The sequence below is a fragment of the Saccharopolyspora halophila genome (genome assembly GCF_039531955.1).
Classification (GTDB): domain Bacteria; phylum Actinomycetota; class Actinomycetes; order Mycobacteriales; family Pseudonocardiaceae; genus Saccharopolyspora; species Saccharopolyspora halophila.
In genome coordinates this window covers 115,343-173,013 of the sequence record NZ_BAAARA010000003.1, presented here as the reverse complement: position 1 = coordinate 173,013, position 57,671 = coordinate 115,343, and the positions used below count along the sequence as shown (strand labels likewise).

Below are 57,671 nucleotides of genomic sequence, written 5' to 3'. Positions count from 1 at the left end.
ACCTCGACGTCCTCGAACGGCACGCCGAGCCGGTCGGCCACGATCTGGCTCCACGCCGTCACGTGCCCCTGCCCGTGCGGCGAGACGCCGGTGACCACCTCGACCTTTCCGGTCGGCAGCATCCGGATCGAGGCGCTCTCCCAGCCACCGGCCCCGTAGGACAGCGAGCCCAGCACCCGGGAGGGCGCCAGCCCGCACATCTCGGTGAACGTGGAGATGCCGATGCCCAGCTGGACCGCGTCACCGTCGCGGCGGCGGCGTTCCTGCTCCTCGCGCAGCGAGGTGTAGCCGAACAGGTCCACGGCCTTGTCGGTGGCGGCCTCGTAGTTGCCCGAGTCGTAGGTCAGACCCGCGACCGTGTCGTAGGGGAACTCCTCGTGCTTGATCCAGTTCTTGCGGCGGACCTCCATCGGGTCCATGCCCAGCTCGTTGGCCAGCTCGTCCATCATCCGCTCGATGCCGAACGTGGCCTCCGGGCGCCCGGCACCGCGGTAGGCGTCGGTGGGCGTCTTGTTGGTGAACACGTTGGTGCAGCTGAAGTGGTAGGCCGGGATCTTGTAGATCGAGTTGAACATCAGCGCGCCCAGGATCGGCACGCCCGGCGTGACCAGCCGCAGGTAGGCGCCCATGTCGGCGAGCAGCTCGACCTTCAGGCCGGTGATGGTGCCGTCGCTCTTGGCCGACATGGACAGCTTCTGGATCTGATCCCGGCCGTGATGGCCGGAGACCATGGTCTCGGAGCGCGTCTCGGTCCACTTCACCGGACGGTTCAGCCTGCGCGCCATCACGAAGGCGATGAACTCCTCCGGCGTGACCTGCAGCTTGCCGCCGAAGCCACCGCCGACGTCGGGAGCGATCACCCGGATCTTGCTCTCCGACACGCCCAGCGACATCGCCAGCATCACGCGCAGGATGTGCGGGACCTGGGTGGCCGACCACATGGTGATCTGCTCACCGGTCGGATCCACCACCACCGAGCGGGGCTCCATGAACGCCGGGATCAGCCGCTGCTGCCGGAACTCCCGTTCGACGCGCACCTCCGCGGCGGCCAGCGCCTGCTCCACGTCCCCGCCGGTGCCGGCCTCGGCGGAGTCGAACGTCCACGTCGCGTTCTTGTTGGTGCCGAGGTCCTCGTGCACCAGCGGCGAGTCCGACCGGATCGCCGAGGGCATGTCCAGCACCACCGGCAGGTCCTCGTAGTCGACGTCGATCGCGTCGGCCGCGTCGCGCGCTTCCGCCGCCGAGCGCGCCGCGACCACCGCGACCGCTTCCCCGGCGAAGCACACCTCGTCGACGGCCATCGGTGGCGCGGTGGGCGCCTTCATGTCATCGGTGATCGGCCAGGCGCACGGCAGCGAGCCCTGCTCGTCGGCGATGTCCCTGCCGGTGATCACCGCGGCCACGCCCGGCATCTCGCGAGCGGCCTCGGTGTCGATCGCGGTGATCCGGGCGTGCGCCATCGGCGAGCGCAGGATCGCCAGGTGCAGCGTGCCCATCGGGGTGTGGTTGTCGGTCCAGCGGGTCTGACCGGTGATCAGCCGCGCGTCTTCCTTGCGCTTGCGGGAGCGCCCGAGTTCCGGTTCCGCCACTGAGGTCATTGCCGTCCTCCCGTGACTCGCGATCCGGTCTGCTCGTCGGCGGGCGTGCGCGGCACCGGGGTGTCCTCGGTGTGCTCCATCGCGGGCCCGGCTCCCGGCTCCATCCGCGAGGCCGCGTCGCGCACGGCCCGGACGATGTTCTGATAGCCGGTGCAGCGGCAGAGGTTGCCCTCCAGCCCCTCGCGGACGGCCTGGTCGTCCGGATCCGGGTTCTCCGCCAGCAGGTCCAGGGCCTGCATGATCATGCCTGGAGTGCAGTAGCCGCACTGCAGCGCGTGGTTGTCGTGGAAGGCTTCCTGCAACGGGTGCAGTTTGCCGTCTTGGGCGAGGGCTTCGATGGTGGTGACGTCGTGCCCGTCGGCCTGCATGGCCAGCACGGAGCACGACTTCACGCTGCGCCCGTCCATGTGGACGGTGCACGCGCCGCAGTTGCTGGTGTCGCAACCGACGACGGTTCCGACCTTGCCGAGGCGGTCGCGCAGGTACTGCACGAGCAGCGTTCTCGGCTCCACCTCGTCTTCGTACTTGGTGCCGTCTACGTTGACGGTGATGCGGGGCATGGAGCGGCCTCCTTGCCGAACGGTGTCCAGCGGACGTTCGGGAACACGACTGATCCGCCTCAGTGACGGATGTCACTCACGCGAGCGTGCTACGCCGCCCCGCTCACAGCAAGCGCGCGCCGCAGGGAAGCCGCGAAGTACCGTCTGTTCCGGTGAATCGACCGGTCACGTTCAGGGGGCCACCGTCCGCGAGACCCGCTCCGGGCCGAGCGGCACCGGAGATCCCTCCGGGACGATCGACCCGGAGGGCATCAGGAGTGGTGGTGGATCGGCCCGTCCAGTTCGGCGAGCCGAACTCCCCGACCGCCCCACCGGAGCGCGGTGAGCTCGGCGGCGATGGACACCGCGGTCTCCTCCGGGGTCCGGGCCCCCAGGTCCAGACCGATCGGCGAGCACAGCTCGGCGAGCTGCTCCTCGGTGACGCCCTCCTCGCGCAGCCGCTGCAGCCGGTCCTCGTGGGTGCGGCGGGAGCCCATCGCGCCGACGTAGCCGACGTCGAGCGCCAGCGCCTGCTTGAGCACCGGGACGTCGAACTTCGGATCATGGGTGAGCACCATGATCGCGGTGCGCTCGTCGATGCGCCCCGCCTCGGACTCGTTGGCCAGGTATCGGTGTGGCCAGTCCACGACCACCTCGTCCACGCCCGGGAACCGGCTGGTGGTGGCGAACACCGGCCGGGCGTCGCAGACGGTGACCCGGTAGCCGAGGAAACCGCCCATCCGGGCCATCGCGGCGGCGAAGTCGATCGCGCCGAAGACCAGCATCCGCGGCGGCGGCTCGAAGGAGTTGACGAACACCCGCATGCCCTCGCCGCGGCGCTGCCCCTCGGGGCCGTACTCGATGACGCCGCTGCGACCGCTGGCCAGCATCCCGCGCGCGTCGTCGACCACGGCGTCGTCCACCCGCTCGGCGCCCAGGCTGCCGCGCACGCGCTCCCGCCAGATCAGCAACCGGGTGCCGATCTTGGACTCCTCGGGGTGCTCCAGGACGGTGGCCACCGCGACGGGTTCCTCGGCGCGCACCGAGGCGGCGACCTCGTCGAGTTCCGGGAAGGTCTCGCGGTCCACCTTCTCCACGAAGATGTCCAGGATTCCGCCGCAGGTCAGGCCGACGGCGAAGGCGTCGTCATCGCTGACGCCGTAGCGGCGCAGCACCGGCTCCCCGCTGTCGAGGACACCCGTGCCCTCCTCGTAGACCGCGCCCTCGACGCATCCGCCGGAGACGCTGCCCACGGCCTCGCCGTCCTGCGTGACCAGCATGGCCGCCCCCGGCTGACGAGGCGCGGAGCGGAAGGTCGCCACCACCGTGCCGAGGCCGACGGATTCGCCCGCCTCCCAGCGCTTGGTCAACTCGTCCAAAACGTCGCGCACTGCGCCCACCTCCACGTGCCGACCGGCACCGTTGCTTCGATCTCAGGTGAAATCGGCCGGGAGCCGCTCCCCGGACCGGGAAAGCCTGCGCACCCACGACCAGATGTCCTCGAGCGACCGCAGGCTGTGCCCGGCCACCAATTGGTCAACGTGCGGCAAGGCCGCGACAATTCCGGACTGCACCGGTTGATATCCGTCGTGGCCCGCGTGCGGGTTCGCCCACACCACGCCCCTGGACAGTCGGCGCAGCCTGCGCATCTGCTCGGTCAGCTCCCCCGAGTCGCCGCGTTCCCAGCCATCTGAGAACAGCACGACGACCGCGCCGCGCGCCAGACCCCGCTGGCCCCACCGGTCCAGGAACACCCGCAACGTCTCGCCCAGCCGCGTGCCGCCGGAGAAGTCCGGGACCGCGCGCGAGGCGGCCAGCAGCGCCGCCTCCGGGTCGCGCTGGCGCAGCTGACGGCTGACCCGGGTCATCCTCGTGCCCAGGGTGAACACCTCGGTGCTCGTCGGCGCGCGGCGCACCACGACGTGCGCGAAGCGCAGCAGCGCGTCGGCGTAGGGGCTCATCGATCCGGAGACGTCGATGAGCAGCACGACCCGGCGGGCGCGTCGAGCGCGGTGCTGCTTGGGCAGCCGCACCGGCTCGCCGCCGGAGCGCAGCATGGACCGCAACGTGGCGCGGGGGCTCAGCGTGCCGCGCTTGCCCGGTTCGCGGCGCAGCGCCGGGCGCGTCGGCGGTTCCGGGCGCAGGGTGTCCAGCAGCCGGCGCAGGTGGTCGCGTTCGGCGGTGGTGAGCTCGGAGAGGTCCCGATCCCGCAGGATCTCGGCATCGCTGGCCGCCGCCGAGAGCGGGTCCTCGCCCTCCTCGCCTTCGCCCTCGCCCTCGTCCGGGCCGCTCAGCGCCGCGATCTGCGCCGGGCGCGACATCGGCTGCCCCGGCTGTTCGACCTGCATCGGCTGCGAGCTGAACCAAGCGGAGAACGCCACGTCGTAGCGCGGGATGTCGTCCGGCTCGGAGCACAGTGTCAGGCGACCCGCCCAGTAGAGACCCTCGCGATCCTCCACGCCGACCTGCTCGACGGCGTCCAGGAAGTGCTGCACCCGGTTCGGGCCGCAGGCCATGCCGGAGTGCCGCAGGGCCCGCGCGAAACCGACCAGCCCGGTGACCGCATCGGTCATGGCGCCACGATGCCCGCGGACCGCACGCGTTCGGCGTCCTCCCGGTACTTGAGGACCGCGCCGAGGGTCGTCGAGGCGATCTCGGTGTCCAGGGACCCGGCGCCGAGCGCCTGCAGCGCCTGGGCCCAGTCCAGGGCCTCGGCCACGCCCGGCGGTTTGAGCAGCTCCATCTGGCGCATTCGCTGCAGCGCGGCCGCGACCTGCTCGGCGAGCCTGGCCTCGAGACCGGGCAGCCTGCGGCGCAGGATGGCCACCTCGCGCTCCAGGCCCGGGTGCTCCAGCCAGTGGTAGAGGCAGCGGCGCTTGAGGGCGTCGTGGACCTCGCGGGTGCGGTTGGAGGTCAGCAGGACCACTGGTGGTTCGGCGGCGCGGACCTCGCCGTACTCCGGGATGCTCACCGCGTACTCGGACAGCACCTCCAGCAGGAAGGCCTCGAACTCGTCGTCGGCGCGGTCGATCTCGTCGACCAGCAGCACGCACGGCGCCTCCTGCAGGGCGCGCAGCAGCGGCCGGGCCAGCAGGAAGCGCGGCGTGTAGAGGGAGGACTCGGCGTCGTCGGCGTCGAGCTGACCACCGGAGGCCGCCTCCAGGGTGCGCAGGTGCAGCAGCTGGCGGGGGAAGTCCCAGTCGTAGAGCGCCTGCGCGGCGTCGATGCCCTCGTGGCACTGCAGCCGGATCAGGTTCACGTCCAGCGCGGCCGCCAGCGACTGCGCCAGAGCCGTCTTGCCGGTGCCGGGCTCCCCCTCGCACAGCAGCGGGCGCCGCATCTGCATCGCCAGGAACGCCGCCGTGGCGATCCCGTCATCCGGCAGGTATCCCGTCTCGTCCAGCCTGGTGGAGACCTCGGACGGGGATTTCATCTGGAACGCATCAGCCACCGCCATGCTTCGAGCCTATTCGACGGAACCACCCGAGGCGATGGCCTCACGACTCGGCGGCGTGGTGCCCCCGCTTGAACACCGGGTGTGCCGAGTACGCGATCCGGACATGGCGTGCGGTTCAGGCGTGCCACCTGGGCGAGCGACAGTTTTGCCTAAAACTGTCCGGACATTTCGGGCGCGCTCCCCTCCCGGCGCCGCCACGCAAACCCGAACTGAAGTGTCCCCTCAGGTGGCTCCGCGGCGTGATGTCGTCGCTCTGGGCGGGAGCGGGTCGGTGGAGCCGTAGGATTTCGGGCATGAGTCGGTTCTCCGGGTTTCCCGCGCACGTGGAGCGGCACATCGGCCGGATTCGAGGCGCTGAGAGCAGCATTACCGAGGACGGGCGAGACCGCGGGTACAGCCTGGTGCTGTGCGACCACTCCGACGGCGCGCACGTCACCGTGCTGACCAGCGGGTTGCGGGATCGCACCGCGGGCGCGCCGCTGCCGCAGGAGCTGCTGTGCACCCTGCGTGCCGAGAACGAGCTCTACGCCAAGCACCTGGTGGGCGTGATCGCCGAGCTGCTGACCGAGTCCAACAGCCGCGTCGGCTACGGGGCGCTGATCATGAACGATCGGGTGCTCCTGCCGGACAGCGAGATCGCGGGCGCCCTGGCCGCACCGCACCCCTACCTGGACGACGAGTTCGACGTCCTGCTCGACGGCGGCGAACCGGTGCTGCAGCTGATCACCCTGATCCCGATCGCGCGCGGCGAAGCCCAGCTGATCTCGCGCTACGGCCGGGACGCGCTCTACGACAAGTGGGAAGCCCTCGACGTCGACCTGGTCGACCTGAACCGCCCCACCGCCACGGCGTAGCGCCCCACCGACGAAGACCGCCCCGGCGAAGCATCCGTTTCGCCGGGGCGGGTTCGGGGCAGCGCCCGATGCTCAGGTGAGCTCGTTCGGAGCTCGCCGCACGAAGGTGTCCAGCACCCCGTCGGCCACCAGGATCGGGCCTTGCGGGCGCACTTCCGCCGGATCGGTCCGCAACGAGCGGGCCTGCGCGGCGGCCTGCTCGGCCGCGTCGAAACCGGCCCGGGCCGCGGCCTCGTCGCCGCCGGCCCTGGCCCGCAGCGCGTCCACGGTGGACAGCAGCGCATCGCCCCAGTGGTCGGTGGCGGCCAGCCAGGGCTCGGAGTCGGCCACGAAATCCGGGGCAGCACCCGCCCGGATCGCCTCCGGAGCGTCCGCGATCGACTGCGCGTAGGCGCGCAGCTCCCCGAGCGCCCGGTCCCGGTCGCCGCTCGCCCACCGCTGCTCGAACGAGTCCAGCCTGCGATCGAGCTCCGGAGCAGGTGCCTGCCAGGGCTTTCCGCTGGCCAGCGGGGACATGTGGTTGAGGTCGAAGAAGACCATCAGCGCGTCGACCGTCTTCGGGTCGGCGGTGAGGCTCGGCTCGCCGCCCGCGAAGCGGTCCCCGGCGAGGTACTCGGCGGCCGCGCGCCAAGCGCGCTGCGGGTCGAACTTCTCGTCGTTCCAGGCGAAGTCGGCCGCACCGGTCTCGGCGACCTTGCTCGCGGCGGCCTGGTTCATCGGGTTGACCACGTCGCCCTCGAGCTGCTCGGAGAGGCCGTTCTGGCGCTTGCCGTACGGACCGAGCAGCAGGCGACCGGCCGAGTCGTCGAAATCGTTGACCGGGTAGTTGTCCCACAGGAAGACCTTGCGGCCCCACACCTGCTCGGCCTCGCGGGCGTCCTCGACCGTGATCTGCGACGGGATCACCCCGTCCCCGGTCCACATCACCAGCACGCGCGGGTCCAGGACCTGGCGGATCGCGGTCTTGTAGGCCGAGTCCTCGACGTCGGAGTACTCGGTCGGCACGAACTGCAGCGGCGAGACGTCCGGATGCGCGTCGACGAACTCCTTCTGCACCCGGTTGAGCAGATCGGCCTGCGCCCGACCGGCCGCGCCCTTCGAGGGCGATCCGTAGGCCTGCTCGTCAGCGGCGCAGTTCCAGCTGGTGTAGGAGATGTCGTCGAGCGGCAGCGAGAAGTCCCGCACGCCCACGTCGTACATCGCCTGCATCTTGCCGATCAGCGCCTGGAAGTCCGCCTCGTCGCTGTAGCAGATCGACTTCCCCGGGGACAGGGCGTAGACGAACTTCACGTGGTGCGCGTGCGCCTGCCCGATCAGCTCCTGCACCTCGCCCAGCTTCTCCGGCGGGTACGGTTCGCGCCACTGCTCCCGGTGGTACGGGTCGTCCTTGGGCGCGTAGATGTAGGTGTTGAGCTTCATGTCGCCGTAGAAGGCGAGCTGGTCCATCCGCTCCTGATGCGTCCACGGTGGACCGTAGAACCCCTCGATCGCGCCTCGGTAGGGCATCGTGGGCTCGTCGACCACGCCGACACCGGCGATCCGCCCCGGGGACGTGATCTGGCGCAGGGTCTGCGCGGCGTAGTAGGAACCTGCCGGGTCGGAGGAGCCCATGACCAGCGCCGGGTCCTCCCCTCCGCTGGCCGCGAGCACGTAGCTCTCCGGCTCCATGTTCCACGGAGCGTCGTAGTGCATCTGCTGCAGGCCCTTGACGATCATCGGCGAGGTCCGGCCGCCGAGGCGCACGCGCAGCGTGGCGTCCTCGTCGCGCCGACCGGGCTCGCGCACGACCACTTCCGAGGCCCCGGCCATCCGCAGCACCTGCACGGTCAGGTCCAGGGCCGGCCGGTCCACCGACGGTTCGACGATGACCTCGACCTTGCCGCGCACGGCGATGTCGTCGCCGAGCCGGTTCATCTGCGCGGGCTGCGGCGTCACGGACGGCAACCCGCTGCCGGGCAGCGACACCGGTGCGTCCTCCGCGGGCTGCTGTCCGGGCTCGGGCGGCGGGCTGTTGGTGCACCCGGCAACCAGCACCCCCGCCATCGCGAGGACGACCGCGACAGACCTGGTCTTCTGACGATGCATCAACCCACCTCACCCGGACCTTCGGACGAAACCAGGAGAACACACGCTTGGCCCGCCATTTCGCGGGGACCCGCGAACATGCGAAGGGCCGCCCCCGCGAACGGGGACGGCCCTTCGAGCGTGCGGAGCCTCAGGCTCCGAGCACGGCGGTCATCACATCATGCCGCCCATGCCACCCATCGGGTCACCGCCGCCGGCGGCAGCGGCAGCGCCGCCGTTCTCCTCCGGCTTGTCGGCGACCACGGCCTCGGTGGTCAGGAACAGCGCGGCGATGGACGCGGCGTTCTGCAGCGCGGAGCGGGTGACCTTGGCCGGGTCGATGACGCCGGCCTCGATCAGGTTCTCGTACTCGCCGGTGGCGGCGTTGAGACCCTCGCCCGGGGTGAGGTTCTTGACCTTCTCCGCGACGACGCCGCCCTCGAGGCCGGCGTTGACCGCGATCTGCTTCAGCGGAGCCTGCACGGCCAGCTTGACGCTGTTCGCACCGGTCGCCTCGTCGCCCTCGAGCTTGAGGCCGTCGAAGGCGGTCTGGGCGGCCTGCAGCAGGGCAACGCCGCCACCGGCGACGACGCCCTCCTCGACGGCGGCCTTGGCGTTGCGGACCGCGTCCTCGATGCGGTGCTTGCGCTCCTTGAGCTCGACCTCGGTCGCCGCGCCGGCCTTGATGACGGCCACGCCGCCGGCCAGCTTGGCCAGCCGCTCCTGCAGCTTCTCGCGGTCGTAGTCGGAGTCCGAGCGCTCGATCTCGGCGCGGATCTCGTTGACCCGGCCGGCGATCTGCTCGTCGTCGCCCGCACCCTCGACGATGGTGGTCTCGTCCTTGGTGACGACGACCTTGCGGGCCTGGCCCAGCAGCGGCAGGTCGGCGTTCTCGAGCTTGAGACCGACCTCCTCGCTGATGACCTGACCACCGGTCAGGACGGCCATGTCCTGCAGCATCGCCTTCCGGCGGTCACCGAAGCCGGGTGCCTTGACGGCGACCGACTTGAAGGTGCCGCGGATCTTGTTGACCACCAGCGTGGACAGGGCCTCGCCCTCGACGTCCTCGGAGATGATCAGCAGCGGCTTGTTGGCCTGCATGACCTTCTCCAGCAGCGGGAGGAGGTCCTTGATGTTGGAGATCTTGGAGCTGAGCAGCAGGATGTACGGGTCGTCGAGCGACGCCTCCATCCGCTCCGTGTCGGTGACGAAGTAGGGCGAGATGTAGCCCTTGTCGAAGCGCATGCCCTCGGTGAGCTCGAGTTCGAGCCCGAAGGTGTTGCTCTCCTCGACGGTGATGACGCCTTCCTTGCCGACCTTGTCCATCGACTCGGCGATCAGCTCACCGATCTGGCGGTCACCGGCCGAGATCGCGGCCGTGGCGGCGATCTGGTCCTTGGTCTCGATCTCCTTGGCGTTCTTGAGCAGCTGCTCGGAGATCGCCTCGGTGGCCTTCTCGATGCCCCGCTTCAGAGCGATCGGGGAAGCGCCGGCCGCGACGTTGCGCAGGCCCTCGCGCACCAGCGCCTGGGCCAGCACGGTCGCCGTGGTCGTACCGTCACCGGCGACGTCGTCGGTCTTCTTGGCGACCTCCTTGACCAGCTCGGCCCCGATCTTCTCCCACGGGTCCTCGAGCTCGATCTCCTTGGCGATCGAGACGCCGTCGTTGGTGATGGTCGGCGCGCCCCACTTCTTCTCGAGCACGACGTTGCGGCCCTTGGGGCCGAGCGTCACCTTGACGGCGTCGGCGAGGTTGTTCATGCCGCGCTCTAGACCGCGGCGGGCGTCCTCGTCGAACGCGATCATCTTGGCCATTGCGGTGTGGTCCTCCACCTATCAGGACGCCGCGGAGTGGAATCACACGCCACGGCAGGACTCGTGCTCGGCCAGGCTCGGTGCCCGCGACGGACGACCGCACGGCGACTACCGTCTTGTGGTGTCGCCGGAGGCGGCCTCACCCTCCCGACCTGGCACTCAACATCGCTGAGTGCCAGTCCGTGTTTAGCACTCACAGAGGCCGAGTGCAAGCAGGCCCCCGGTCCCCGAACAGGGGAGTCCACTTTCAGCCGCCCGCAGTCGGCACCGAGGTGGGCAGATCGTTCGTGTTGTTCGTCCCGTACGACGGGCCTCGCGAGGATTCGGGAGTACCACCGGAACCGCCGACCGAAGTGGCCATCAGCACGAAGACGACCACGATCACGACGAAGGCGAGCGCGGCAAGCACAGGAACGATCCACTTCGCCGAGCCGCCCGAGGAAGGTCGCGCCAGCGATGCCGAACCGGCGGGCATCGGGGGCCGCAACCGGACCGGCTGCTGGTGCTGCGGCTGCTGGTGCGGCGGAGGCCCCTGCTGCGGTGGCTGGGCGGGCGCGTACTGCGCCGGCTGCGGTCCGGACGGCGGCCCGACCGGCTGCGGTCCGGACGGCGGCCCGACCGGCTGCGGTCCGGACGGCGGCCCGACCGGCTGCATCGCGCGCGAGGGCGCGGGAACCTCGCCCGGCGCCGGGCCGAACGCTGCACGCGCGGCCGCGATCATCTCCTGGCAAGTCGCGTAGCGCTGCTCCGGCCGCTTGGCCAAAGCCCTGCGCAGCACGTCGTCGACGGCGGGCGGCAGCACCACCAGCGCCCCCGGGACCGGCGGCGCGGCGCCCAGGTGGCCCTGGATGATCTCCTGCACCGGCCCCTGGAACGGCGACCGCCCGGTCAAGCAGGCGAAGAGCATGCAGGCCAGCGCGTACTGATCGGTCCGGCCGTCGACGGGTTCACCGCGCAGGTGCTCCGGGGCGGCGTAGGTCGGCGAGCCGAGGAAGTCGCCGCCCGCCGTGCGATGCCCGGTCGCGCCGCGCCGCGTCAGCCCGAAGTCGGCGAGGTAGACGTGCTCATGCACGGACTCCCGCGTGGTCACCAGCACGTTGGCCGGCTTCAGATCGAGGTGCACCAGCCCCTGCTCGTGCAGGCTGTCCAGGGCCTCGGCGATTTGGACGAGCAGCTCCAGCGCGCGCCTGGGCGCGATCGGCCCCGCGGAGATCAGGCTGGCCAGGTCGGAGCCCTCGACCAGTCGCATCGCGATGTAGAGCATGCCGTCGACTTCGCCGAAGTCGTAGAGCGGAACGATGTTGGCGTGGTCGATGGCGGAGGTGTTGCGGGCCTCGTCGACGAACCGCTCGCGGAACTCGGCGTCGCCGGTGATGTGCTCGCCCATCACCTTGAGCGCGACCTTGCGGCCCAGCCGGATGTCGGTGGCGCGGTACATCACGCTCATCCCGCCGCGACCCAGCACTCCTTCGATCTTGTAGTGGCCGAGTCGCCGCCCGGTGAGATCTTCCGACACATCGGGCACCCTAACTCCCGTCCCGCGCGCGTGGGGGCAGGTTGGCGCAGCTGTGCCGCCACCGGATCCTGCGGCACGCGAATCGCCCTCCCACCGAGAAGTGGTCCGGTTCCCGCGGGGGAACCGGACCACCACCGGGAAGCAGCTCGGAGCGAGAAAGGTCTCGGGGTTGCTTCAGGATGCGGCGGTAGCCGCATCCGGTGCGGGACGCGACCGGCGCGGCTTCTGAGGTTCCGCTACCGCCACGAACACCGCGAACAGAAACATCTCCTCAGACCTTGGTGACACCGTCTGCCTGCGTGCGGCCGTCGCGGCCTGCCGTGACTTCGAATTCCACCCGATCGCCCTCGGAAAGGGTGCGGAACCCGGACATGTTGATCGCGGAGTAATGGACGAACACATCGGACCCGCCATCAGTGGCGATGAATCCGTAGCCCTTCTCCGAGTTGAACCACTTGACCGTGCCGACCGCCACGGTGTCCTCCTAAAAAAATGTGGTGCACGGCGCGAACGCCGCTGGAGCATCGGCCAGACTACTCCCGAAATGCGGGCTCGTCGCGGGGTCCGCAATGCAACTTTTCCGTTAAACGCTGGGCCGAACGGGTGGCGTTCTCAGCCACGCAACGTCATCGAAAGCGAGCAATTCCCCCGCTTGCAGCAATCTGGTTTCCGCCTCCGGTGAAACCAAAACCGAACACCATTGTTCGGACGGCGGAACACAACCGGACTTCCGCCGGGCGAAATTCCGCATCACCGTTGCGCGCCGAGCCCGTTGGCCTTGAGCCAGGACACCAATGCCCGCGGATTGCGGGTTTGCGTCAACACCTGTCCCGGCCCGGCGAAATCGAATACCAGACCCTCGCCGCTCTTGAGCGATTGAGCGGCCCCCTGGTGCAACTGGCGCAGCCTGCTCTGCACGGTGTCCGCGTAGGCGACCACGTGACCGGTGTCGATCGTGACGTATTCGCCGGGCTGCAGGGTCACCACGTCCAGCGCCCCGTAGCAGGACACGATCGCCGAGCCCTGGCCGCTGAGATGCGTGAGAAACCCGCCTTCGCCGCCGAAGAGGCTCCGGAAACCGCCCCACTGGGTGTCCGGCCGCACCGTGCTCGCGGCGGCCAGCCAGTTGCCCTTGGTCGCGCACCAGCCGACGCGGCCGTCGAGCTCCAGGACGTTGAGATCACCGGGCAGCTGCGGCGCGACGTCGACCCAGCCGCCCTGCTGCGGTGCGGTGAAGGTGGACACGTGGAAGGACTCGCCGCCCAGCGCCGCGCGAGCCAGCGATTTGAGCACACCGCCCTGCGCTCTGGCCTCGACCGTCACGCCGTAGCTGGTGGCCAGCATCGAGCCGGACTCGACCAGCACCGGCTCGGCGGGCGCCAGCACCAGCCGAGCGACGCCGTAGGACGGCGTGTGCCGCGTACGAACCTGCACCACGTTCCCCCTTGCCCCGACCGGCACCGCGCCGGTACGTCGAGATTCTAGGAATCGGCCGGGCCGGACGTGGCAGCCGCGCATTCTCGCATCCAGCCGGAGGAGATCGTTCCACCGCCGCTAACGACAAGAGGGGTGCCGATGCTCGATGATGCGTACGTGTCGTCTCTCAACACCCCCTCCGAGCTGACGCCGGTCGACGAGCACCGGGCCAAGGTGGCCGCGCTGCTGCGCCGGACGCCGGTCGAGACCAGGCCGCTGGCCGACTGCCTCGGGCTCGCGCTCGCCACCGACCTCGTCGCCCCCATCTCGCTGCCCTCGTTCGACAACTCCGCGATGGACGGCTACGCGGTGCGCTCGGTCGATCTGACCGAGGCGAGCGCCGAGCAGCCGGTCGAGCTGCCGGTCGCCGAGGACATCCCGGCGGGCCGGGTCGACGTGCCACCGCTGCAACCGGGCACCGCGCACCGGATCATGACCGGCGCGCAGCTGCCGCCGGGCGCGGACGCGGTGCTGCCGGTGGAGCGCACCGACGGCGGGACCGACAAGGTCAGGATGTTCGCGGGCGTCCAGCCCGGCAAGCACCTGCGGCGAGCCGGCGAGGACGTCGCGCACGGCACCACCGTGCTCACCGCGGGAACTCGGCTCGGTGCGGCGCAGCTGGGCGTGGCGGCCGCCGTCGGCGCCGCCGAACTGCCGGTGCACCGGGCGCCGCGGGTGCTGGTGCTGTCCACCGGCTCCGAACTGGTGGCACCGGGCGAGCCGCTGCAGCCCGGCCAGATCTACGAGTCCAACGGCCTGATGCTGTCAGCGGCCGTCCGCGAGGCTGGCGGGGAACCGACGCTGCTGCGGTTCGTGCCCGACGACGTGGAGGCCTTCCACGCGGTGCTGGCCGAGCACGTCGCCTCCGCGGACCTGCTGCTGACCTCGGGCGGGGTCAGCGCGGGCGCCTACGAGGTGGTCAAGGACGCGCTGCAGGGCAACGGCGTGGAGTTCAGCAAGGTCGCGATGCAGCCCGGCATGCCGCAGGGCTGCGGCCGCTACCGGGACGCCTTCGCGGTCGTCACGCTGCCGGGCAACCCGGTCAGCTCGATGGTCTCCTTCGAGGTCTTCGTGCGTCCGGCGATGCTGGCCGCCGCCGGCCACGCGGACACCACGCGCACGGTCAAGCAGGCCGCCCTGGCCGAGCCGCTGACCGCGCCCGCCGGGAAGCAGCAGTTCCGGCGGGGCATCTACGACCCGGACAGCGGTTCGGTGAGCTTGCAGGGCGCGCCCGGTTCGCACCTGCTCGGCAGCCTGGCCAAGGCCAACTGCCTGCTGACCATCCGGGAGGACATCACCGAGCTGGCCACTGGGTCCATTGTGGACGTGATGTTGCTGGACTAGCTCCGTTCGATATCGCTTGCCACATTCCCGTTGACGGTGCAACAGCGGTCGCGAAGACTGCGGAAACCCGTCCCCCCGACTTCCCCATCGGAGTTTGAGCACGTGCGTGGCCCCTGGCGCGCCGCCGTAGCGCTTGTACTGCACATCGGTTTCTTCCTCGCGTCGATGCTGCTGGTCATCGGCCTCGTAATGATGGCGGGAATGACCTTGCGGCACTCCACGACCGCCGGACTCAAGGTGCTGTTCGCGGCGCTGGTAGTCAGCGCCGTCGTGGGCATCGGCCTGCGGGCGGTGTTGCGCACCAAGGTGCGCAAGCGCGGCGCCCCGCTGGACGGCGTCCTGCAGCGCAATCTGTGGAGACTGACCGAGTCGATCGCCGAGACCACCGACTCGCCGATGCCCGACGAAATCCGCATCACCTCCGAACCGGGCATCCGCGTCCGCGAGGACACCGCCCTGCTCGGCCTGCACACCCGCACCAGATACCTGGAGATCGGGCTGCCGATGCTGGCCGCGCTCAACGCGGCCGAGCTGGAGGCCGGGATGGCGCGTGCGATCGGGCGGCTGACCGGGCGCAGCAAGCTCACGGTGCTCGCGCACCGGGCCTCGGCCAGCGTGCGGCGCACCGTCGACGGGCTGACCGCCGGGCCGGTGAAGTGGCTCTTCGCCGGGTACGCGCGGCTGTTCACGGCGATCGCGGCGACCACCACCAAGGACCTCGTGCAGGCCGGCGACGCCGCCGCGGTGCGCGCGGCCGGGCGCAAGGTCGCGGTGATGCAGCTGCGCAAGTCGGTGGCCATCGATCTCGGCTGGCCCGACTTCGCCGAGGGATACCTGAGCATGGCCGCGAACATCGGACACGCTCCGGACGTGCTGCTGGGATTCCGCAACTTCATGGAGCACCCGACCCGCAAGCCCGATCTGGCCGAGCGGACCAAGGAAGCCATCGCCGAGGACGAGGGCGAGCCCCCGATGCGGCTCCGGATCGAGGCGATGAAGCGCGCGCCGGGCGAGGGCGACAAGGAGATCGACGAGCGGCCCGCGTTCGCGCTGCTGCGCAAGCCCCGCAAGACCGTGCCGGAGCTGGAGGACCAGCTGCTGGTCAACGACCTGGGCGAGCGGCTGCCCTGGCCGGAGGTGGCCCGGCAGGCCGGCGCAGCGCAGGTGGCCGAGAAGGCCGCTCGGCTGAGCGCTGCATGCGCCCAGTCCGGCCTGCCGGTGGAACCCTCCATCGCCGGGGTGCTGGCCGCGATCCACCGCGGGCAGGGCCGCGACCTGGTCAACCCGGTGCTCAACCCCGGCCTGCACCCGTCGCTGATCGACCAGGCCGCCGAGGACACCCTCACCGAACTGCTGGGCGCCGCGGCGGTCGACGCCCTGATCTGCGCCAATCGCGCCCACCACGAGCTGGACTGGGGCGGCCCGCCGGTCGTGCGGCTGGCCAACGGGCACCCGCTGGACCCCGACCGCCTGGTGCGTCCCGCGGTGGCCGACCCGCGGCTGATTCCCGGTCTGCACCGGGTGCTGGTCGACCTGGGCGTGCCGTTGACGCACAGCCGCGAGCCCGCGCCCGAGCCGGAGCCCACCCTGGCCGGCATAGTCAGCCCGATCCAGGCCTCGGGCAGCGGTTACGACCTGCTGGTCACCGATCGCGGCCTGCTGCTGCTCCCGAGCTCGGCCACCGCCACGAAGCGGCTGATGGCAGGCGCTCTCGCCCGGCTGCGCGAGGCCGAGCAGGAGCAGCTGGGCGAGCTGGGCGCCACGCCGATCGCGGAGCTGCGCGAGCAGACCGGGGCGCAGTGGGTGGACAGCCGGGACGTGGCCAGCGCGCGGCTGGACCAGGACCGCAACGGCTGGAGCCTGGAGCTGGATCTCTACCTCGACGAGTACGCGATGTCGACGCTCGACGAGCTGTCCGTGACCGAGACCGACGACGGGGTCTCCACGCTGACGCTGCGCAGCAGCACCGACGGCGTGGAGTGCGGGACTCCGTACCGCGGGCTGGGCGAGCTGATGGGGGCTCGGATGGAACTCGGGGAGGCCACGGCCGCAGCCGAATGACAACCCCACGGGCGAGCGATGGTCACCCTCAACCGATAACTCGCAGTAATGAAATACGTAGGCAATGTCCTCCGATAGCGGCTACGGACATACTGTGAACTCAATTACACTAGAAGTCACGTCACGAACGGTTGATCAGCACATCTCAAGAAGGTCCGCCCGTACACCTTCGCTTGCCAGGTGCGGCGGACTTGCCGAAGGTCCGTGTGCCGTCGGGGGGCGCACGGACACCCAGAGGGCCCGCCGAGCGTCTACGGGGAGACGTCGGCGGGTCTTCTGCTGCGCACCACCGCCCTCCCTCGGGCGCACGACCGCGCACGGCACGGCGCGATAGCATCCCGTCCGGATATCCGTGCAGGACAGCAGGGCGGCCCTTGATCGACTACGCCCCTGGCGTCGGTTTGAGCCGAGGCGTCCGCGATGCTGTACGACAACGGCGACGGCCCCGGACTCGTCTCGCGCACGCACGTGGGAGACCTCCGCGCCGCGCTGACATGACCGCCGACGCAGGGGCGCGACACCTCCAGATGAGCACCGAACCGAACAAGAACCCGCTGGCGCACATCGTGGCGCTGGCCCGCGACACCGTTCCGCCGATGCACCCGGCCGGTCGGCCGTTCGTCATCGGCGCCGCCGTCGCCACGTTGCTGCTGCGCCGCCGCTGGCGCCCCGCCGGAGTCCTCGGCGCGGTGCTGACCGCCTGGTGCGCGTGGTTCTTCCGCGAGCCCGCCCGCGCCACGCCGACCCGCGAGGGCCTGGCCGTGGCACCGGCCGACGGGACCGTCTCGCACGTCGAGTCGGCCGTCCCGCCGCCGGAGCTCGAGCTCGGCAACGAGCCGATGACCCGGATCAGCGCCTTCCTGACGATCTTCGACGTGCACGTTCAGCGGGTCCCGCTGAACGGCAAGATCGACACCGTCGTCTACCGGCCGGGCAAGTTCCTCTCCGCCGACCTGGACAAGGCCAGCGAGGACAACGAGCGCAACTCGATGGTCATCCGCGGCGAGGACGGCACCCAGGTGGCGGTCGTGCAGATCGCCGGGATGGTGGCTCGCCGCATCGTCTGCGAGGTCGGCGAGGGCGACCTCGTGCGCGCGGGCAACACCTACGGGCTGATCCGGTTCGGCTCCCGCGTGGACCTCTACGTGCCCGCCGAGAGCAAGATCCTGGTCGACCCGGGACAGCGCACCATCGGCGGCGAGACCGCCCTGGCGGAACTGCCCCGGCGATGAGCGTGCGCACCACACCCGGCGTCCGGCTGCTGCCCAACGTCGTCACGGTCCTGGCCATGTGCGCCGGGCTCTCGGCGGTGCAGTTCGCGCTCGAAGCGAACCTGCCGGGAGCGATCGCCTCCGTCGCGGTGGCCGCGCTGCTCGACGGCCTGGACGGCCGGATAGCGCGGCTGCTGGACGCCACCTCCAAGATGGGCGCCGAGCTGGACTCGCTCGCCGACGCGATGTCCTTCGGCGTGGCCCCGGCGCTGACCCTCTACGCCTGGCACCTGCAGGACAACCGGCTCGGCTGGGTGATCGCGCTGCTGTTCGCGGTCAGCATGGTGCTGCGGCTCGCCCGGTTCAACACCCTGCTCGACGACGAGGACCAGCCGCCGTTCGCCAAGGAGTTCTTCGTCGGCGTGCCCGCTCCGGCGGCCGGCCTGCTGGCGCTGCTGCCGCTGACCGTGACCGCGCACTTCGAGCGCGAGGGCTGGTGGTCGCACCAGGCCGTGATCATGGTGTGGATGGTGCTCGTGGCCGCGCTGGCGGTCAGCCGGGTGCCGACCCTGTCGGTCAAGACCGTGAAGGTCCCGGCGCGCGCCGTCGCCCCGATGCTGGTGCTGGTGGCCCTGCTCGCCGCGGCGATCATCGTGTTCCCGCTGATCTCGCTGGCGATCGCGATGGTGCTGTACCTGCTGCACGTGCCCTACGCGGTGTACCGCTACAACTGGCTGGCCAAGCACCCGGAGGCGTGGAGCGCTCCGCCGCGCGAGCGGCGCGCCATCCGGCGGCGCTCGCGCAGGCGACTCGGACTGCGGCCACCGCGCAACATCGCGGGCGCGGCCCGGCGCGTCCGGCTGCCGGGCAGGACCACTGCTCCGCGCGGGCCGCGCCGGTCCTGGCGACGGCTGGAGCTGCGGCGCAACCGCCACGACGACTGATCACCGATTCGCGGGGCGTTCCTGTCCAGGAGCGCCCCGCTTTTTCGTGTCCCGAGCCGGAATTGCGCCTAGGGTTCGGGGCGTGACTTCAATCGAGTTGACCGCCCGGGTGTCCGGTTCCGCGCGCGATTCCCGCCGCGGCGTGGTTCGCCTGCACCCCGAGGTGCTGGACGCGCTGGAGCTGAGCGCGTGGAGCGCCGTCCGGCTCACCGGAGCGCGCGAAACGGTCGCGCTGGCCGCCGCCGCGGACGCCGCCGGCCCGACCGGGGTGGTCTACGTCGACGACATCGCGCTGATGAACCTGGGCATGACCGAGGGCGCCGAGATCGTGGTCGCCCCGGTGGCGGTCGAGGTGGCCCGCCAGGTCACCGTCAGCGGGTCCCGGATGGCCGAGGCCACGGTCTCGCCGGAGACCGTCCGCATGGCCCTCACCGGCAAGGTCTTCACCGCGGGTGACACGGTCTCGCTGCTCCCCCAGGACGTCTCGCCGCGCACCGCCACCAACGCCGCCGAGGTGCGCAGGAAGATGTCCACCTCGATCGGCACGACCTGGACCAACGAACTCGTCACCATCACCTCGACGTCACCCGACACCCCGACCACGGTCCACCCCACCACAACGATCACCTGGAGAACCCCCGCAGGCTCCCCCGGCTCCACCGGATCCACCCCCGGCCCCGCGGTCCCCCCGGAACCTTCCGGCTCCGCACCTGCGGGACACCGAATTCCAGGGAATTCGGGGACTCCCTCAGGGGCGGGTGACACTCGGGTGGAGGAATCGAATGTCGTGGGGGTTGAGGATCTGATCGGGGCCGAGACGACCGCGCGGCGACTCGGGGAGTGGTTGCGGCTGGCCTTCGAGCAGCCCGAGCTGCTTCGCAGGCTCGGGGCGGACTCGCGGCTGGGAGTGCTGGTGAGCGGACCGCCCGGGGTCGGCAAGGCGACCTTGGTGCGGGCGGTGGGCGCCGACGTCGGGGCCGAGGTCGTGGAGGTCTCCGCCTCCGGGATCGCCGCGCTGGAGGCGCGCTCGGCGGCCGACCGGCTGCGGGCGGCCATCGAGCGCGCCACCTCGGCTTCCGGTGACCGGATCCTGCTGCTCACCGACGTCGAAGCACTGCTGCCGGAGAGCGAGCCGCCGCCGCTGGCGACGGTGGCGCTGGACGCGATCCGCGGTGCGCTGGAGCACGACCGGCTCGCCGTGGTGGTGACGAGCTCCCGGCCGCAATCGGTGGATCCGCGGCTGCGCGAACCCGGCATGGTCGACCGGGAGATCACCATCGGACTGCCCGACGACAGCACGCGCGCCGAGCTGCTCACCATGCTGCTGCGGCACGCACCCCTGGAAGACGACGTGCGTCCGTCCGAGGTCGCCAAGCGCACACCGGGTTTCGTGGTCGCCGACCTGCTCGCGCTGTGCCGGGAGGCCGCCGTGGGCGCCGCGCTGCGGCACCGCGAGGACCCCGCCGAGGCGCGCATCCGCGAGCAGGACCTGCTGGACGCGCTCACCTCGGTGCGCCCGATCTCGATGTCCACTTCGGACAACTTGCAGACCGGCGGCCTGACCCTCGACGAGGTCGGGGACATGACCGAGGTCAAGCAGGCGCTGACCGAGACGGTGCTGTGGCCGCTGCAGTACCCGGACTCGTTCACCCGCCTCGGCATCGAACCGCCGCGCGGCGTCCTGCTCTACGGCCCGCCCGGCTGCGGCAAGACGTTCCTGGTCCGCGCCCTCGCGGGCAGCGGCAGGCTCAACGTGCTCACCGTCAAGGGCGCGGAGCTGATGGACAAGTGGGTCGGCGAGTCCGAACGCGCGGTCCGCGAGCTGTTCCTGCGCGCCCGCGGCGCCACGCCCGCGCTGATCTTCCTGGACGAGGTCGACGCGCTCGCGCCGCGGCGCGGCCAGTCCGGCGATTCCGGCGTGTCCGACCGGGTCGTGGCCGCCTTGCTGACCGAACTGGACGGTGCCGAGCCGATGCGCGATGTGGTCGTTCTCGCCGCCACCAACCGCCCGGAGCTCATCGACCCGGCTCTGCTGCGCCCCGGCCGGTTCGATCGCCTCGTCTACGTCCCGCCGCCCGACGCCGAAGCGCGCCGGGAGATCCTCGCCGCAGCGGCCAAGAACACGCCGCTGTCCGAGGAGGTGGACCTGTTCGCGGTCGCCGAGGAGCTGGACGGATATTCGGCGGCCGACTGCTCGGCGCTCATCCGCGAGGCCGCGCTGGCCGCCATGCGCGAGTCGCTCACCGCCGCCGAGGTCACGGCGGCACACCTGGCGGCGGCCCGCCAAGCGGTGCGCCCCTCGCTGGACCGCGCGCAGCTGGAGGCGCTTGCCGCGTACGCGGAGAACCAGCAGCGCTGACCCGAAACTTTCAGGCGCACGACACCCGTTTCCGCGCGATCATCACCTTGACGACCGGGTGCCGGAATCGCATGCTTGCTCGAGGGGCTGGCAGATGCGAAGAGGCATGTGGCACAAATCCTTGAAAGTTTCGGTAGCCCTGGTGGCGCCCGTGGCGCTGGCAGTGGGCCTGCTGGGACCTGCCGCCGCGGCCGAACCCCCGGAGCCCGGCGGACGTTCCGCCTTCGACGACTCCTACGACGGCTCGCAGATGTGGCTGAACTACGTCCGCGTCGGCGACGACGGACTGCGCGGGCAGTACGCGCGCCGGGCACGAGCGGTCGTGGTGCAGAACGCCGACGCCGACGAGTCCTACCGGCACACCCCCGACCTGCGGATGGAGCCGGGTTCCGAGGAGCGCCTGGCCACCTCCACCCTCGGGGCCGCGCGTGCCGAGCTCACCCGCGGGTTCACCGGTCTGCTCGGCGAAGAGGTCGCGGCGCAACCGGTTCGGGGTTCGCAGGCCCCGGACGGCGCGGTGGTGGTCGGCACCCCGGAAAGCTCGGAGATCGTGCGCGCGCACGCCGGCGATCTCTCCGGTCTGGCCGACGACGGCTACCGGATCCGCACGGTGCGCGACGGCGGAACCGCCTTCACCGTGGTGGCCGCCAAGACCGACATCGGCGCCCTCTACGGCAGCTACGCGCTGCTGCGGCGGATGCAGACGCACGAGTCCATCAACCACCTCGACATCGACCAGTCGCCGAAGATCGACCGCAGGCACCTCAACTACTGGGAGACCACCCGCCTGTACGCGGGCAACGACGCCGACGGCACCGGCGGGCTGAACGGCGAGAGCGGCACCATCTTCAACTTCGAGGCCACCGGAGCCAGCGCCGACCGCAATCTGCCGGTCATCCTGGACCGCTACATCGTGATGGCCCGCGCGCTGGCCTCGGTCGGCATCACCGGGATCACCATCAACAACGTCAACGCCGAGGCGAAGTACCTGACGCCGGAGTACATCGAGCAGGAGGCCGCGCTCGCCGACGCGCTGCGCCCCTACGGCATCGAGCTCGCGCTGTCGATCCGCTACGACGCCCCGACCGACGAGCGCTTCGCCCCGGACACGCTCACCGAGGACCAGCTCGACCCGACCCGGCAGCCCTTCCGCGACTGGTGGCACCGGCACGCCCGCCAGGTCAAGCAGGCCATTCCCGACCTGCAGGGATTCACGGTCAAGGCGAACTCCGAGGGCGAACCCGGACCGCAGGACTTCGGGCACGACCACGGCGACGGCGCCAACGGCATCGCAGCGGCCGTGGAACCCCTCGGCATGACGGTGGACTGGCGCACGTTCCTCTACGACCCGGACGTGGACAACGACCGGCTCAAGCGGGCGTACCTGGAGTTCAACCCGATCGACGACGAACCCCAGCCGGACGGCACCGAGGGCCGGTTCGCCGACAACGTGTTCCTGCAGACCAAGAACGGCCCGCTGGACTTCCAGGCCCGCGAACCGCTCAACCCGATGTTCGGGCGGATGGACAACACCAAGCAGGCCATGGAACTGCAGATCACCCAGGAGTACACCGGCCAGAGCACGATGCTGGACTACCTCGCACCGATGTGGCAGGAAGTCCTGCGCACCGACACCCACGCCACCGACGTTCCTCCGGACAAGCGCCTGGCGGGCAACATCGTGGACGGAAGTGCTTACGGCGGCAGGGAATCCTCGATCGTCGGCGTGGCCAACCTGGGCAACGCGGACAATCTGACCGGGCACCACTTCTCCCAGTCCAACCTGTTCGCCTTCGGCAGGCTGGCTTGGGACTGGGAACAGGACTCGCGCCAGATCGCCGCCGACTGGACCCGGATGACCTGGAGCAACGATCAGCACGTCGTGGACACCGTCGTGCGGATGATGATGGGCTCCAACGAAGCCCTGGTGGACTACCAGACCCCGCTGGGCGTGGCGCACCAGTTCACCGAGGACCAGCACTACGACCCGAACCCGTCGCAGTTCGTGCAGAAGGACGACTGGAGTCCGCGCTACTACAACAAGGCCGACACCGCGGGACTGGGCTACGACCGCTCGCCCTCCGGCAGCGACTTCACCTCGCAGTACTTCCCCGCCCTGGCGCAGCGCTACGGGAACCTGGAGAGCACGCCGGAGAAGCTGCTGATGTGGTTCCACCACGTGCCGTGGGATCACGTGATGGACAACGGAAAACCGTTCTGGCGCGAGCTCGTCCACCGGTACCAGCGCGGCGTGCAGTACGTGACGTGGATGCGCGAGGCCTGGGACGGGCTCGAACCGCACCTGGACGCCCGGCGGTTCCAGGAGGTCTCGGCCAAGCTCGCCGAGCACGAGGCCGACGCGGCCAACTGGCGCGACACCTGCGTGGCCTACTGGCAGGAGTTCAGCGAACAGCCGATCCCGACCGACGACGGGCTCACCTCGGCGTCCATCACGGTCGGCGGCACCACCTTCGACGGCTTCGACCTGTCCCGGGAGTCCTACCGGATCCCGGTTCCCGCAGGCGGTTCGCCGGAGATCACCGAGGTGCGCACCGCCGATCCGCGAGCGCGAGCCGAGATCGTCTCGCAGGCGGGCGGAACCCCGGGCACCGCGGTGGTCAAGGTCCGCTCCGAGGCGCCCTACGGCCCGGTGGTGAAGAACTACCGGTTCGAGATGGTGACGGACACGACGCTGCGGAGCCTGTCCGTCAACGGCGAGCCCCTGGAGTCCTTCGATCCGCGGCGGCTGGACTACAACGCCGTGCTGCCCGCGGGCAGCGGACCGGCCACTGTGGACGCCACGGCCACCGACCCGGCCGCGACCGTCCACGTCGAACAGGCCGACAACGCGACCGGACGGGCGAAGGTCGTGGTGTCCAATCAGGACACCACCGCCACCTACGCGGTCCGGCTTTCCACCGCGATCAACGGCAGCGACGAGTTCACCGGTGAGGTGCTCGGCGAGCAGTGGAACTGGGTGCGCGAGGACGCCGCGAACTGGCGCGTCGGCGACGGAGCTCTCTCGATCACCTCGCAGCGCGGCGACCTGCAGGCGGACGACAACACGGCGAAGAACCTGGCGCTGCAGGAGGTCAACGGCGACTGGTCCGCCGAGACCAGGGTGAGCTTCTCCCGCCCGATCGAGCGGGAGAACGAGCAGGCCGGGCTGCTCGCCTACGCCGACGACGACAACTACGTCAAGCTCGCCTGGGAAATGGCCGACGTCGGCGCGGAGATCAACGAGCGCAGGCTGGTGCTGCTCAGCGAGCGCGATGGCGAGGTCAGCACGCAGGAGATCACCGGGGCCAACGCGCAGCGCCTGCTCGACGGCGGGGCGTTGTGGCTGCGCCTGACCAAGACCGGGGACGCCTACCGGGCGTACTACTCCACCGACGGCGAGACCTACCGGTTCTTCGGCCCGGCGACGATGGACCGGAATCCCACCGGGGCGGGCCTGATGGCCTTCAACCGGGCGGGAGAGTCGACCGACCTCGCGGCCTCGTTCGGCCACTTCCGCATCCGCAGCGAGGGCGAGGAGGTCCCGGCCGCCTGAGGGACCGGCAGCCCCTGCCAGAACGGCCCGCAGCGATCGGCGGAGCGCTGCGGGCCGTTCTCCGCGAGACCGCCCATCGGCTCACTTGACCTCGGACGGTCCCTTGTAGTCATTGGTGACGATCGCGACGATGCCGTCTTCGAAGTGCTCGATCTGCGGGATGCGCGGTTCGGCGCGCGCGCCGAAGTAGGCGGCGACCTCCTTGGCCAGCTTCTCCTCGCCGGTGCCCGCGCGGTAGTAGAACGTGGTGGTGGGAATCCTGCTCAGCGCGTAGTTGCCCTCCTCGGGCACCCGGTAGCCGGAGCGCTTGAAGTCCTGGGCCGCGCGGTGCGCCAGGCCGCTGATGGTGCTGTTGTTGAACACCCGCACCACGATCTGCCGGTCCGAGGTCCCCCTGCCGGGAACCTGCTGCTCCGTCGTCGGCGGCTGCGTCGGCTTCTCGGTGCTGGACCGCGGCGGGGGCGTCACCTCCGGCGGTGGCGGCGGCGCGGGAACCGAGGTCTGCGGCGGCTGCTGCGTCGGACTCTGCGGCGCCGGAGTCCCCACCTGCGACGTCTCCGGGGACGGAGCCGCGGCCGTCGACCCCGGGCCGTCGGACCACAGCGTGACCGCGCCGATCCCGGCCGCCACGACGCCAACCCCGATCAGCCCGAAGCCGAGCAGCTTTACCCGGCCGGGCCCGCCGGACGGTTCCCCAACACTCATCAGTGCAACTCGATTCCCAGTCGTTGAGCGGCCCGCGCGCGCTGCCGTGCCGCCCTGGCCTTGCGCAATCTCTTGATCAGCATAGGGTCCGCCCGCAGCGCGGCCGGAGAGTCCAGCAGGGTGTTGAGCAACTGGTAGTAGCGCGAAGCCGACATGTCGAACAATTCGCGAATGGCCGCGTCCTTCTTGCCCGAGCGCTTCCACCACTGCGCTTCGAAGGCGAGGATCCCGCGCTCCCGGTCGGTGAGCTCCCGGCGGGAACCGGGCTCGGGCGCGGGACGCGGCTCGGGCGGTGGCTCCGTGATCCGCTCGATCGGCTGAGTGATCGGCTCGGCCAGGCGCAACCGCCGGCGGTCCGGAGCCTGCACGGGTTGCGAGCGCGCCAGCTGCTCGCACTGACGAGCGATCTCCTGCGCGGTCAGCATCTGAGCGGCGTCCATAAGCTCCTCGCGCGGTCGCCGGAATCACACGACTGTCATTCCGCCCCAATTACACCATGCCCGCCCCCGTCGGGTGAGCTGATCACGCCACGGAGCCACAGGCAAGCACCCGACGCGCCCGATCGGCCAACCGATAAAGTCCAACGCATGGCAGTTCACCCGATCCGCGTGTACGGGGACCCCGTGCTGCACCAGCCGACCCGCCCGGTGGAGAAGTTCGACGACGAGCTCAAGACCCTCGTCGACGACATGTTCGAGACCATGGCCGCGGCCAACGGGGTCGGGCTCGCGGCCAACCAGATCGGCGTCGATCTGCGGTTGTTCGTCTACGACTGCCCCGACGACGAGGGCGTCCAGCATCGCGGTCTGGTGATCAATCCCGAGCTGACCACCTCCGAGGTCCCGGAGACCATGCCGGACCCGGACGACGATCAGGAGGGCTGCCTGTCGGTGCCCGGCGAGTCCTACCCGACCGGCCGCGCGAGCTGGGCGAAGGTCACCGGGTCCGATGTGGACGGCAACCCGACCGAGGTGGAGGGGACCGGATTCTTTGCCCGGTGCCTGCAGCACGAGACCGATCACCTGAACGGGTTCGTCTACCTGGACCGGCTGATCGGCCGGAACACCCGGGCCGCCAAGAAGATGATCAAGCGCAACGGCTGGGGCGTTCCCGGCCTGAGCTGGGACCCGGCCGTCGAGGACGACCCGTTCGGCGAGGAATGACCTCCTGAGGAGTTTCAGCTCGCGGCTCGCGTGGCGATGCGGGCGACGGAACCTCGGGACCGCTCGCCACACCTGCGGCGGGCCGTTCGCCGCGTACTGCCATCCGGGGGAGCGGGGTTTGCAACACCCCCGAACCGGCCTTAGGGTCGCCGACGCAAACACAAATCCGCGGGAGCCCGCACCGACAACGGGCTGAGAGGGCGGCTGGAGAACTCCGGGGCCGCCGACCGCAGAACCTGACCGGGTAATGCCGGCGTAGGGAGTGAACGGCGTGGCCGACGTGTATCCGAACCCGTCCGGAATCACCACCGGAGCGATCAACGGATCTCGAAAAGTCTTCAGCAGCACCGAATCCGGGCTGCACGTGCCGTTCCGCCGCATCGAGCTGACCAACGGTGAGCACCTCGACGTCTACGACACGTCGGGGCCTTACACCGATGAGACCGCCACTGTCGACGTGCACAGCGGTCTGGCTCCGAAGCGAGCGGGATGGAGCGACGGGCGAGAGCACCGCACACAGCTGGAGTGGGCCAGGGCGGGCGCGATCACCCGCGAGATGGAATACATCGCCGAACGCGAGGGCATGTCGGCAGAGATGGTGCGCGAGGAGGTCGCCTCCGGGCGCGCGGTGATCCCGGCCAACCGCTGCCACCCGGAGAGCGAGCCGATGATCATCGGCAAGAACTTCCTGGTCAAGGTCAACGCCAACATCGGCAACTCCGCGGTGACCTCCTCGGTCGAGGAGGAGGTGGAGAAGATGGTGTGGGCGACCCGCTGGGGCGCCGACACCGTGATGGACCTGTCCACCGGCAAGCGCATCCACGAGACCCGCGAGCGCATCCTGCGCAACTCGCCGGTGCCGATCGGTACCGTGCCGATCTACCAGGCGCTGGAGAAGGTCGACGGCGATCCGGCCTCGCTGACCTGGGAGATCTACCGGGACACCGTCATCGAGCAGTGCGAGCAGGGCGTGGACTACATGACCGTGCACGCCGGCGTGCTGCTGCGCTACGTGCCGCTGACCGCCCAGCGGGTCACCGGCATCGTCTCCCGCGGCGGGTCGATCATGGCCGCCTGGTGCCTGGCGCACCACCAGGAGAGCTTCCTGTACACCCACTACAGCGAGCTCTGCGAGATCCTGCGCTCCTACGACGTGACGTTCTCGCTGGGTGACGGGCTCCGGCCGGGCTCGATCGCCGACGCCAACGACCGCGCCCAGTTCGCCGAGCTGGAGACGCTCGGCGAGCTCACGCACATCGCCCGCGAACAGGGCGTGCAGGTGATGATCGAGGGCCCCGGTCACGTGCCGATGCACAAGATCGCGGAGAACGTGCGGCTCGAGGAGGAGCTGTGCGGTGAGGCGCCGTTCTACACGCTCGGGCCGCTGACCACCGACGTCGCACCGGCCTACGACCACATCACCTCGGGCATCGGTGCGGCGATGATCGCGCAGGCCGGCACCGCGATGCTCTGCTACGTCACGCCCAAGGAACACCTGGGACTGCCGAACCGGGACGACGTGAAGACCGGCGTGATCACCTACAAGATCGCCGCGCACGCGGGCGACCTCGCCAAGGGGCACCCGCGCGCCCAGGAGCGCGACGACGCGCTGTCCAAGGCGCGCTTCGAGTTCCGCTGGACCGACCAGTTCAACCTGTCGCTGGACCCGGACACCGCCAAGGCCTTCCACGACGAGACGCTGCCCGCCGAACCCGCCAAGACGGCGCACTTCTGCTCCATGTGCGGGCCGAAGTTCTGCTCGATGAAGATCACCCAGGACGTCCGAAAGTTCGCCGAGGAACGTGGCCTGACCAGCGTGGAAGCCATCGAGGAGGGAATGCGGGAGAAGTCCGAGGAGTTCACCCGCAACGGTGGCGAGGTCTACCTCCCGATGGCGGCCGACTAGGCGCGGGAGCCTCGAACCCGGGTCCGCTCGACGGGAGCGGACCCGGGTAGCCGCGACAGTTCTGCCTAGAACCGTGAAGCACCGGCGCCCGAAATGTCGGCACAGTTTTAGGAGTCCTTGCAGAATGCGGCGGAGCCGCATGCGGTGCGGGACTCAGCTCGCGCCGCGGCGGGTTCTCAGACGCCGTCGGGCGAGGACAGCCGCGACGCCGCGTAGGCCGCTACTCAAGGAGCGGATCCCGCAGCCCGGCGGCGTCTGAGTTTCCGCTCCCGGCACCGCCACGCAAACCCCAAACTGAAATGTCCTCTTAGGCAAAGCTGTCAACCGATCGGCGGGACGTAGCATTCGGGGGATGCGAGAAAGCACCGCTCCGCCCACCGCGCTGACCATCGCCGGGTCGGACTCCGGCGGTAGCGCCGGGATGCACGCCGACCTGCGGACCTTCTTCGCCTGCGGAGTGCACGGCATGACCGCGGTGACGGCCGTGACCGTGCAGAACACCACGGGCGTCACCGGCGTGGTGGAGGTACCGCCGGAGACCGTTGCCGCGCAGATCGACGCGGTGGCCTCCGACATCGGCGTGGGCGCGGCCAAGACCGGCATGCTCGCCTCCGCGGCAACGATCGACGCGATGCTCGAGGCCTGCGACCGGCACGGCATCGGGCGCGGTGGCAGCACGCCGTTCGTGGTCGACCCGGTCGCCGCCGCGCGCAGCGGCGAGCCGCTGCTGCATCCCGACGCGCTGGACGCGCTGCGCCGCCGGGCGTTCCCGCGCGCCACGCTGGCCACCCCGAACCTCGACGAGGTGCGGCTGCTGACCGGCATCGACGCGCGCTCCCGCGACGACCTGCTGGACGCCGCCAAGGCGATCCACGACTTCGGCCCGGAGTGGGTGCTGATCAAGAGCGGCCACCTGCCGGACGACCCGGAGTGCGTGGACTTGCTCTTCGACGGCGAGTCCGCGCTCGAACTGCCCGGCCCGCGCTACTCCACCGAGCACACCCACGGCGCGGGTGACGTGTTCGCCTCGGCGATCACCTCGGCGCTGGCCAAGGGCGCCTCGATGCCGGACGCGGTGCGCTCCGGCAAGCGGTTCGTCACCCGCAGCGTCTCCGATGCCTACTCGCTGGGCTCCGGCGTCGGCCCGGTGTCCACCTTCTGGCGGATCAGTCCACGCTCGTACTGACCGAAGTCGCCGCCCAATAGTGTGATCGTAATCAGGTTTCCGTAACCCTATCGGTGCGGTTCATCGACAAAGAGTCGTAGAGGCGCGTAAGTCCCGGCACGTGGGTGCGCGCGAGCGATGACAGGGGTTTGAAACGGCGTGGTCAATTCGGTGATGACTTGGGCCAGGGGATGGCTGACCAACGAGGCCGGGGTCCCGGATCCTCGACAACGGCAGTACGCCGTCCTGGTGTTGATCACCGTTGTCGCGGGCACCGTTCTCGGCTGGTTCTTCGAGCTGCACGCCCCGGCTCTGATCGCCGGGTTGACCGCGGTGCTCGCGCTGACCGCGACCAGCGGCCAGTCGCTGCAGTCGGACCTGCACCGGTTCATGTGGTTCGGGCCCGCAGTGGTGCTGATGATGGCGGTCGGGCCGATGCTGACCCGGGTTCCACTGCTGGCGGGCGCCGCGGTGGCGCTGGTCGTGTTCGGCACCGGGATGCTGCCCGCGCTCGGCGAGCACTACCGCGTCGGCGGACAGGTCCTCGCCGCGGCCACGCTGGTGTCCACCACGACCGGGATCGGCATCCACGAGCCCTTCCCGCTGCTGCTCGCGGCTGCCGTGATCGGCGGCCTGTTCGCGCTGCTGCTGCGGATGCTGATGGGACTGTCCGACCCGGGCCGCGCCACCCGCCAAGCCGTCGCGGGCACGCTGCTGCAGCCCGGTCCGGGCGTGCTGGAGTCCGCGGCTTCCGCGTGGCGCGCCGACGGCTCGGCGAAGTGGCTCGGTGAGGTGCTGGCAGGCGCGGCCCGGTTCCGCGCCGCCCGGGAGACGCTGCTGGCGCAGGCGCAGCAGAGCGACCGCACCGAGGCCGAACGGCTCCGCGCGATCGTCGCCGAGGCAGACGCGGTGGCCGCCGAACTGGCCCGCGCGGTGCGCGCCCGCGCGTGCACCGGGCTGCCGATGGTCGCTCGCCGCGATCCGGCCGAGGCGGTCGTCGCCCGCGGCGGGCGGCAGGACCTCCCGGACGCCGCGCGCGGGCTCAACCAGGGCCTCGATCGCATCCGGGGCGCGGTGGTGCACCGGGACGAGGACGCGGTGCCGCCGCCGGACGGCGGGCAGCGCAAGGAGCGGTTGATCGCGGCCGTTCGCGCCCACCTGTCCTTCCGCTCATCGCTGTTCCGGCACGCGCTGCGCTGCACCCTCGCGGTGGCGGTCGGCATGGTGATCGTGCTGCTGCTGCGCGACCCGTCCGCGTCGAGCCTGCTGCTCGCGCTGTACGTGGTGCTGGCGCCCGCGGCCCGGGACAGCATGACCGGCGCGCTGGAGCGCACCGGTGGCGCGGTGCTCGGCGTGACCGCGCTGGCGCTGGTGATCACCCTGGTGCCGTTCACCCACCTGCTGATCCCGGTGGTGATCGTCGGAATGCTGCTGAACATGCCGAAGCTGCGTGCCGAGCTGCAGGCGGTGCTCGGCTGCCTGATCGTGATCACCGTGATCGACCAGGCCCTCGTGCTGGATCGACCGCTGGTCAACGTGGGCATCAGCTTCGCGGCCAACACCGCGGTCGGCGCGGCGATCGCGCTGTGCGTGGGCTACGTGAGCTACCTGGTGCTGCCCAGCAGCATCCTGCCCGACGTGCGCGGGTCCGTGCGCTCGACGGTCTGGGCGGTCTCCGAGCTGATGCGCAGCGTCCGCGCCTCCGGTCAGGGCGCCGACCTGCCCGCGGCCCTGCAGGCCGCCGACGTCCTGGCGCTGCGTCGCACCCAGGACCTGCTGGGGATGCCCGCGCTGCTGGACGGGACCGGCGAGGAGACCGACGACGACCGCGCCACCCGCAACGCCGCGATCGCCCTCGACGCGCTCCGCCAGGACGTGTCGACCCTCGCCTTCCGGCCCGCCGCGGAGCGCATGGTCGCGGTTCCCGCGCTCCGCGCGGTGGACGACCTGCTGGGCGGCAAGCCCACGGCCAAGATCCCGGACATCCCCACCGGCAGTGCCGTGGCCTCCGAGCTGCTGGCCAGCTCGCTGGTCGAGAACGCGCTGCACGCCCGCCAGGCCATCGACGAAGCGTTCGGCCTGACCAACCCGTGGAAGAGCTACACGATCACGTTCCTGCGCCCGGAACGCCTGCACATCCGCTGATCCGGGGCGAGCGGTCCACGACGACCGGCCGGGCGGAACACTCCTTCCGCCCGGCCGGTTCCGGCTGAGCCCGCCGGTTGCTCAGCCCATCGGTTTGCCCGGGCTGGAGGCCTGCGCCCAGAACCGCTGCGGGATCCGCCCGGCCTGGGAGGCGAGGCGGCCGCCCTCGACGGCCGAGCGCATCGCGATCGCCATCCGCTCCGGATCCTGGGCCCTGGTGACCGCAGTCGCCAGCAGCACCGCCGAACATCCGAGCTCCATCGCCAGCGCCGCGTCGGAGGCGGTGCCGATGCCCGCGTCGAGGATGATCGGCACCGACGCCCGGGAGACGATCATCTCGATGTTGTGCGGGTTGCGGATGCCCAGGCCGGTGCCGATCGGCGAGCCGAGCGGCATGACCGCCGCGCAGCCGACCTCTTCGAGCTTGAGAGCCAGCACCGGGTCGTCGTTGGTGTAGGCGAGCACGACGAAGCCCTGGTCGACGAGCTGTTCGGCGGCGTCGAGCAGCTCGACCGGGTCCGGCAGCAGCGTGTCCTCGTCGGCGACGACCTCGAGCTTGATCCAGTTGGTCTCCAGCGCCTCCCTGGCCAGCTGCGCGGTCAGCACCGCTTCGGCGGCGGTGCGGCAGCCCGCGGTGTTCGGCAGCGCCTCGATGCCGTGCCTGCGCAGCAGGTCGAACACGCCCGTACCGCCTTCGGCGTCGACGCGGCGCATGGCCACCGTGGTCAGCTCGGTACCGGAGGCGATCAGCGCGCGCTCCAGGATCGAGAGGTTGGCGGCCCCTCCGGTCCCGGTGATCAGTCGCGAACCGAACTCGCGGTCGGCGATCACCAGTGGGTCGTCCATGTTCACCCTCCTTGGACTGCGGTGAGGACCTCGATGGTGGCTCCGGGGCGCAGCGCGGTGTCCGGCCACGACGCGCGCGGCACGACCGCGCCGTCCACGGCCACCGCGACCCCGCGTTCGGCGACGCCGAAGTCCTGCAGCACCGACGCGAGCGTGGCGTCGGCGGCGACCTCCCTGGCGTCGCCGTTGATGACGACGTTCACTGCTGTCCTCCGAATCGGCTCGGATCGGTTGCCTTGATCAGCGGTTCCGGTTCTTCGCCGCGCAGCATCGCCAGCACGGCGTCCACCGTGACCGGGGTGAGCAGGAAACCTCCGCGGTGGTGGCCGGTCGCGGCCAGCACTCCGGGCTCCAGGCTGCCGATGATCGGCAGGTTGTCCTCGGTGCTGGGCCGCAGCCCCGCGGTGGCCTCGACCAGCTGGTACTCCGCGATCCCCGGCATCACCGCTTCGGCGTCGGCGAGCAGGTCGCGGACCCCGCCGACGGTGACCTCGGTGTCGAAGCCGACCTCGTACTGGGTGGCCCCGAGCACCAGTCCCCCGTCATCGCGCGGAACCAGGTAGGCCGGTCGGCCGTGCACCGGACCGCGCACGGTCCTGGTCGGCGGCGGCAGCGCCGTGGCGCGCCTGCACAGCCGCAGGATCTCGCCCTTGACCGGGCGGATTCGATCGCCCAGCGCGGGATGCAGCGGACCGGAGTGCGCGCCCGCGGAGATCACCGCGACATCGCAGTCCACGGTGGTTCCTTCGAGCTCGACCGCGCCCGGCCGCACGCGCGTGGCCCTGGCCGGGACGAGCTCCACGCCGGCGGCGGTGGCCGCCGCGCACAACGCGTCCAGCGCGACCCGGTTGTCCACCGCGAGATCGCCGGGCACGTCGAGACCCCCGCGCACCGCGGGGCCCAGCGACGGCTCCAGCTTGCGCACCTGGCGGCCGGTCAGCCGGTTCACGCTGCGGCCCAGGTCGGACAGGTGGCCCGCGACGTTGTCCAGCTCCGCGCGGTCGGCGGTGTCCACCCCGACCATCAAGGTGCCTTCGCGACGCAGCCCGGAGCTGCGCCCGGCGGCGCGGGCCAGCTCGTCGGCGAACTCCGGCCAGCGGTTCAACGACGTCGACCCCAGCTCCAGGAGTTCTTCCTCGCCCGGCCAGGCCTCGGCCAGCGGCGCCAGCATCCCGCCCGCCACGTGCGAGGCGCCGGACGCGGGCTCCGGGTCGATCAGCCGCACCCGATATCCGGCCGCGGCGGCCCGCCAAGCGATGGACAGGCCGATGACTCCCCCGCCCACCACGGCGACGTGCTCAATACGCTGTTCAGACACTCCACGCTCCCTGCGCCGGCATGACCCGGTTCAGGTTCGACGGTCGGGGCCTGCGCCCCCTCTCAGCCCGGTAGCCGGGCTCCCGTGCTCACCGCCGTCCACGGTACCCGCCCGCAGATCACCCGTCACCGAGCAGCCTGTTTCCCCGCTCACTCCGGCCGGAGCGCGCCTGCGACGCGCTGGGGGTCGCTGAGCCGGAAGCCACCGGCGCGGAAGGCTAGGGTTGGGGCATGCCTGGAATGGATGGGTTTGGAATCCGGAGCCGGCTCGCCGAGGCTCGGGTGTACTTGTGCACCGACGCGCGCGCCGAGCGCGGTGACCTGGCGGAGTTCGCCGACGCGGCGCTCGCGGGCGGGGTGGACATCATCCAGTTGCGGGACAAGGGGCCGGAAGGGGCACCGCTGGAAGCCCGGCAGGAACTGGCCGCCCTCGAGGTGCTGGCCGATGCCTGCGTGCGGCACGGCGCGCTGCTGGCGGTCAACGACCGCGCGGACGTGGCGCTGGCCGCCGAAGCCGACGTGCTGCACCTCGGGCAGGACGACCTGCCCGTCGAGCAGGCCCGCAAGGTGGTCGGCGACGAGGTCGCGATCGGCCGCTCCACGCACGACGTCGTCCAGGCCGACGCGGCCGCTACCGAAGCGGGCGTGGACTACTTCTGCACCGGTCCGACCTGGACCACCCCCACCAAGCCCGGCCGCGAGGCCGCGGGCCTGGAGCTGGTGCGCCACGCGGCCGAGCACGCGGGCCACGGCCGCCCCTGGTTCGCCATCGGCGGCATCGACGCGACCAACCTGGACGAGGTCGTCGCCGCGGGCGCCGAGCGCGTCGTCGTCGTCCGCGCCATCACCGAGGCCGAGGACCCGCGCGCCGCCGCGGCAGCGCTGCGCGAACGCCTGCTCTGACCGCGAACGCGAGACGACCCCCGGAGCGAGGGCTCCGGGGGTCGTCTCGGACGGGTCGTCCGGTGCGGCGGGACCGCGCGGGTGGCCGCATCGGCGCCGCGGCCGGACTGCGTGCCGGGTTCGGTCAGTCCCGCACGACCACCGCGGGGACGGGACGCGTCACTGCGTCACGAGGCTGAGCCCGTAGGCGGAGAGTGCCTCGTTGACCGGCTGGAAGTAGGTGGTGCCGCCCCAGGTGCAGTCACCGGAACCACCCGAGGTCATGCCCTGGGCCTGGTTGCCCGAGATGAACGAGCCACCGGAGTCGCCCGGCTCGGCGCAGACGTCCGTCCGGGTCAGGCCGTAGACGGTGCCCTGGGAGTACCGCACGGTCTGGTTCTTGGCCTCGACCGTGCCGCAGTGCCACCCGGTGGTGGAGCCGGAGCGGCAGATCGACGCACCGACCGCGGCTTCGGAGGAACCGGTGACGGCCCGCTGGCCGCCGTAGGTGTTGACGTACGGCTGCGGGGTGTCGTCCGAGCCGGTCCGGACGTAGGAGTAGTCGTCGCCCGGGAAGGACGAGCCGGCGAAGGTGCCGCTCGGGCCGGAGGTGCTCGACCCGACGTCACCGCAGTGGCCCGCGCTCACGAACCCGTCGTTGACCGCGAAGCCGATGGAGCACCGGGCGCTGTTGTCGATGGTGTAGGCGTTGCCGCCGACGATGTCCGCGTAGGTCCGCGGCTGCGCGGCGGACTCGACGACATCGATCGCCGCGGCGGCACCGTTGGCCTCGGCGAACCGGGTCGCCTCGGGCGCGGAACCCGGCTTGACGGTCACGACCACCGCGTTCTGCTGCGGATCGACGTGCCAGCCGGTCACCGCCTCGGGAGCCTGCTCCTGCGCGGCGTTGAGCCGCTCCACGATCCCGTTGAGGCGGTCTTCGGAGAAGGTGACCCGCTCGGCGCGGGCACCGGCGGCGCGGACCTCGTCGGCCTTGGCCGCATCGGTCACGCCGACGACGAGCTCACCGGTCGCCTGGTCGATGTAGGACCCGCCGTAGGCGCCTGCGAGCTCGTTCTCGAGGTTCTGCGAGGTGCGCGACGCCGCGTTGTCCCTGGCGATGCGCTCCTGCGCCTGTTCCTTGGTCAGGCCCATGTCGCGCTGCATCGCGCCCAACATGGTGTCCGGCTGTTCGTGGGATTGCTGGGCGGCAGTGGCCGGCATGGTCAGGGCCACGACCGTTCCTGCGGTGGCGAGCACGGTTCCGGCCATACGAGCCGCGAATCTGCTTGTCATCTGGCATCTCCCTAAGATGTGACCTGGATCTCTAGATCCCGTCGCCGATCCAGTATCGAAATCCCTCTGGGAAAAACCATCCAACATTCAGCCCAATATGCCCGAAACGTCCCCGAAAACTTCACGTTTACCGGGAAATTCGGTGGCTGTTCACAATTTTCGCCAGATATATTCCGGCGCGATGGGCCCGCGCCGGAAACCGCCTCAGTCCGGCGGGTTGAGCCGCGCGACGAACTTGTAGCGATCACCGCGGTAGATCGATCGCACCCATTCCACGGGATTTCCCTCGGCGTCGAAGGAGTGCCGGGACAGCAGCAGCATCGGCAGACCCACGTCGGCGCCGAGCAGCTCGGCTTCCTCCGGACTGGCCAGCGCGGTCTCGATGGTCTCCTCGGCGTGCCCGAGCTGGAGGTCGTAGCCCTCCCGCAGCACCTCGTACAGCGAACCGCCGGACTCCAGCTTCGCGGTGAGCCCGCGGAAGCGCCCCAGCGGCAGGTGGGTGGTCTCGATGGCCATCGGCTCACCGTCGGCCAGCCGCAACCTGCGCAGCCGCAGCACGGCCGAACCGGCCTTGGTGCCCAGCAGCACCGCGAGCTCCTCGTCGGCGGCCTCCTCGACGACGGCGAGCAGTCGCGAGGCGGGCTGGCGGCCCTGGGCGCGCATGTCCTCGGTGTAGCTGCTCAGCTGCAGGCGCTGGGCGACCTTGGGCTTGGCCACGAAGGTCCCCTTGCCCTGCACCCGCAGCAGCCTGCCCTCGACGGTCAGCTCGGCCAGCGCCTGGCGCACCGTGGTGCGGGAGACGTCGAACTCGGAGGCGAGCGAGCGCTCGGTCGGGATCGGGGTTCCTGGCGGCATCGACCGCAGGAGGTCGAGCAGGTGCTGCTTGAGCCCCCAGTACTTCGGCTCTCGAGGCGCACGCCCCTGCGAGTCCGTACCGCCGCCGGGCGCGGTCGTGTCGAGCATCCGTTCCTCCTGCCGCCGCAACCTGCGAACGCCGATCGTGCCGCCTGCCCTGAGGCGACATGCCGCCTGGCCGCCGAGCATGCCCGAAGGCGTCCGCCGGACCAACGCCCCGGGTCGCCGACGCTCGGTGATCACGTCAGTCTCCGATGTGCGTGCACACTAGCGCCACTTGCACTTGACGCAGGGTGTCGCGCACCACAATTTTGCCGGTATTCCCTCGAACCCGGGGCGTGGGCGTTGTTGAACTCGAGGAGAGCGCAGCGCGCGCACCCGTAGGATTGGTCTGAACCTCTACGGAGAAGGGACACCCATGCCCGCTGGCAAGCACATGACCGACGAGATCGACCAGCAACCCGCGATCTTCGCGGACCTGCTGGCCGCGCAGCACGAGATCGCCGAGGTGGCCGGCGTCATCGCCCGGCGGAAGCCGCGCTTCGCGCTGCTCGCGGCCCGCGGTTCCAGCGACCACGCGGCGCTGTACGCGAAGTACCTGATCGAGGTACTGCTGGAGCTGCCGGTGGGACTGGTCTCGCCCTCGACCACCACGCTCTACGGCGCGCGGCCCGACCTCACCGACGTGCTGCTGATCTCGGTCAGCCAGAGCGGCGGCTCCCCCGACCTGCTGCGCGTCACCGAGTCCGGCCGCGAGCGCGGCGCGCTGACCGCGGCGATCACCAACAACACCTCCTCGCCGCTGGCCGAGGCCGCCGAGCTGTCGCTAGGCATCCGGGCCGGGCAGGAGCAGGCGGTGGCCGCGACCAAGACCTACAGCGCCACGCTGCTGACGCTGTACCTGCTGGTCGACGCGATCCGCGGCGGGGACGGGACGCGGGCCAGGGCGCTGCCGGAGCTGGCCACCGCGGCGCTGTCCGAGCGCGGCGCGGTGGACGAGGCGGTGCAGCGCTACCGGTTCGCCGATCGGATGGTCACCACCGGGCGCGGTTACTCGCTGGCCACCGCGCAGGAGGCCGCGCTCAAGCTCGCCGAGACCAGCTACCTCTCCGCGCGCGCCTACAGCGGTGCCGACCTGCTGCACGGCCCGGTCGCGGCGGTCGACGAGGAAACCGCGGTGCTGGCGCTGAACAGCAACGGCCGAGGCGGCGAGTCCATCCGCGAGGTGCTCGACGTAGTGCACGCGCGCGGCGCCGACATCTGCGCGATCGGATCGGGCGCCGCGCACTCGGCCGCCGCCCACCGCATTCCGCTGCCCGACTGCGCCGAGGAGGTCAGCCCGGTCCTGGAAGTCCTGCCGGTCCAGCAGCTGGCCCTGGGACTGGCGCTGGCCCGGGGCTTCGACCCGGACTCGCCGCGCGGGCTGAACAAGGTCACCAAGACCACGTAGGGCGTGTTCGGGAAGTGCTTTGCTCGGCGGGCAGCAGAACCTGGTCGGCTCCGTGGCTCCGAGCGCCGCTCCTGATGTATGCCACCAGGAGCCGTGCGGCAACCCGGCGGAGGAGCTCGGGTCCGCCGCCCGCGGCCGCCGGGCGAAGCAGTTCCGACGAGAGCCCGGGAGCGGGCGCACCGGTCGAGCCGCTCCCGGGCAGGTCCTACCGCAGCCCGTAGACCTCGCGGGCCGTCGTGTCGAAGATGGCGCGGCGCTCGGGTTCGCTGAGCTGGTCGGTGAGCCGGCTCGCGATGTCCAGCACCTCGGCGTAGCCGGCGGCCAGCAGGCAGACCGGCCAGTCGGAGCCGAACATGATCCGGCGCGGCCCGAAGGCGTCGAGGACGACGTCGACGTAGCGGCGCAGGCGTTCCGCGTCCGGCTGGCTCGCCCAGTCGTCCTCGGTGACCAGTCCGGAGAGCTTGCACACCACGTTCGGATAGCTCGCCAGCGACCGGATCAGCCCGGCCCACGGTTCCAGCTCGCCGGTGGAGACCGCGGGTTTCGCGCAGTGGTCCAGCACGAAGGTCAGCTGCGGGAAGCGGCTGACCGCCTTGATCGCCGCGGGCAGCTGGTGCGGCCGGACCAGCAGCTCGTAGACCAGTCCGGCGTCCTCGACCGAGCCCAGCCCGGCCAGCACGTCGGAGCGGATCAGCCAGTCCGGGTCCGGCTCGTCCTCCACTTGGTGCCGGACGCCGCGCAACCGGCCGCCCGAGGGGTGCGCCTGCAACCTGCCGAGCTGTTCGCGGGTGTCGCGGGCGGTGAGGTCCACCCAGCCGACGACGGCCGCGATCTGGTCGACGGTTTCGGCGAGCACGAGCATTTCCGGTGTTTCGTCCGGATCGGCGGCGGTCTGCACCAGCACGGTGCTGTCCACCGAGGTGCCCTTGAGCGCGGCGTGCAGGTCCGGCGGCAGGAAGTCGCGGCGCAGCGGGTCCTTCCCGGGGCCGCTCATCCAAACCCGGTCGCGGACATCGAGATCCCAGAGGTGGTGGTGGCTGTCCACGGTCATCGAGCACCACCATCCGCATCGGACCGAGTGGGTGCTGCTTGCTGGTGGTCCATGTCCCCCGTCTCCCGACCTGTTGATGCCGTCCGATGTATAGCCCCTCGGCGCACCGAAAACCAAGCCCGGTGACCACTTCACGTCGGATGGCGAGGTCACACCACCGCCGCCCGGGTACAAATGGCACATGCGCGACGAAGCAGCCGGGCTGGTGCTCGGGTTGGACGTGGGCGGCACCAGCAGCCGGGCCCTGGTCGGCGACCTCGGCGGCCGGGTGCTGGGCAGCGGCGAATCCGGCGGCGGAAATCCGAATTCCGTGCCGCCCGGCGAAGCCGTGGCCCGGATGACCGAGGCCGCCCGCGAGGCGCTGGGCGAACTCGACCCGGCCGCGGTTCGCGGCTGCGTGGTCGGGATGGCCGGGATCACCAAGCTGTCCGATCCGCGGTTCCGCGAGCTGTTCTCCGCCGAGTGGGCGCGCTTGGGCCTGCGCTGCGAGGTCGAAGCGGTGGGCGATGGCGACGTGTCGTTCGCGGCGGGCACTCACGAATCCGGCGGCGTGGTGCTGATCGCCGGGACGGGAGCGATCGCCGCGAAGGTCCGCGAGCACCGCGCCATCGCGAACGCGGGCGGCTGGGGCTGGTTGCTCGGCGACGAAGGATCGGCGTACTGGCTGGGCCGCGAAGCCGTCCGCGCGACGCTGCGGGTGCTGGACAGCCGTTCAGCCGTGCGGGGATTGTCCGCCGCGGTGTGCGAGCACCTGGCCGCTCACGACCGCGACGCCTTGATCACCGCCGCGAACGCGCGGCCACCGGTGCACCTGGCCGAACTCGCACCGCTGGTCACCGAGTCCACCGGCGAGGAGGCAGCGGACATCGTGCGCCGGGCCGCGCGCCTGCTCGCCGACACGGCCGAAGCCGCGCACCCGGATGACGAGCCGATCGTCCTGGCAGGCGGCCTGCTGACACCGGACGGCCGAATCGGCGAGGCAGTGCGGGCCGAACTGCGCACCCGCGGCCACACCGACCTCCGGTCCGCGGGTCCGGGCGCAGCGGGCGCGGCCTGGCTGGCGGCTCAACCCCTCGCGCCCAACCCCGAAGCCCTGCACCACCGGTTCCTTGGCCGGTGACAGCCCTGCCTGAGGAGTTGTTTCCGTTTTGCCGCGTGCGTGGCGGTGCGGGTGGCGGGTTCTGACGCGCCGTGTGGCCGCGGGATCCGCTCCTTGAGCAGCCGTCGGACGGTTTTGGAGTCTTGAAACGCCCCGTGGGCAGAACTGCCACCGGTGAGGTGGGTCAGGTGAGGCCCGTTTCCGCCAGGGCGCCCCGGATCACCGAGAGTTCCGCTTCGTCCGCTTCGACCAGGGGCAAGCGGGGCGGGCCCACCTCGTGACCGAGGAGGTTCAGAGCGGCCTTGACCGGGATCGGGTTCGTGGTGACGCCCAGGGCGGAGTAGAGGGGCTTGAGCGAGGCGTCGATGTCCGCGCGGTTCTCCGGCTCCTCCACCATTCGCCGCATCTGCGGGCCGGCCAGGTGACTGGCCACCAGGATCCCGCCGCAGGCGCCGAGGTCCAGGGCGGGCGCGAAGCCGTCGTCGTTGCCCGCGTAGAGGCCGAGGCCGTCGATCTGGGCGAGCGCGGCGTTGTCGGCCTGCTTGACGTAGTCCAGCCGCTCGACCTGCCCGAGCTCCGCGAGCAGCTCGTTGTCCAGCGACAGCCCGATCCGGGACGGCACGTTGTAGAGGATCACCGGCTTGTCGGTCGCCTTGGCGATCTCGCTGAAGTGCCGGACCAGGCCGCGCCGGTTCGGCTTGTTGTAGTAGGGCGTGACCGACAGGATCCCGTCCGCGCCGAGCGCGGTGGCGCGTTCGGTCATCTCAGCCGCGTGCGCGGTGTTGTTGGAACCGGTGGAGGCGATCACCGTGGCGCCGCTCGGGCGCTCGGCGCAGGCCAGCTCCACCAGCCGCAGGTGCTCGGCATCGGACAGAGTCGGCGCCTCACCGGTGGTTCCGCACACCACCACTCCGTCCGAACCGTTGGCCACCAGGTGCCGGAACAGATCGAGGAAGACGGCTTCGTCGACGCGGCCACGGTCATCGAAGGGGGTCACGATCGCGGTGATCACACTGCCGAAAGACATGGACAGATTGTGCGCCGCAGATCCGGTGGTGTCACGTTCGCGGGTGCCGCAGCCCCGGATGCCCGTCGGGCAACGACTTGCGCAGGGCCCACCAGCTCACCGCCACGCACACCGCGACCAGCGGCCAGGTCAGCACGACCTGCGCGATGGTCAGCGCGCCGGTGGCTCCGGCCAGCCACAGCGGGATGAACACCAGCAGCCGCACCACGTACTGGCCGACCCACACCCAGCTCGCCCTGCTGTAGGCCTTGAGCAGTGCGGGGTCACGGCGCCAGCCCCTGCCCTGCCGCAGCGCGGTGCCGACCACCACGCCCAGCAACGGCCAGCGGATCGCGATGCTGGTCATCCACACGAGCGCGGAGAGCGCGTTGCTGGCCAACCGGGGCAGGAAGAAGTCCGCCGCATCACCGGTCCGCAGCGCGATGAGCGCGCCGATCAGCACCGCCAGCAGGCTGATCAGCACCGCCAGCGGACGCGCGCCCTTCTTCAGCCGGTAACCGCCGATGGCCGCGCCGACCGCGATGGCGGCCCCGCCACCGATCTCGATCGACTCACCCCCGAGGAACCACCCGAGACCGAAGGCGAGCGGGGGCAGGCTGGCGTCGATCGCGCTGGTGCGGCCGCCGAGCAGCCGCATGAACGAGTCGCGGTCGTCCACACCACCCTCGCCCGTGGTCTCCCGCTGGTAAGTCACGCACCCAAGCCTGCCTCACCCGGCGCCGGAGCCGCGAGCACCCTCCTTCAGTTGCGAGCCCGGTCGAGCAGCTCGGCGAGCTCCGCGGCGATGGTCGGTTTGTCCGCGGGCTGGCAGGCGAGGGCGTCCTCCGCCTCGGTCCGCTCGCCCCGCAGCGCGTAGCGCCCCTGGTCGGTGTCGAACCAGATGAGGTTCGGCACCCGGGTTCCGCTCGGGCCGGCGACGACGAAGTGGCCGTAGCGGAGCTTGGGGCGGGAGGCGACCGCGCGGAGCTCGGCGAGACCGGTTATCCCCGCGTCCGCAGGTGGCCCGCTGCGGCGGTCGGCCACGGCGGTGACCGGGGCCGCGCCGCCCACCGGCGCGTCCGGGAGGAGGTCGGCCGCCGCCCGCGGCAGCGCGTTCGGCGCGAGGAAGGTCATGTGCAGCGCCCGCCCGTCGTAGACGCCGAGGACGCCGACCTCGCCGGTGGCCACCACGCGAGCGGACAGCCGGTGCCCCGCCCGGACGTCGAGCAACCCGGCGGCCGCGATCGAGACCTCCGAGGTGCACAGCAGGTACAGCGCGTCCTCGACCTCCGGTTCGGGCCTGCCGTTGCGCGCCAGGCCCGCGGATTCCAATTCCTGCCAGACCCGGCGGGAAACCTGGTCCGGCCCCTCCGGCAGCTCCGCGATGCGCGGCAGCTCGTAGGGGTATCGCCGCACGGCGAGGTTCAGCTGCTCACCGAGCAGATCGACCGCGGGGGCCGACAGCGTGATCGTTTCCACCATCCCCATGCTCTCTTCGGGTCCGCGCTGACTCAGGGGTCGTTTCAGCACGCGGCGGTAGCCGCATGCGGTGTGGGCCTCAGCTCGTACCGCCGCCGGTTCTCGGACGTCGTCCGGCGACGACGTCCGCGGCACCGCGCATCGGTGCGCTCGAGCCGCGAATCCCGAATCCCGGCGGCGTCCGAGGTTCGGCCACCCGCACCGACACCCAAACCACGAGCTGAAACATCTCCTCAGAAGTCCCGGAAGCTCGACGGCGACTCGCCGAGCACCGGCGGCGCGACCAGGCGGCCGCCGTCGTCCTCCTCGTCGAAGAGTTCGTCGGCTTCTATCAGGAACTGCGGCACGGCACCGCTGCCCGTCTCACCCGGCTTGTAACCGGCCCCGGCGCGCAGCTCGTCCTCGTCGCGGCGCTCCTCCTTGAAGTCCTCGGGCGACCACGCCGGGGTTCGGCCGTAGCCGGCCTTGCCCGCACCGGCCGCCCAGGTCCCCGCCGAGCCCATCGGCCCGAACCCGCCATCGGCGCGTTCGACAGGCTTCGGCGCCCGCGCGACCGGGCGCGAGGGCTGAGCGGACTCGCCCCGCTCCTCGCCCTGCTGAGGTGCCCGCTCCTGCTGCTGCGGTGGTTGCTGCGGCGGTTGCTGCTGCTGAGGCGGTGGTGGTGGTTGCTGCGGCGGTTGCGGCACCTGCTGCTGCGAAGCCTGTTGCTGGGGCTGCGGCGGTGCCGGCGGCGGCACGGGCGGTTGCCCCTGCGGCGGCATCGGTGGTCCCGGCGGCCTGCCCGCAGGCGCGCCCTGCGGTGGCTGCTGGCCCGGCGCGGCCTGCGGTAGCGGCCCGCTCGGAGGTCCGGCGTGCGGCGCCCCGGCAGGTGGGGGTCCAGCGGGCGGAGGCCCGGCAGGTGGGGGTCCAGCGGGCGGAGGCCCGGCAGGCGGCGGGCCCGCGGGCGACGGTCCCGGGGCCGGTGGTCCGGCGGGCGGCTGCTCGGCCTGCGGTGACGGGCCTGCGGGCGGACCGGCCGGAGGCGGTCCCGGTTGCGGGCGCGGTGATTCCGGTTGTCCGCGCGGCGGTTCCGGTGCGTTGTGCCGGTTCGACGGCACCGGCGCTTCGGCCTGCGGCATCGGGCCGCTGGGCGGGCCCGTCATGGCCGGGGAGGGCGGCGGACCGGCGGGCACCGAGCCCGGCTGGGCGTGCTGCTGCGCGGGCGGCCCGCTGGGCTCGTGGGTCGGCGCGGCTTGCGGCAGATCACCGCGCAGCGATGGCCGGTCATCGGACGGCCCGCTATGCTCGGCGGCTCGCTCGTGCGGGTTCGGGGCCAGCGGAGTGCTGTCCGGCTGCGGCGGGATCAGCGAACCGGACAGCCCGCCGGTGAACTCCGGTCGCCGCTCCGGCTGGGGCGTCGCCCCGGGCTCCAGCGAACCGGACATGCCCTCGGGCGGCCGGGCGGCTGCGCCGCCGAGATCGCCGGACAGCGAGGGCAGTCCCCCGGTCGAAGGCCGGGACGGCCCGACCGAGGCCGGGGCGGAGTGGTGCTCGCGCTCGAAGCGCTCCGGCAACTGCTCGAGGCGTTGCCAGAACGCGAACGGGTGCGGCTCGTTGGCCAGGGCGGCGAACTCCGCGCGCAAGTCCACGCGCGGTGCCGGACGCGGCGGCGGGCCACCCGGTCCGGCGTCGCCGAGCGATCCGCGTATCGGTTCGGCGCGGCGGCGCCCACCGGCCTCCCGGCGCGCGTCGAAACCCGCCGGCCCCGGCGCGGAGGCCGGATTTTGCGGTGCCGTCACGATTCCCCCAGGTCTGCAGGACAGTCGGCGGGACGCGTGATCCCCCGGATCACAGCGGTCCCGGCACAGACGCACACGAGCATCTCGTCGTTCCCGTCAACCGATCACGATGGCGCGGGCCGATGGTGGCCGCCGAACCGCAAGTAATGCTGTGACCTGCACCGACTGCGACATCATGAGCCCCCTTGGTTGTCTGCTCCGACGAAGGACATTAGCAGTCGGCCTCGGCGCACATCGCCGTTTAACGGGAATATCCGAACCGGGACGCGAAGTTCCCTCCTGCTGGGGTCCGCCACCAGAAATATCCACGGAAAATTCGGACATAATTACTAGACTGCTCGGTGCCGTTTATCACTCGGGCGGAACCTTCGGTGGCGTAGGTACGGATTCGAGCGCAAAAGTGGCTCTGCAGCTACAGGCATGCGGGCAGTACGGAGGGGACAGCAGATCATGGGTTCGGAGCGCAGGGCCGGCGAATCGGACAGCGGCTCACCCCGCTGGAGCAGCTTCGTCGCAGTGGGCGACAGCTTCACCGAAGGGCTCGCCGACGCAGAAGGCGACGGGTTCCGAGGGTGGGCCGACCGGTTGGCCGAGCGAATCTCGGTCGACAACGCCGAGCTGCGCTACGCCAACCTCGCGGTCCGCGGAAAGCTCATCCGGCAGATCGTCACCGAGCAGGTCCCGCAGGCCATCGAACTCGAGCCGAGCCTGGTCGCGCTGACCGGAGGCGGCAACGACATCATCCGGCCCGGCAGCGATCCGGACCTGGTGGCCGAGCTGTTCGACGACGCCGTCTGCAGGCTGCGCAAGACCGGTGCCGACGTGCTCATCGGCACCGGCTTCGACACCAGGGGGACCCCGGTGCTGCGCCACGTCCGCGGCAAGGTCGGCACCTACAACGCGCACCTGCGCTCGATCGCCGACAAGCACGGCGCCCACGTCATGGATCTGTGGGCGATGACGGTCCTGCAGGACCCGCGCGCCTGGTGCGAGGACCGGTTGCACCTCAACGGCGAAGGTCACCGCCGGGTGGCGCTGCGCGCCTGCGAGGCGCTGGGCATCCCGACCCAGCAGGACTGGAACGAGCCGTGGCCGGAGCCGCCCGAGCTGTCCTGGAGCGAGCAGCGCGCCGAGGACATCCGCTGGGCCCGCGAGTACCTGGCCCCTTGGATCAGCCGCAGGCTGCGCGGAGTCTCCAGCGGAGACGGCCGCCAAGCCAAGCGCCCCTGCCTGGAAAAGCTCACCGCCCACAACTAGGGCGCGTTCAAGAGGTGCTTTGCTCGGCGGTCGGGTAGCAGAACCTGGTCGGCTCCGTGGCTCCGCGCGCCGCTCCTGATGTATGCCAGAACGGCAAGGCTCACCCGCAAGCGGCAAAAGCCGAGCCGGAACGGATCAAGCGCAAGCGGCGAAGCCGCGAGCCGAAACCCCACCCGAGCAACCCGCACCGCCGCGGGTTCTCAGCGGTCCGCTGGCGAGGACAGCCGCGACGCCGCGGCCGCTACTCAAGGAGCGGATCCCGCAGCCAGCGGGCCGCTGAGGTTCCGCCGCCCACACCGCAAAGCAAAACAACCAACCCGAAAGCAAAAAAGAGTGCGAACCTCCGGCTTCCCTCAAGGCCGAAAGTTCGCACCCTCCCCCTCACATCCGGTCACCCGAATGAACCCCTCGCGGNCGGTGAACCGGCCGAGGCGACCGGGGCGACAATCCCCCCTTGGACTCCCCCCAGAGCCGCCCGGTGCGCGCATCACGCACGGTTTGATCCGCGCACGATTCATAAGGTCGCAGTCGTGCCTACACGCGCGCTAAACGCGCGCTAAACGCCTTCAACCGGCCTGGCGCGTGATCTCTTCCAAGCGGCCCCGAACCTCGGTGACCTGCGGCGATCCTTCCTCCTCGAAGATCGCCAACGCGGTGTCCCAGCGGGTGCGGGCGACGTTGACATCACCGCGCAGTCGCGCCGCATCGCCGAGGCCGAGGTAGGCAGCGGCCTGGCGCATCGCCGAGCCGCACTGCAAGGCCACCTCCAGCGCCTCGTGGTGGCAGCGCTCGCCGTCGTCGAGGCGGCCGAGTTCGATGCCCACCTCGCCGCAGTTGTTGAGCACCATCGCGAGGGTTTCCAGGTCGTCGGCATCGCGGTAGAGCGCCTCGGCCTCGCGCAGGTGCGCCAGGGCCTCCTCCAGCTCCCCGTTGACCTGCTCGACCATCGCCAGGTTGTTCAGCGCACCAGCTATGAAGTAGCGGTCGCCAAGCTCGCGGTAGACCCGCAGGGCGTCCTGGCAGTGCGTCTTGGCCTCGTCGTAGCGGTGCAGCCGGAACAGCACGCTGGAGAGGTTGACCTGGGTCATCGCCAGCCGTTCGGCGTTTCCGGTGGTCACCGCCACGGCGTAGGAGTCCTCGTAGTGCCGCAGCGCCTGGTCGAGCTGCCCGGAACGGGCGTAGGCGACACCGAGGCCCGCGGCCATGAGCACCTGGCCGGCCGGATCGTCGACAGCACGGGCCGAGTGCAGCCCGTCGGTGTAGATCCGGATCCAGTCCTCCCACGGGCAGCGCACCATCAGGTAGTTGAACTGCAACCGGACCAGCGGCCACGCCAGGCAGTGCAGACCGCCCTCGTTGGCGGCGCGGACCGCGGCGACCAGGTTGGGCCATTCCGAGTCGAACCACTCCAGGGCCTGCGCGCGGCCGGTGATCTCGGGCCGGGGCTCACCGGTGAAGTCCAGATCGTCGCGCGCCGGGCGCAGGAAGCGGCGCGCGTGGTCGGCGGTGCCGAGGTAGTGCGTGAGCAGCCTGCGCAGCGCGGCGATGTCGGCGTCGGGCTCACCGGGAAGTTCGCGGGCGTAGGCGCGCAGCAGGTCGTGCATGCCGAAGCGGTCCGGTTCCGGCTCGGCGACCAGGTGCGCCAGCGCCAGCGCGCGCAGCCTGCGCTGCGCCGCGGAGGGTTCGATACCGCAGAGCGCGGCCACTGCGTGCGCGGTGAAGGTGTGCCCGGGAACCAGGCCGAGCAACCGGAAGGTCTCGGCGTGCACCGGCGGCAGGCTGCGGTAGGAGATGTCGAAGGCGCGGCGCACGCTGGTGTCCGCGTCGTCGTCGATGTCCAGGGCGTGCAACCGGTTTCGCTCGTCGGTGAGCTCGTGCACCAGGTCGGAGACGCCGCGCGCCGGATTGGCCGCCAGCCGCGCGGCCGCGATGCGCAGCGCCAGCGGCAATCCGCCGCAGAGTTCGGCGAGTTCGGCGGCGGCGTCGGGCTCGGCGGCGGACTTGCCCGGCACCCCGGCGCGGTCGAGCAGTTCGATGGCGGTCTCGGTGGGCAGCGTTTCCAGCGGCAGCACGCGCGCTCCCGCGCGCACCACCAGGCCGTCGAGCCTGCGGCGGCTGGTCACCACCACCAGCGACGCAGCGCTGCCGGGCAGCAGCGGGCGGACCTGGTCGGAATCGCGGGCGTTGTCCAGGACGACCATGACCTTGCGCTTGGCCAGCAGCGAGCGGTACAGCGCGGTGCGGTCGTCGAGCTCCACCGGTATCGCATCAGCCGCCACCCCCAGGGTTTTGAGCATGCTCGTCAGCGCCTCGCCCGGGGTGAGCGGTTCGCGCTCCGAGTCGAAACCGCGCAGCGAAGCGTAGAGCTGACCGTCCGGGAACTCCTCGGCGACGCGGTGCGCCCAGGTGAGCGCGAGCGCGCTCTTGCCGACCCCGGCGGTGCCGGTGAGCACGGTGATCAGGCTGGACCCGGACTCGTGGCCGGCCAGCATGTCGTCCAGGGCACCCAGTTCCCCGTACCGCCCGACGAAACCCGCGGGCGCGGGCGGTAGTTCGGCCGGTACCGGACGGCGCATGCCCAGCCCGGGGACGTCGTGGCGAGCCGGGTTGCGCAGCCCGGGGTCGTCGCGCAGCAGCTTCTCGTAGAGCTCGCGCAGCTCCGGGCCGGGGTCCAGGCCCAGCTCGCCGGAGAGCCGGTGGCGCAGTTCGTGGTAGCGATCCTGCGCCTCGGCGCGGTGGCCCGCGCGGTAGTTGGCCAGCATCAGCTGCCCGGTGAGCCGCTCCCGCAGCGGATGCCGTTCCACCAGAGTGGACAGTTCCGCGATGAGCTGCTGATGGCGGCCGAGTTCGAGATCGGCCGCGATGCGCTCCTCCAGGGCGAGCAGGTGCAGCTCGTCCAGGTTGGGCGCGATCGTCCGGTACAACCGGCTGCCCGCGATGTCGGCGAGCACCGGCCCGCGCCACAGGGTCAGCGCCTCGGTGAGCAATCGGGAGCGTTCGGCGGGTTCGAGGCCGTGCGCGCGGCTGATCCGGGTGCGAGCGCGATGCGCGTCGATGCGTTCGGGGTCCACCCGCAGCAGGTAGCCGGGCGATCGGGTGATGATCTCCGGTCCGCGCTTGCCGAACATCTTGCGCAGCCGGGACACGTAGCCCTGGATGATGGTGCGCGCGCTGGCTGGCGGCTCTTCCTCCCACAGCGTGTCGACCAGCCGATCCATCGGTACGACCTGGTTCGGCTCCAGTAGCAGGCATGCCAGCAGCGCGCGAACCGGGCTGCGCCCGACCTCGACCGGGGCGCCGTCGACGAGCACCTCGAGCGGGCCGAGCAGGCGGAACTCGAATCCCGCCTCCGGCGCCGGAGCTGCGTTGCCGTGCGGCGTCATTGATGGGTCCTATTCGCCTCGCGGTGGTAGATCAAGTTTCGGTCACGGCACCCCGGATCACGCATCCGGGTACAGCCGACACACGGTAGCGGCCCCCAATGGGCCCGAAACCGGCCCGTTTCGCAGGCTCACCCCAATGGAGCACCCACGTATTGCGCGTTCGGTGCGCCGATGTCCGTTCGGGGTGTGGCGTGATCGCCTCCCGAGCGACAAACACGGCAAGTAAAGTCTGGGGTCGTCGATCACCCGAACGAGTGGGCGTGTGTGGCACGCCATGGAAGGAGACCCGGCTGTGCCAACGCCGTCCACAGTGGTCGACCGTGCGATGGGTTGCCTGCTCGGCGGGGCCCTGGGCGACTCCCTCGGAACCCCGGTGGAGTACACGCCGCTGGACGACATCCGCGCCGCGTTCGGCCCGGACGGGGTGACCGAGCCCCCACCGCAGGCGCTGCTCGGCGACGCCACTCAGATGGCCCTGTTCACCGGCGAGGGCTACCTGCACGCCTGGACCACCGGCAACAGCGGTGGCCCGTGGCGGCCGGTCGAATCCACCACGGCCGCGCTGCGCCGCTGGATGCTCACCCAGCAGGAGGACAAGCCGCAGCCCGGCGCCACCGGACTGCTCGCCGAACCCGAGCTCTACGCCAGCCGGGCGCCCGGGCTCACCATGCTGCGCGCCCTGCAGGAACCGGATCTCGGCACACCCGAGCGGCCGCGCAACACCTCCAAGGGCTGCGGCGGTCTGGACCGCAGCGCGCCGATCGGCTTCTCCCCCACCGCGGAGATGGCCTACCAGCTCGCCTGCCAGTGCGCCGCGCTCACCCACGGCGGCCAGGGAGGCTGGGCCTCCGGCGGTGCCTTCGCGCTGATCGTGCACCTGCTCGCGGTGCAGCAGCGCAGGCTGCCCGCGGCGGTGGACCAGGCGGCGGGACGAGTCCTGCGCGAGGACTTCGAGACGGCCAACGCGCTCGCCGAGGCCGCGACGCTGGCCCGGCTGGGATCCGGCACGGGCCACATCGAACGGCTCGGCGGCGGGTGGATCGGCCCGGAGGCCCTGGCCATCGGCGCCTACTGCGCCCTCGCCAACCCCAAACCGGACCAGTTCGCCGACGCCCTGCGCCTCGCCGTGAACCACTCGGGACACAGCGACAGCACCGCGGCGATCACCGGCAGCCTCCTCGGCGCGCGCCACGGCACGGCGGTGCTGCCCAGGGCTTGGCTCAACCGCCTGGAGCTGGCCGACGTCATCGAACGCATCGCCTACGACCTGGGCGCCAGCTGCGCGGGCGAGCAGTTCAACGAGCGCCGCTACCTGGGCCTGCCCACCTGAGCACCGGCCGTCGCCTGCGGGGTCCCGGCGTCACCGCGGGCGGCGCACCACCCTCGCTCAGGCCGCGACCGGCGTCCTGGCCGAGCGCGCCAGCCGGCGCGTGCCGATGGTGCGGCAGACCAGGTAGATCACGAAGGAGATGATCGTGACGAAGGCGCTCACCGGTGCCCCCGGTGCCAGCGACAGCAGGATCCCGCCCAGCACCGCGGTCTCGGCGAAGACGATCGCGAGCAGCGTCGCCTTGACCGGCGACGCGGTCACCCGAGCGGCAGCGGCCCCCGGCGTGACCATCAGCGCCAGCACCAGCAGCGCTCCGACGGTGTAGACGCCCAGGGCCGTCGAGACGCCGACCAGCACCGCGAACAGCGGCGCCAGCGCCCTGGTGGGCACGCCGCGCGCCGTGGCCACGTCCGGATCGACGCTGGCGAACAGCAGCGGCCGGTACACCAGCGCCAGCACCACCAGCACCGCCAGCGCGCACCCGCTCAGCAAGGTGACGTCGGACCGGTCGACGCCGACGATCTGGCCGACCAGCAGGCTGAACTTGTTCGCCGTGCGCTCCGGGTTGAGCCACAGCAGGAACACGCCCACGCCCAGGCCGAACGACAGGATCGCGCCGATCACCGAATCCCGTTCGGTGTCGCGCTGACCGAGCAGCCCCAGCAGCAGCGCGGCCACCACCGCACCAGCCAGGGCGCCGACCCCGACGCTGACGCCGACCAGCAGCGCCGCCGCCGCGCCGGTGAAGGCCATCTCCGCCGTGCCGTGCACGGCGAAGGACATCTTGCGGGTCACCACCAGCGGCGCCATGCATCCGGACACCAGCCCGAGAGCAGCTGCGGCCAGCAGGGCCTGCTGCACGAACGGGTAGCCGAGCAGGTCGATCGTGGTGCCGAAGTCCAGCACCTGACCCAGCGCCTCAACCAGCTCGTTCACGCTTCGTCCGCCTCCACTACGTGGTGGTCCTGACACTGCTCGGCGCCCGCCACGACCAACCGGCCGCCGACCCGGGCGACCTCGACGTCGGTGCGGTAGAGCTCGGACAGCGTCGCCGAGTTCATCACCTCGTCCGGGGTGCCCAGCCGGAACCGCCCGTCGACGAGGTAGAGGACCTTGTCGACCATCGGCAGCACCGGGTTGATCTCGTGGGTGACGAACAGGACGCCGGAGCCGGTGCTGCGCGCCTGATCAGCGATCAGGCGGCTGACCTTGCGCTGGTGCGAGAGGTCCAGCGACAGCAGCGGCTCATCGCACAGCAGCACCGCGGGGTCGCCGACCAGGGCTTGCGCCACGCGCAACCGCTGCTGCTCACCGCCGGAGAGCAGGCCCAGCGGCTGCTTCGCGTACGGGGTGGCCTCCACGGCCGCCAGCACCTCGTCGACCCGCTGCTTGCGCTGCCGCCGGGCGCGGATGCCCATGCCCCAGTGGTGGCCGTCCAGGCCGAGGCCGACCAGATCGCGGCCGCGCACCGTGACGTTGGCGTCCAGCGCGCGCTGCTGCGGGATGTAGCCGATCCGGTTGCTGCCCCGCCTGGCCTGCTCGCCGCCGATCTCGACGGTGCCGGAGTTGAGCTGCTGCAACCCGAGCAGCACTCGGAGCAGGCTGGTCTTGCCGGAACCGTTGGGCCCGAGGACCGCGACGAACTCGCCGGGAGCCACGTCGAGGTCCAGCCCGGACCACAGCGGCCGCTCACCGTAGGCGAGGGTGGCGCCGCGCAGCCGCACGGCGGGCTCGGTGCTGGTGTCGAGCGCGACGGGCTCGGCTTGAGACCTGGTGGTCATCTGGCTCAGCGGGCTCCGTTCAGCGCCGACTGCAACGCGGTGATCTGCGCGTCCATCCATTGCACGTAGGTCTTGCCCTCGGGCAGCGTCTCGGCCATCTCCACGACCGGGATCTGCTTGCCCTCCGCGGTGCTGCGCACGTCCTCGGTGACCGGGGATTCGGTCTGCGGGTTGAAGATCACCGCGGCGGCCCGGCCCCCGTTGAGCGCGTCCTTGATCTGCGCGACGGCCGCGGCCGACGGGTCGGTCTCGGACTCGATCGCGTGCAGGAACTCCGGCGGCGTGACGTCGTTGAGGCCGGACGCTTCGATCAGGTAGTGCGCGACGGGCGCGGTGACGACCACCGGCTTGCCCCGGTCGGCGGCGGAGATCTGATCGATCTTGGACTCGAGCCCGCCGACCTGCTGCTTGAAGGCGTCCGCGTTGGCGGCGAACTGCTGCGCCTTGCCCGGCTGCAGCTCGCTCAACCGCTCGGCGACGTGGTCGGCGACCTGCTCGACCGCGTGCGGGTCGTACCAGACGTGCTCGTTGACGGAGTGGTCGTGACCGTGCCCCTCGGCGTGCTCGTTCCCCTCGGCGTGCTCGTTCCCCTCGGCGTGCTCGTTCCCCTCGGCGCGGCCGTTCCCCTCGGCGTGGCCGTTCCCCTCGGCGTGCTCGCCCGCCGGTTCAAACCCGTGCTCGCCCTCGACCGCGGTGACCACCGGCTTCTCGCCCGCGTTCTGCAGGATCTGCGTCATGAAGCCGTCGTAGCCCCCGCCGTTGCGGACCACCAGGTCGGCGTCGGAGATCTCGGCGGCCTCGCGCGGGCTGCTCTCGTACGAGTGCGGGTCGGCGTTCGGGTCGTCGATGATCGAGGTGACCTCGACGGCATCGCCGCCGACCGCCTGCGCGACGCTGCCCCAGACGTTGGTGGACGCGACGATCTTGACCTTCTCGTTCGGGCCCGGCGCCTGGCTCGAACCGCCCTGGGCGCAGGAGGTGAGCGTCAGCGTGCCGACCGCGAGCCCGGCTAAGACGGTGACAGCAGTGCGACTCCGGACGGTCATCTAATCCACTCCCAGGTGATCAAGGCGAAGCGCGGGGCTCAAGAGCCAGTTGCGAACGGTAACGGTAACCGTTGTCATCTACAGTCTAAGCACGCCTCAGTCCAACGCTCCACCGTCCGGGTTATTTCCGGGAGCGAAATACACCACTTGCAGCAGTCAACGCCCCCGCCCGGTGAACCCGGACGGGGGCGTTGACTGGGTGTCGCAGCACCTGGCTTCGATCTACCTCCGCCGGCGGCCTGGCGGCCACCACCGGAGCGGGAGACCCGACTACTTGGTCAGGCGCTCGCCGGTCTCCGGGTGGAACAGGTGCACCTCGCTGTTGTCCCGCAGCTGCACCTTGACCTCCTGGCCGAGCGCGGGCGGGGTGCGGCCGTCGGCGCGGACCACGAAGCGCTCCGCGGAACCGCCCACGGTGATCGAGCCGTGGATGAGCGCGTCCGCCCCCAGCTCCTCGACCAGCTCGACGGTCATGCTCAGCCCCTCGGACTCGTTGGACGCCAGGCTCAGCGCCTCCGGACGCACGCCGAAGGTCACCTCCTCCAGGTCGCCCGCCGCCGACAGCGCCTCGCGGGACAGCGGAACGGTGGTGCCGTCGAGCACCGCCCCCTCCGCGGAGATCGGAACCGTCTTGAGGTTCATCGCGGGCGAGCCGATGAAGCCCGCGACGAACGAGTTCGCCGGGTTCTCGTAGAGCTCCCTCGGCGTGGCGGCCTGCTGCAGCAGCCCGTCCTTGAGCACCGCTACCCGGTGCCCCATCGTCATCGCCTCGACCTGGTCGTGGGTGACGTAGATCGTCGTGGTGCCGAGCCGCTTCTGCAGCGCGGCGATGTTGGCTCGGGTCTCGACGCGCAGCTTGGCGTCCAGGTTGGACAGCGGCTCGTCCATCAGGAACACGCTGGGCTCGCGCACGATCGCGCGGCCCATCGCCACGCGCTGCCGCTGACCACCTGAGAGCGCCTTGGGCTTGCGGTCCAGGTAGTTCTCCAGGTCGAGCATCTTCGCCGCTTCGGTCACCTTCTCCTTGATGACGTCCTTCGGCGTCTTGCGGAGCTTGAGCGCGAAGCCCATGTTCTCGGCGACCGACATGTGCGGGTAGAGCGCGTACGACTGGAACACCATCGCGATGTCCCGGGACTTCGGCGGCGTGTTGGTGACATCGTTGCCGCCGATCGAGATGCCGCCCTCGTCGATGTCCTCGAGACCGGCGAGCATGCGCAGCGCCGTGGACTTGCCGGAGCCCGACGGCCCCACGAGCACCAGGAACTCGCCGTCGGTGACTTCGAGTTCCAGCTGGTCAACCGCCCGGACGGGCGGATTTCCGGGATAGACCCGCGAGGCGTTGACGTAAGAGACCTCAGCCATTTGTGACACCCTTCACTACATACAGTGCCCCAGAACCTAGCGCTTAACTTACTTAACGTCATCCCCCGGAATGAACCATTCCGGAGCGTTACCCATTTGCGCCGCTCCGTGTTCACTGATCGAACATCAGTGGGACGTAGGTCATGCTCGCTTCACGGTCGGGTACTGAACCGTTACGGTTCCTCCATGGCGCGGTCAACGAATGCCCGGCGGCCTGCGACGCTCGCGTCGCTTGCTGCGGAACTCGGGGTCTCCCGGACGACGGTTTCCAACGCCTACAACCGTCCGGACCAACTCTCCCCTGAGCTGCGTAAGCGTGTCCTGGAGACCGCTCGGCGGCTCGGCTACCCGGGACCGGATCCGGTAGCGCGGTCGTTGCGCACCCGCAAGGCGGGTGCCGTCGGCCTGCTGCTCACCGAGAACCTCTCCTACGCCTTCCGCGACCCGGGTGCTGTCCAGTTCCTGGAAGGTCTCGCCCTCGCCTGCGAAGACGCCGGGCAGGGGCTCACGCTCATCCCGGCCAGCCCGGAGCGCGAAGACGTCGCCGCGGTGCACCGCGCGGGCGTGGACGGCTTCGTCGTCTACTCGGTGCCCGAGGACGACCCGCACCTGGCCGCGGTGCTGGAGCGCCCGGTCCCGGTGGTGGTCTGCGACCAGCCGCGACTGGACAACCTCGACTGGGTCGGACCGGACGACCGGCGATCCATCAAGGGAATAGCAGATCACCTGATCGGGCTGGGACATCGCCGCATCGGCGTGCTGTGCATGCGCCTCGCGCGCGGCCGCAACGACGGCCCGGCCTCGGTCCAGCGACAGGCCAACGCCAGCTTCCACGTGCAGAAGGCGCGGCTGACCGCGCTCGCCGAGGAGTTCAGCGAGGCGGGCGTGGACTGGGCGCAGGTGCCGGTCGTGGAGCGCTTCGACCACACCCAGGAATCCGGAGCCTCGGCGGCGGCGCAGCTGCTCGAGATCGACCCGGAGATCACCGCGGTGGTGTGCACTTCGGACCTGCTGGCCCTCGGCGCGCTGCACGAAGCGCGCAACCGCGGGCTGCGCGTGCCGGACGACCTCACCATCACCGGTTTCGACGGCATCCCGGACGCCGAGCGCCAGGAGCTCACCACGGTCCGCCAGCCCTGGCTGGAGAAGGGTCGCGCGGCGGGTCGGCTGCTGCTCGAGACCAGCGAACCCAGCAGGCCCCGGCACATCCAGCTGGAAACCCAGCTCATCACCGGGGCGACATCGGCGCCCCCGCGCTCCAAAGAGGAGTTCTGGTTCGGCCCCTGACCCCATCCCGCTGGTGAGCGTCGTGACAGTTTTGCCTAAAACTGTGCGGACATTCCGGGCGTCAAGGCCTGACAGTTATAGGCAAAACTGTCGCGTTCGCCGGCACCGTCGGGCGGGGGCAGGGCTCCAGCGGTTCTAGTAGTTGATCCACTCGCCCTTGGCGTAGTCCAGGATCGTGGGGTGCATGAGGGTGCTCGGCCGCATCCCGGGGACGCGGGAGCGGTCCGGCGGGAACGTCGCCGCGGCGTCCAGGGTCTGCTGATCCAGGCTCTTCAGGGGCGGGACGTCCGGGGCGAGCTCCGGCTCGGGCGGCTCGGACCCCTTGGTGGCCAGGTGGAATCCCCACTCGCCGAAGCTGGGGACGTTCACCTCGAAGGGCGTGGTGGCCAGGCCCGCCGAGCGGAGGGTCGCTTCGATGCACCAGTACGCCTTCGGCGCGAAGTACGGCGAACCGGCCTGCACGATCAGCCTGGCGTCCTCGGTCATCGCGTGCCGGACCAGGGAGTAGAACTCGGTGGAGTAGAGCTTCGCGGTGGCGGTCGAGTCGGCATCGGGCATGTCCACCAGCACCGAGTCGAACTCGGTGCGGTTCGTCCGCAGCCAGGTGAACGCGTCGCCCGCGATCGCGTGCACCTTCGGATCGCGCATGGCGTCGTGGTTGAGCGCGCGCACCCGCGGGTCCGACCGCGCCAGTTCGAGCACGGCCGGATCCAGGTCGACGAGCGTGATGCTGCGGACGTCCGGGTACTTCAGGATCTCCCGCACCGCCAGGCCATCGCCCCCGCCGAGCACCAGCACATTCCCGCGCGGGCCGTTCATCGCCGGGTGCACCAGCGCCTCGTGGTACCGGTACTCGTCGACCGAGCTGAACTGCAGGTCCCCGTTGAGGAACAACCGGGTGTCCGTGGAACCGGACAGCGTCGTGTTCTCGGTCAGCACCACGTCCTGGTACTGCGAGCGCTCCGCGTGCACCACCGGGTCGGCGTAGAGCGCCTGCCGCGCGGTGACCTCGAAGTCGTCGGCGTAGGCGTAGGCGCCCACCAGGATCCCGCCGACCAGCACCGAGGCGGCGAGCAGCAGCAGTCGTGCACGCTTGGCCAGCTGCTTGCGGAAGACGGTCAGCACCAGGCCCAGCCCGGCGGCCGCGTTGAGCATCCCGACCACCAGCGCGCCCTGGATCTGCCCGAACCACGGCAGCAGCAGGAAGGGGAACGCCAGCCCGCCGACCAGACCGCCCACGTAATCGGCGGCGAACATGTCGGCGACCGCCGAACCGGCGTCCTGGCTG

The 57,671-nt window shown here is 70.9% G+C and carries 45 protein-coding genes and 1 riboswitch (2 of these 46 running past the window's edge); of the genes, 17 read left to right on the top strand and 28 right to left on the bottom strand.

Annotation, left to right across the window (positions count from 1 at the left end; all coding sequences use genetic code 11):
* The 5 genes from ABD289_RS06020 to ABD289_RS06000 all read right to left on the bottom strand — a co-directional run.
* A protein-coding gene (locus ABD289_RS06020; protein WP_344127464.1) for a xanthine dehydrogenase family protein molybdopterin-binding subunit crosses the window boundary here: on the bottom strand, positions 1-1,598 show its 5' portion. The gene continues 835 nt to the left of window position 1, outside the view; the window shows 1,598 of its 2,433 coding nt (coding positions 1-1,598); the start codon lies at positions 1,596-1,598; its stop codon lies off the left edge, out of view.
* Positions 1,595-2,158, bottom strand: a complete 564-nt coding sequence (locus ABD289_RS06015) for a (2Fe-2S)-binding protein (protein WP_344127462.1) — start codon at positions 2,156-2,158, stop codon at positions 1,595-1,597. The genes ABD289_RS06020 and ABD289_RS06015 overlap by 4 nt, the downstream gene beginning before the upstream one ends.
* Positions 2,159-2,409: 251 nt before the next feature.
* Positions 2,410-3,528 carry an XdhC family protein gene (locus tag ABD289_RS06010; protein ID WP_344127460.1) on the bottom strand — a complete coding sequence of 373 codons (1,119 nt, stop codon included), beginning with the start codon at positions 3,526-3,528 and terminating at the stop codon, positions 2,410-2,412.
* Between the two features lie 42 nt (positions 3,529-3,570).
* Entirely contained in the window at positions 3,571-4,710 is a 1,140-nt protein-coding gene (locus ABD289_RS06005) for a vWA domain-containing protein (protein ID WP_344127458.1), read from the bottom strand.
* On the bottom strand, positions 4,707-5,594 hold the full coding sequence (locus tag ABD289_RS06000; RefSeq protein ID WP_344127456.1) for an AAA family ATPase: 888 nt from the start codon (positions 5,592-5,594) through the stop codon (positions 4,707-4,709). Before ABD289_RS06000 ends, ABD289_RS06005 begins: the two co-directional genes overlap by 4 nt.
* A gap of 293 nt (positions 5,595-5,887) precedes the next feature.
* Between ABD289_RS06000 and ABD289_RS05995 the strand changes: the two genes are divergently transcribed.
* Positions 5,888-6,448: a suppressor of fused domain protein gene (locus tag ABD289_RS05995; RefSeq protein ID WP_344127454.1), complete on the top strand. Its 561-nt coding sequence runs from the start codon at positions 5,888-5,890 to the stop codon at positions 6,446-6,448.
* Between the two features lie 72 nt (positions 6,449-6,520).
* Here ABD289_RS05995 and ABD289_RS05990 read toward each other — a convergent pair whose 3' ends face one another.
* The 5 genes from ABD289_RS05990 to ABD289_RS05970 all read right to left on the bottom strand — a co-directional run bounded on the left by ABD289_RS05990 (position 6,521) and on the right by ABD289_RS05970 (position 13,277).
* Positions 6,521-8,533, bottom strand: coding sequence for a glycoside hydrolase family 84 protein (locus tag ABD289_RS05990; protein ID WP_344127452.1), 2,013 nt, complete (start codon positions 8,531-8,533; stop codon positions 6,521-6,523).
* 153 nt (positions 8,534-8,686) lie between these two features.
* Positions 8,687-10,327 carry a chaperonin GroEL gene (gene groL / locus ABD289_RS05985; protein WP_344127450.1) on the bottom strand — a complete coding sequence of 547 codons (1,641 nt, stop codon included), beginning with the start codon at positions 10,325-10,327 and terminating at the stop codon, positions 8,687-8,689.
* A 247-nt stretch (positions 10,328-10,574) separates the two neighbouring features.
* On the bottom strand, positions 10,575-11,843 hold the full coding sequence (locus ABD289_RS05980) for a serine/threonine-protein kinase (RefSeq protein WP_344127448.1): 1,269 nt from the start codon (positions 11,841-11,843) through the stop codon (positions 10,575-10,577).
* 271 nt (positions 11,844-12,114) lie between these two features.
* Positions 12,115-12,318, bottom strand: coding sequence for a cold-shock protein (locus ABD289_RS05975; RefSeq protein WP_344127446.1), 204 nt, complete (start codon positions 12,316-12,318; stop codon positions 12,115-12,117).
* Positions 12,319-12,593: 275 nt separating this feature from the next.
* The gene (locus tag ABD289_RS05970) at positions 12,594-13,277 is read right to left on the bottom strand and encodes a TIGR00266 family protein (protein WP_344127443.1); all 684 of its coding nucleotides are present in this window, start codon (positions 13,275-13,277) and stop codon (positions 12,594-12,596) included.
* A gap of 141 nt (positions 13,278-13,418) precedes the next feature.
* On the opposite strand from ABD289_RS05970, the gene moeA reads away from it, so the two are divergent.
* The 6 genes from moeA to ABD289_RS05940 all read left to right on the top strand — a co-directional run bounded on the left by moeA (position 13,419) and on the right by ABD289_RS05940 (position 24,791).
* On the top strand, positions 13,419-14,663 hold the full coding sequence (gene moeA, locus ABD289_RS05965) for a molybdopterin molybdotransferase MoeA (RefSeq protein WP_425564577.1): 1,245 nt from the start codon (positions 13,419-13,421) through the stop codon (positions 14,661-14,663).
* Positions 14,664-14,765: 102 nt separating this feature from the next.
* Complete coding sequence (locus ABD289_RS05960; RefSeq protein WP_344127437.1) at positions 14,766-16,724, top strand: M48 family metalloprotease; 1,959 nt, start codon at positions 14,766-14,768, stop codon at positions 16,722-16,724.
* Positions 16,725-17,251: 527 nt separating this feature from the next.
* A complete protein-coding gene (locus ABD289_RS05955; protein WP_344127435.1) occupies positions 17,252-17,956 on the top strand; it encodes a phosphatidylserine decarboxylase in 705 nt (234 codons plus the stop codon).
* Positions 17,953-18,879, top strand: a complete 927-nt coding sequence (gene pssA, locus ABD289_RS05950) for a CDP-diacylglycerol--serine O-phosphatidyltransferase (protein WP_344127433.1) — start codon at positions 17,953-17,955, stop codon at positions 18,877-18,879. Before ABD289_RS05955 ends, pssA begins: the two co-directional genes overlap by 4 nt.
* A gap of 82 nt (positions 18,880-18,961) precedes the next feature.
* Complete coding sequence (locus tag ABD289_RS05945) at positions 18,962-21,238, top strand: AAA family ATPase (RefSeq protein ID WP_344127431.1); 2,277 nt, start codon at positions 18,962-18,964, stop codon at positions 21,236-21,238.
* Between the two features lie 151 nt (positions 21,239-21,389).
* Positions 21,390-24,791, top strand: a complete 3,402-nt coding sequence (locus tag ABD289_RS05940; RefSeq protein ID WP_344127429.1) for an alpha-glucuronidase family glycosyl hydrolase — start codon at positions 21,390-21,392, stop codon at positions 24,789-24,791.
* Between the two features lie 81 nt (positions 24,792-24,872).
* On the opposite strand, the gene ABD289_RS05935 is transcribed toward ABD289_RS05940, so the two are convergent.
* The gene (locus tag ABD289_RS05935) at positions 24,873-25,496 is read right to left on the bottom strand and encodes a LytR C-terminal domain-containing protein (RefSeq protein WP_344127427.1); all 624 of its coding nucleotides are present in this window, start codon (positions 25,494-25,496) and stop codon (positions 24,873-24,875) included.
* The gene (locus tag ABD289_RS05930) at positions 25,496-25,801 is read right to left on the bottom strand and encodes a DUF3263 domain-containing protein (protein WP_344128075.1); all 306 of its coding nucleotides are present in this window, start codon (positions 25,799-25,801) and stop codon (positions 25,496-25,498) included. The genes ABD289_RS05935 and ABD289_RS05930 overlap by 1 nt, the downstream gene beginning before the upstream one ends.
* Positions 25,802-26,083: 282 nt before the next feature.
* Here ABD289_RS05930 and ABD289_RS05925 point away from each other — a divergent pair, with 282 nt between their 5' ends.
* From ABD289_RS05925 to ABD289_RS05910, 4 genes are all read left to right on the top strand, one after another.
* Positions 26,084-26,659: a peptide deformylase gene (locus ABD289_RS05925; protein WP_344127425.1), complete on the top strand. Its 576-nt coding sequence runs from the start codon at positions 26,084-26,086 to the stop codon at positions 26,657-26,659.
* A 271-nt stretch (positions 26,660-26,930) separates the two neighbouring features.
* Positions 26,931-28,565 carry a phosphomethylpyrimidine synthase ThiC gene (gene thiC / locus ABD289_RS05920; protein WP_344127422.1) on the top strand — a complete coding sequence of 545 codons (1,635 nt, stop codon included), beginning with the start codon at positions 26,931-26,933 and terminating at the stop codon, positions 28,563-28,565.
* 352 nt (positions 28,566-28,917) lie between these two features.
* Positions 28,918-29,751, top strand: a complete 834-nt coding sequence (gene thiD, locus ABD289_RS05915) for a bifunctional hydroxymethylpyrimidine kinase/phosphomethylpyrimidine kinase (RefSeq protein WP_344127420.1) — start codon at positions 28,918-28,920, stop codon at positions 29,749-29,751.
* A gap of 138 nt (positions 29,752-29,889) precedes the next feature.
* The gene (locus ABD289_RS05910) at positions 29,890-31,875 is read left to right on the top strand and encodes an FUSC family protein (RefSeq protein WP_344127417.1); all 1,986 of its coding nucleotides are present in this window, start codon (positions 29,890-29,892) and stop codon (positions 31,873-31,875) included.
* 81 nt (positions 31,876-31,956) lie between these two features.
* Here ABD289_RS05910 and thiG read toward each other — a convergent pair whose 3' ends face one another.
* From thiG to thiO, 3 genes are all read right to left on the bottom strand, one after another.
* Entirely contained in the window at positions 31,957-32,721 is a 765-nt protein-coding gene (gene thiG, locus ABD289_RS05905; RefSeq protein ID WP_344127415.1) for a thiazole synthase, read from the bottom strand.
* Between the two features lie 2 nt (positions 32,722-32,723).
* A complete protein-coding gene (gene thiS, locus ABD289_RS05900) occupies positions 32,724-32,924 on the bottom strand; it encodes a sulfur carrier protein ThiS (RefSeq protein ID WP_344127413.1) in 201 nt (66 codons plus the stop codon).
* Positions 32,921-34,039, bottom strand: a complete 1,119-nt coding sequence (gene thiO / locus ABD289_RS05895) for a glycine oxidase ThiO (RefSeq protein ID WP_344127411.1) — start codon at positions 34,037-34,039, stop codon at positions 32,921-32,923. The genes thiS and thiO overlap by 4 nt, the downstream gene beginning before the upstream one ends.
* A riboswitch (TPP riboswitch) is annotated at positions 34,030-34,135 on the bottom strand. It overlaps the preceding gene by 10 nt.
* A gap of 134 nt (positions 34,136-34,269) precedes the next feature.
* On the opposite strand from thiO, the gene thiE reads away from it, so the two are divergent.
* Positions 34,270-34,941, top strand: a complete 672-nt coding sequence (thiE, locus tag ABD289_RS05890) for a thiamine phosphate synthase (RefSeq protein WP_344127409.1) — start codon at positions 34,270-34,272, stop codon at positions 34,939-34,941.
* 159 nt (positions 34,942-35,100) lie between these two features.
* Here thiE and ABD289_RS05885 read toward each other — a convergent pair whose 3' ends face one another.
* Positions 35,101-36,216 carry a S1 family peptidase gene (locus tag ABD289_RS05885; RefSeq protein ID WP_344127407.1) on the bottom strand — a complete coding sequence of 372 codons (1,116 nt, stop codon included), beginning with the start codon at positions 36,214-36,216 and terminating at the stop codon, positions 35,101-35,103.
* A 204-nt stretch (positions 36,217-36,420) separates the two neighbouring features.
* The gene (locus ABD289_RS05880) at positions 36,421-37,179 is read right to left on the bottom strand and encodes a GntR family transcriptional regulator (protein WP_344127405.1); all 759 of its coding nucleotides are present in this window, start codon (positions 37,177-37,179) and stop codon (positions 36,421-36,423) included.
* 310 nt (positions 37,180-37,489) lie between these two features.
* Between ABD289_RS05880 and ABD289_RS05875 the strand changes: the two genes are divergently transcribed.
* Complete coding sequence (locus ABD289_RS05875) at positions 37,490-38,521, top strand: SIS domain-containing protein (protein WP_344127403.1); 1,032 nt, start codon at positions 37,490-37,492, stop codon at positions 38,519-38,521.
* 205 nt (positions 38,522-38,726) lie between these two features.
* On the opposite strand, the gene ABD289_RS05870 is transcribed toward ABD289_RS05875, so the two are convergent.
* Positions 38,727-39,572, bottom strand: a complete 846-nt coding sequence (locus ABD289_RS05870) for an amidohydrolase family protein (RefSeq protein WP_344127401.1) — start codon at positions 39,570-39,572, stop codon at positions 38,727-38,729.
* 181 nt (positions 39,573-39,753) lie between these two features.
* Here ABD289_RS05870 and ABD289_RS05865 point away from each other — a divergent pair, with 181 nt between their 5' ends.
* Positions 39,754-40,692, top strand: a complete 939-nt coding sequence (locus ABD289_RS05865; protein ID WP_344127399.1) for an N-acetylglucosamine kinase — start codon at positions 39,754-39,756, stop codon at positions 40,690-40,692.
* 163 nt (positions 40,693-40,855) lie between these two features.
* Here the strand turns inward: ABD289_RS05865 and dapA are convergent, their stop codons facing one another.
* The 4 genes from dapA to ABD289_RS05845 form a co-directional block, all read right to left on the bottom strand.
* Positions 40,856-41,698, bottom strand: coding sequence for a 4-hydroxy-tetrahydrodipicolinate synthase (gene dapA, locus ABD289_RS05860; protein ID WP_344127397.1), 843 nt, complete (start codon positions 41,696-41,698; stop codon positions 40,856-40,858).
* Positions 41,699-41,729: 31 nt separating this feature from the next.
* The gene (locus tag ABD289_RS05855) at positions 41,730-42,392 is read right to left on the bottom strand and encodes a DUF3159 domain-containing protein (RefSeq protein ID WP_344127395.1); all 663 of its coding nucleotides are present in this window, start codon (positions 42,390-42,392) and stop codon (positions 41,730-41,732) included.
* A gap of 47 nt (positions 42,393-42,439) precedes the next feature.
* Complete coding sequence (locus ABD289_RS05850; protein ID WP_344127393.1) at positions 42,440-43,165, bottom strand: ESX secretion-associated protein EspG; 726 nt, start codon at positions 43,163-43,165, stop codon at positions 42,440-42,442.
* A gap of 224 nt (positions 43,166-43,389) precedes the next feature.
* Complete coding sequence (locus ABD289_RS05845) at positions 43,390-44,934, bottom strand: hypothetical protein (protein ID WP_344127391.1); 1,545 nt, start codon at positions 44,932-44,934, stop codon at positions 43,390-43,392.
* Between the two features lie 516 nt (positions 44,935-45,450).
* On the opposite strand from ABD289_RS05845, the gene ABD289_RS05840 reads away from it, so the two are divergent.
* Positions 45,451-46,191, top strand: a complete 741-nt coding sequence (locus ABD289_RS05840) for an SGNH/GDSL hydrolase family protein (RefSeq protein WP_344127389.1) — start codon at positions 45,451-45,453, stop codon at positions 46,189-46,191.
* 566 nt (positions 46,192-46,757) lie between these two features.
* Here ABD289_RS05840 and ABD289_RS05835 read toward each other — a convergent pair.
* Complete coding sequence (locus ABD289_RS05835; RefSeq protein WP_344127387.1) at positions 46,758-49,574, bottom strand: AfsR/SARP family transcriptional regulator; 2,817 nt, start codon at positions 49,572-49,574, stop codon at positions 46,758-46,760.
* A 292-nt stretch (positions 49,575-49,866) separates the two neighbouring features.
* Here ABD289_RS05835 and ABD289_RS05830 point away from each other — a divergent pair, with 292 nt between their 5' ends.
* Positions 49,867-50,904 carry an ADP-ribosylglycohydrolase family protein gene (locus ABD289_RS05830; protein WP_344127385.1) on the top strand — a complete coding sequence of 346 codons (1,038 nt, stop codon included), beginning with the start codon at positions 49,867-49,869 and terminating at the stop codon, positions 50,902-50,904.
* Positions 50,905-50,961: 57 nt separating this feature from the next.
* Here the strand turns inward: ABD289_RS05830 and ABD289_RS05825 are convergent, their stop codons facing one another.
* From ABD289_RS05825 to ABD289_RS05810, 4 genes are all read right to left on the bottom strand, one after another.
* On the bottom strand, positions 50,962-51,840 hold the full coding sequence (locus tag ABD289_RS05825) for a metal ABC transporter permease (RefSeq protein ID WP_344127383.1): 879 nt from the start codon (positions 51,838-51,840) through the stop codon (positions 50,962-50,964).
* Positions 51,837-52,685, bottom strand: a complete 849-nt coding sequence (locus ABD289_RS05820; RefSeq protein ID WP_344127381.1) for a metal ABC transporter ATP-binding protein — start codon at positions 52,683-52,685, stop codon at positions 51,837-51,839. The genes ABD289_RS05825 and ABD289_RS05820 overlap by 4 nt, the downstream gene beginning before the upstream one ends.
* A gap of 5 nt (positions 52,686-52,690) precedes the next feature.
* Positions 52,691-53,731, bottom strand: a complete 1,041-nt coding sequence (locus ABD289_RS05815) for a metal ABC transporter solute-binding protein, Zn/Mn family (RefSeq protein WP_344127379.1) — start codon at positions 53,729-53,731, stop codon at positions 52,691-52,693.
* A gap of 270 nt (positions 53,732-54,001) precedes the next feature.
* Positions 54,002-55,096, bottom strand: a complete 1,095-nt coding sequence (locus ABD289_RS05810) for an ABC transporter ATP-binding protein (protein WP_344127377.1) — start codon at positions 55,094-55,096, stop codon at positions 54,002-54,004.
* 186 nt (positions 55,097-55,282) lie between these two features.
* Here ABD289_RS05810 and ABD289_RS05805 point away from each other — a divergent pair, with 186 nt between their 5' ends.
* Positions 55,283-56,383: a LacI family DNA-binding transcriptional regulator gene (locus tag ABD289_RS05805; protein ID WP_344127375.1), complete on the top strand. Its 1,101-nt coding sequence runs from the start codon at positions 55,283-55,285 to the stop codon at positions 56,381-56,383.
* A 135-nt stretch (positions 56,384-56,518) separates the two neighbouring features.
* Here the strand turns inward: ABD289_RS05805 and ABD289_RS05800 are convergent, their stop codons facing one another.
* Positions 56,519-57,671: the 3' portion of a polyamine aminopropyltransferase gene (locus tag ABD289_RS05800; RefSeq protein ID WP_344127373.1), read on the bottom strand. It continues 479 nt past the right edge of the window; only the last 1,153 of its 1,632 coding nucleotides appear in the window; its start codon lies beyond the right edge, outside the window; its stop codon occupies positions 56,519-56,521.

Bases quoted from the DNA above. Each gene is read 5' to 3' on its own strand.
- ABD289_RS05935 (WP_344127427.1), bottom strand. From the start codon at position 25,496: ATGAGTGTTGGGGAACCGTCCGGCGGGCCCGGCCGGGTAAAGCTGCTC.
- ABD289_RS05835 (WP_344127387.1), bottom strand. From the start codon at position 49,574: ATGACGCCGCACGGCAACGCAGCTCCGGCGCCGGAGGCGGGATTCGAG.
- ABD289_RS05955 (WP_344127435.1), top strand. From the start codon at position 17,252: ATGAGCACCGAACCGAACAAGAACCCGCTGGCGCACATCGTGGCGCTG.
- dapA (WP_344127397.1), bottom strand. From the start codon at position 41,698: ATGTCTTTCGGCAGTGTGATCACCGCGATCGTGACCCCCTTCGATGAC.
- ABD289_RS05995 (WP_344127454.1), top strand. From the start codon at position 5,888: ATGAGTCGGTTCTCCGGGTTTCCCGCGCACGTGGAGCGGCACATCGGC.
- ABD289_RS05875 (WP_344127403.1), top strand. From the start codon at position 37,490: ATGCCCGCTGGCAAGCACATGACCGACGAGATCGACCAGCAACCCGCG.
- ABD289_RS05925 (WP_344127425.1), top strand. From the start codon at position 26,084: ATGGCAGTTCACCCGATCCGCGTGTACGGGGACCCCGTGCTGCACCAG.
- moeA (WP_425564577.1), top strand. From the start codon at position 13,419: ATGCTCGATGATGCGTACGTGTCGTCTCTCAACACCCCCTCCGAGCTG.
- ABD289_RS05815 (WP_344127379.1), bottom strand. From the start codon at position 53,731: ATGACCGTCCGGAGTCGCACTGCTGTCACCGTCTTAGCCGGGCTCGCG.
- thiG (WP_344127415.1), bottom strand. From the start codon at position 32,721: ATGGACGACCCACTGGTGATCGCCGACCGCGAGTTCGGTTCGCGACTG.
- ABD289_RS05885 (WP_344127407.1), bottom strand. From the start codon at position 36,216: ATGACAAGCAGATTCGCGGCTCGTATGGCCGGAACCGTGCTCGCCACC.
- ABD289_RS06005 (WP_344127458.1), bottom strand. From the start codon at position 4,710: ATGACCGATGCGGTCACCGGGCTGGTCGGTTTCGCGCGGGCCCTGCGG.
- ABD289_RS06015 (WP_344127462.1), bottom strand. From the start codon at position 2,158: ATGCCCCGCATCACCGTCAACGTAGACGGCACCAAGTACGAAGACGAG.
- thiE (WP_344127409.1), top strand. From the start codon at position 34,270: ATGCCTGGAATGGATGGGTTTGGAATCCGGAGCCGGCTCGCCGAGGCT.
- ABD289_RS05820 (WP_344127381.1), bottom strand. From the start codon at position 52,685: ATGACCACCAGGTCTCAAGCCGAGCCCGTCGCGCTCGACACCAGCACC.
- ABD289_RS05850 (WP_344127393.1), bottom strand. From the start codon at position 43,165: ATGGGGATGGTGGAAACGATCACGCTGTCGGCCCCCGCGGTCGATCTG.
- ABD289_RS05865 (WP_344127399.1), top strand. From the start codon at position 39,754: ATGCGCGACGAAGCAGCCGGGCTGGTGCTCGGGTTGGACGTGGGCGGC.
- ABD289_RS05870 (WP_344127401.1), bottom strand. From the start codon at position 39,572: ATGACCGTGGACAGCCACCACCACCTCTGGGATCTCGATGTCCGCGAC.
- ABD289_RS06000 (WP_344127456.1), bottom strand. From the start codon at position 5,594: ATGGCGGTGGCTGATGCGTTCCAGATGAAATCCCCGTCCGAGGTCTCC.
- thiD (WP_344127420.1), top strand. From the start codon at position 28,918: ATGCGAGAAAGCACCGCTCCGCCCACCGCGCTGACCATCGCCGGGTCG.
- pssA (WP_344127433.1), top strand. From the start codon at position 17,953: ATGAGCGTGCGCACCACACCCGGCGTCCGGCTGCTGCCCAACGTCGTC.
- ABD289_RS05810 (WP_344127377.1), bottom strand. From the start codon at position 55,096: ATGGCTGAGGTCTCTTACGTCAACGCCTCGCGGGTCTATCCCGGAAAT.
- ABD289_RS05880 (WP_344127405.1), bottom strand. From the start codon at position 37,179: ATGCTCGACACGACCGCGCCCGGCGGCGGTACGGACTCGCAGGGGCGT.
- ABD289_RS05990 (WP_344127452.1), bottom strand. From the start codon at position 8,533: ATGCATCGTCAGAAGACCAGGTCTGTCGCGGTCGTCCTCGCGATGGCG.
- ABD289_RS05805 (WP_344127375.1), top strand. From the start codon at position 55,283: ATGGCGCGGTCAACGAATGCCCGGCGGCCTGCGACGCTCGCGTCGCTT.
- groL (WP_344127450.1), bottom strand. From the start codon at position 10,327: ATGGCCAAGATGATCGCGTTCGACGAGGACGCCCGCCGCGGTCTAGAG.